Raw genomic sequence first — 41,431 nt, 5'->3', positions numbered from 1 at the left:
GCTGGCAGTATCAACATACTTATTATCGTACTGCTTTACAAGAGCATGGCATTATCCAATCTATGTCTCGAAAAGGTAACTGTTATGATAACTGTATAATGGAGACATTCTTTGGAAGATTAAAGAACGAAATGTACTATGGTTATGAGAAAGACTATTCTTCTTTTGAAGAATTCTCAAAGGCAGTTGAAGAATATATAGATTACTACAATAACAAAAGAATTCAGGCAAAAACAAAATGGATGCCACCTGTACAATACAGGATAGCATCCATGTGTTCAGCCTAGTTCATAAATATGTGTCCAGGATTCTGGGTACATATCATTTATGGGTAGTCCTATTTTTTTATACTAAATGAGTATTTCACATCGAGACGGGACGACCTATCACGGCTGGCGTAGCCGGGCGTGATGCTTCCTTATTCCCGTCTCGCGCTCGACATTGGAATTTATGTAGAGCCTCCAATATTGGAGGCTCTAATGTTATAATGCCAAATCTACATGAGCTACAGTGCTGGCAGCACCCGAACTTTCTTTCAGATAGATTCCCGTTTTACGCAAAACTCCATTTGTTTCACCAGCTATATCTTTATAAGAAAACTCGGTGTCTGCATTTCCAAGGTATATAGCTCCTACGTCTGCTTCTTTTAGGTTAAGAAGTTTATCATTTCCATTTTCATCTTTGGTCCATACTTTTAGCTTTGAAAAGATAGAATCGTTTTCATCTATCCATCCATTATGATCTTCATCATATTCCGCCAAATCACTGAAGCCATCTCCAGACTTTGTTCCGAAAAGTTCAGAACCGTCATTTATCTTGCCATCTTCATTTTTGTCTAATGCCAAGAATCCACTGCCTTTACCAACAAAAGAAATCTCATCCTCTTTACCATCTGAATCAATATCGAATTTAAATTTCATATCTGACACTGATGTGATATTAGAATCCATATTTATTACCAAAGGGTCTGTAAGGATTCTTGTGTATGATTCAGCTGATAGAGTATTGATTTTTTGAGATAGGCTGCGTCCAAGCTGAACCTCTACATTAAAATTTAAACTTCGTCCATCGGCAGTCTGAACGGTGCCTTGGCTTGCAAAGGTTGTATTTTCATATTCTAGATGGGTTCCTTCTGTAGCCGTTATTTTCTGCCAAACTTGAGTCCTAGAAACTGACTCAGCCGAAGATAGATTTAAGGTATTCTGACTGATTCCATTTACACTGAAGCTAACGTCATTTGAATTATTATCACATCCACCAAGTACTCCCTTTTGCCAATTATTCAATTGTTCTTTTAGCTTTGTATCAAGTTTTTCTCCATTTAGTACTGCAAGAATCTTCTTTACAATGCTAATTTCTAAATCTTCAAAATCCCATTGACTTCTGCCTTGATTAGCCTCTCGAACTTGCTTTTCGTGCTCAGCCATCATATTCAAGGTGTTTTGCATATTTTTCTGTTGCTGATCCTTACGAGCCTGTTCCTCGTCTTTTTCATACTGTTTAATTGCTTCTTTGTAGGATTTTTCCCCTTCTTCAGAAAGCTGCATAATTGCACCAAGCGAGTCAACACTTGCTCGTCGTTCAATTGTAGCTGTTTCTATATGGGTGTAAGAATAAGAATTGTGACTAGATGCCATGTTTACATGGCTGTTTTCAATCTTCATAGCGGACTCCTTTCCACAAATAAAGAGTTTATAAGGCCAAACGCGAAGACTCTTTTGCACCTCCATATGCCTAGTCTTCATTCTTAATATCGGAATGTTTTATAGAAATATAACCTTATAAAATAAAAAATGCTTCCCACAACTGATTGTTGCAGGAAGCACAATGAATAGATATTAGAGGTGTTATTTCAGTGTCAAAGTTGCCATATTTCCATTAATATCCCTTATTTCAACTGATTTGACTGTATTGGGATCAATGATGTTGTTAAATTCCACTGAGAAAATAGCATTATTATTTAATCCATCAATATTGTTTAAGCTATCTAAATCTTCGCAATTAATAATCTTTCCATCATCAAGAGTGAGACTTGCAATATATGGTACTGGGGATTCTCTTTCGTCGAGCCATCTTTCTAAAACATCCTCAGATATGTTATATCTTATCTCAGCAGAGATAGGACTGATTTTAATTGATGCGGCCTCGCAATTAAAATCAGAAAGTGATTGATTTAAATCAATGACCTTAGCATTGCTTACTTCAGGAATAGGTAAATCAAATGTCCACTTACCACCTAAACTTTTCTCAGATGAATCAAAATTCACAACCGAAAAGTCACTTAATTCTAAATGCAAAGTTTTACCAGTTAAGGTAATTCCGGAATCAATTGAATCTGTTCCATCAATAATGAACATCAATTCATCATCCTTGATTCCCATGCTATAGCCTAAGGTATTACCTTCATAGCCTTGTATATATACTTCATCAATGTTTATATTAGGCTCTGCATCATTATTAAGCTCAATGCCTGAGTATTTTACTGCAAGATTAATCTTATTATCATCAGCCACAATTGCTACTGGTGTAAGAGTAATTCCATTATCCGTAATAGCATATTTTGAATAATCATCACTTTCTGAAAAAATAATAGCCTGGCCCTGATCTGTGAGCGATTGTTGTTCCTCATCAGTAGCATTGAAATAACTACTCAAACCTCTTCCCCAAAAGTGATGAATAGCAGCTGTTGATGTAATTGTCGTCAAAAGAATTAAGCATACACAGGCAGCCATTGAAAATCGTTTATTGTATTTTACGACCTTATTGTCGGCGTGATATCTTGCACACTGTGTGATTAAAACATCGTCTACACCATTAAATGCTAAAAATAAGTTTTCTTTTTTCATGATACTAAATAGCCCTCCTTTAACAAACGTGTTTGCAGCTTTGTTCTCAACCTACTAAGTGTTACTGAAACATTGTTCTTTGACATGCCGTATTTCTTTGATATGTCGGTAATATCTTCTACATAGAAGTATCTGCTGAGAAAGATGTATGCCTCCCTCTCTGGAAGCGCCCTAACAAAATCTGCTACTATGCTCTCAAGCTCTTTCCCTAAAATAGACTGTTCGACACCATTTGATGCAGGAATACATTCCTCTAGTTCATCCAGTATTTCATGCATTGTGCCATTTCCACGTTTTTTACTTCGAATTGCTCTATATTTGTCAAAAGCAAGTTCTCTAGTAATTTTTGCTAAAAAGGCTTTTAAGACTTTTGGTCGCGTAGGTGGGATTCTATCCCAAGTCTTCAAATAAGTATCATTTAAACATTCCTCAGCATCTAATTCATCATTAAGAATATTTTCAGCAATTGACTCCAAATAATTTCCATATTTAGAATCAGTTTCTTCTATAGCTCTTTCATTTCGTTTGAAATACAGCTCAATTATTTCCTCGTCTTTCATATATGCCCCCTTTTAGATTTATTTGTAAGCGCCTTACACTTATATAGCCGTAAAGTAGCAAAGGATATTACAAAACTTAAAAAAAATTATAATCAAATAAGAATGAGCCTCCATAAAGGAGGCTCGTCTGTTATCGTAACCATAATTAATTATCTAATTCAATTTTATAAACGTTAGGAAGAATCGCAGGCAGGACTTCTTCAACACTGCCATCAAACCAAATCCTTACCGAATCCCCTTCAGAAAAATCAGTCTCTAATGTTGAACCATCAACTATATAGTCTCCATCTGCAAGAGATACAAACATATCATCCATATCTACAAAGGTTACAAGTAACTGTCCATCATTTCTAACTTCTTTGATTGTAGCAGTAAAATTAGCTACTTCTATAGGAATAGATGAATCTGTTAATTTGGAATCTCTGAAAATATATTTCTCTCCATCAATATCAACGACTATTTGGCCTTCAGTACTATATTGATAATTATAGCCAGTACCAAAATTAGATTGGTTATTTTCAGTAGGTGTATCTTTGGAATCCAGAGTTTTATCTATGGTGCCATCCATAGTGCCACAGCTAACAGCTGAGCAAATATAACCTGTGTTTTTATAAACCACATCATTAACCATTATCAACATCGGATATTCAGAAGTACAACTTTCGTTTTTGCTAGTATTGTTCCATTCATAATCAGAAGAAATGCCATCTGGAATGTCATCAACATTTTGCTCTCGGTAGAGCATTGGTACATCCATTTCACCTGATTCATAGTATTCGATTATCCATTCATTAGAACTGAAATCCTTGTATTCATAGATTTTATCCTTTGAATCATTACCTGCAATTCCAACCTGATTACCACAGTCAGCTGGAGTAACTAAGGTAAACGGGACAAAGACTTTATCATCTATTTGCAAAGTTTGGAAGCCTTCAGCCTCGCTTGTAGTGTAGCTTAACAAATCGTCATTGGTGTTTTTTCCACAGGCTGCTAAGCAAATACCTAACGTAGCAAATAGAACTAAAGTTTTGAATTTTTTCATACAGTAATTCCCCTCAAATTTTAATTATATTTCGATGTTATCATTCTTATATTATGAAAACAAGTTAGCATATTGAACATAAAAAAGGCACCCATTAAGGATGCCAGCACTAATGAATATTTACTTTGCTTCAATTATTTCCTGTGCCATAGAATCAAAGGTATGCTGCAAATAGTTGTAGCTGATTCGAAGAATCATATCTGAATAAGTCTCCACAATTCGCCTTACTTCTTTTTCATCCATGTGATATTGCTCCCTTTTTCTTATTTTAGAAGGCCTTCTACTTATAATACGATTTAAAGTGGAAAAAGTGGACAGTAATTTTTTGATTTTTCAAAATTCACTTGAAAATGATTTGACGGTGATGTAACATCAGTTCATAGAGTACTCTATAATATAAAGTGTAAATTTGGAGGGTAATCATGGATAAGAATGTAGCACTTGCATTAGACGACATTTCGTTAATCAAAACTGTAATTGAACGTACACAACAAGATTTTTCTAAAATCGCAGCATTTTTTATTTGGATAGGTGTAATTAATGGGATTGCGGCCATTGTTGAACAATTGATGTATTACTTTAGAAATACATCAGGATATGATTTTCCACTTGTCCAAGTATTCGGATTCAGTTACTATTGGATTAAAATTCTGGGTTATGTTTTGTTATTCTTCGTATTTTCACGAAAACTAAAAGCCATGAACAATGACATTAGCAATGGTATGTTAAAAATATGGGGAATCGTATTAGTAGGATCTTATCTTTTTGTATTCCTATACATGCATTTAATGCCTAATGGAAATAATGAAATGATAAATACTCTATGGAAATGTAGAGAGTTGATAGAGATATTGCCAGTAATATTTGCTTTTTTCATGACTGGAATTCTTACTCAAAGGAGAATCATCTCAATCATTACAGCTCTTTATAGTTTTGTATACTTTGTTCTGTTTTTAAGCATGAAACAGATGCCATTTGGAACAATAGGTGGTGCTGGTACGTTGATTTCAATTAGTAGCTTTAGTATCAGAATTGTAATGATTTTTGGAATGGTTGCATTGGGGTTGTTTTTTAAGATAGGAGCAGGGAATCATGGAAATAAATACAATACCAGAAGCCTTTCAAACGAAGCTTAGGTTAGCTGTATTATCTGCTCTGCTGACTGGTACAAAAAGTTTCAAGGAATTGAAAGAAATAACCTCTGCAACAGACGGTAATTTAGGTATACAGCTTAATAAGTTAAGCGAATTGCAGTATTTAACAATTGAAAAAGCGTTTGTAAACAACAAACCTCTAACCACTTATACAATCACTGAATTTGGAAGAGCACAATTTAAAGAATATGTTGAGTTATTAGAATCATTATTATCAAATTCAATTGATAAATAATCCTTAATTGAAAAGCATTATGCTTAAATCTAGGAATTATCAAGCAGCCGTAAAAAATCGAAAGAATGCTAAAAAGAAATAGCGAGATATTAATTCTTTTCGTAAGTTTAAATATCCAAAAGTTGCACCTCATATTTGTTAATTATATCCATTAATTATTAATCAAATAATCTCGATATCTAAGTGTAAGAATTTTTATAAGGCTAAGGATGCGCTTATTTCAACGGAATGAAGTTGAGATAGGCGCATTTTGATTTGTTGGTATATAAAGGAGGTTACGATGAGTTCAATTAACAATTCTTTTGAATATTATCAGTCTAGCCAAGGTCTATTATTAATGTTAAATAAAAATAAAAAAGGAAATCCGCTGATTAACCAGTTGCTTGAAAAGAATGAATTGGAATATCAACGAAAAATGGAGTCCTTTGGATTTGGTACCACAAAAGGTAATGATAAATATAAGAAAGTTGAAACTGCCGCTAATAATCTGGAAGATGCATTGGCTAGTCTAGGAAAAGAGGATCTGTATAAAGCAGAAACTGGAAAAGAATATGACAATAGCGCGCTTATTAAAAATATCAACAATTACGTGACAGCATACAATAGTACTATTTCAGAGCTAGATAATTGTGGTGGCTCATTAAAGAATAGTTTTTCAACAGAATTTGTTGAAGCATACAAAGAAAAGGCAGATGCATTAAATAAAATCGGTATTACATTATCAGCTGATGGAAAGCTTTCTGTAGATCAGGATAAACTTAAAGCAGCAAAAGTAGATGATATAAAGAGTATATTTAATACTGCATCTGCATATTATAAATCAATCATGAGCAGTGCAAGCTCAATTGATACCATTATAAATAAGGCGTTGGCTATGAAATCAGGAACCTATAATGCTAATGGGATTATGTTGAACTAAATAATGAATAATAAAGCTAAGGAAGCACTTATTTCAACGGAATGAAGTTGAGATAAGTGCTTTTTTAGATAAATTATTACCGCTCGGACCTTTCTGGAGAGCGGAGCAGCTTTGACTGACAGATGAGCTGCAGAAAGGAGTTTTATGGCAGATTATTTAGCTGAAAACAATTATCTTATGCAGGGTACTTTTTCAAGTAGCTATCTTTATTTTTCAAATTTTGTAAATAACAAAGATGCTGATTTTGAAAAAGCTATGAAAGCATCATCAGATGAACAACTGAATACTACTGAGCTTACAGAGGATAGTAAGAATAAAGGCAATAGCTATACACGAATTGTATCAGCGACTGTAATGAACAGTGAGTTACGCACAACTACAGGCGCAAATGGCATTACAGCATTTTCTTATCAAGGTGTAATGCAACAGTTTGAAATCAGAATAGATGTTAATGGCGATGATAGAAAGTACACAGCCATTGGTACTGATAAGGATGGAAAACAGTTTGAAAAAGAAATAGATCCTTATAATGTTGCCCCTACTGATGCAGACTTTACAGAGTTTGCTGCGCTATGCTCCTATATTCGCGAAACTGAGAATCTTGCCGACGAGACAATGAAGTTTGTGAGTAACTTTGAGGTAAATGATATCTTTGAGCGCATGGATTATCTTGCTACCTTCTCAAGTGAAATGGGCAAGTATGAAATGGCAGGATTGGGAAATCTTTCGCTAGAAAACTTCATGCCGCACATCAATAAGTTGATGGAAACTCTTATGGGTATGACCACAAATATGTTTAATGTAAGTATAACAGAAAAAGTTAGTGAAACTCCTACAATAGAAGAATCTGAAGAGAATGAAAATGCTATAGATACACAAGATGCGCTAAAAAAGCTTATCGAAGCGTACATGAAAAAGGATTCCAACTATAAGGAGGTAGATTGGCGAAATATGACCGATGAAGAATGGGAAAAGCTCTTGGCTAGAATTGATGCTGATATCGATGCCATGGTAGAGCGTGTCAAAGAGGAATCACAGGAATCACAGGAAGCTAAAGAAGAAGCTAAAGAAGAACTTTAATCATCCTTTCAATCAAAAACATGGGTATATTTATGGACACTAACTTGGGTTACCATGTACACAGTTACAGTTGATGCAAGGAACCTACGGAGGTGTTTTTATGAAAGGATATGTTGTTTCAGAAGGTTATATGGGATTAGTTGATGGAGTGTATGAGCTTTTTGCTACAGAAGATGAATACTACGAATATGTTGCTTAATCCGATTGCTTGATAAATCATCTTTACATCCTACTCAAACTACATAATAATATACTCAACGACAGGAGGAGGACAAAATGCAATCAGATAAGGATTTAGAGTGGGAGTTAACATCCTGCGAGCACATAGTGGAAGATGAGTACATTGATTTTAGAAAATGTGCATACAAGCTTCCAGATGGTACGATCTTCGAGCCTTTTTACAATTACAGCAGAAGAGATTATGTTGTTATTGTTGCGACAGATGAGAATGGCAAATATATCTGTGTAAAGCAGTTCCGTCATGGTATTAATAAGGTGACAGTTGAATTTTGTGCAGGTGGTCTTGAGAGACTTGATGGTAAGGAATACGGAAGCTGCAATGATACTGCACAGGTGGAGGCAGCTTTGGATGCGGCCAAAAGAGAGCTTCTTGAAGAGACTGGCTATGAGTCGGATGACTGGAAATATATCTTTAGACTGCCATCTAATGCTACAATGGCAGATAATTACGCGAATATTTACGTGGCAAAGAACTGCCACAAGGTTGCAGGGCAGAATCTTGATGATACGGAATTTCTAAATGTGCATCTGTACACCAGACAGGAAATTGATGAATTGATTCAATCTGGAGAATTTCCACAAATGGCTCATATATTAGCACTTTTACTTTCAGAAAAATAAGCATCAAAAAAGCGGGTACCATACGGTATCCGCTTAATTCATTATTCGGTTATATTATCTATTGAATGTATTAGGGGTCATGAAAATTCCCCATGAAGCAGACTGCTCGTACATCCTTTCTTCTTTCTGCTGGATACGTTCGCTTATGCTCTCAATTAAATCTTTACTAATTCCTTCGGCCTTAAGGTCCTGAAATATACCAAAATCAAACATCACAGATACCTCCTTGCAAAAGTTATATATAAAACATTTTCTTTGCTTTATCTATAGCCATTATAACACCAGGAATAACTAAAGTGTGAAGAAAACGTGATTTAACTGTGAATTTTAAGACAAAAATAAACAACTGTCCGCGATAGGCAAACAGTTGCAAAAATCATATTAGATACTATGAAATTAGTTTAATGTTGAAAGATAGTCCTGAATAGCTGCAGTGTCAATATCATAATATTCATATGTAGCATTCTCAGCTGCAGCTGTCTGAACCTTTGAATATATTGAGTAACCAACCCAAGCAACAATTGCGATAGCAATAACAGAAACTAATGCGAGGCTTAATACTTCTTCGATTTTTTTCTTTCTAAGTGTTGATCTACGATTTTTCTTATCTAATTTCTTCTGATCTACCTTCTGTTGACTCATTTCTTCTCCTATTTGTCAGGCCTTAGATTTTCCCGAGGAAGACCCAACACAACTATAATTTATAGTAACGCAACAGATGCGCATTTTCAAGGAAAAATCATTACTGCATGTGGTATTTTGACGGAAAAATCCTGTAATAATCTCTATCAAAACATAAAACGTTGTGATACACTTTTATTAGTGTAATTAGACTAGGATAACTATAGTTAAAGGAGAGAATTAATGAGCAAAGCTGATGTGATTTTTAAGGCTATGTGCCGTGATATCTTGGAAAATGGTACTGATACAAAGGATGAGATTGTACGACCAATCTGGGAGGATACAGGTGAGAAGGCCTATACTATCAAGCAGTTTGGTGTAGTTAATAAATACGATTTAAGAGAGGAGTTCCCAGCTCTTACTCTTAGAAAGACAGCGCTTAAAACGGCAATGGATGAAATCCTTTGGATCTACCAGCGCAAGTCAAATAATATTAAGGATTTAAAGGGCCACATTTGGGATGAATGGGCAGATGAAAACGGTTCTATAGGTACAGCATATGGTTATGTTGTAGGAGAAAAGTTCGAATTTAAAGGCGAAATGATTGATCAGATGGATTATGTCCTAAAACAGCTTAAGGAGACACCTTATTCACGCCGTATTATGACAAATCTTTATCAGTTCCATGATTTGGCTACAGGTCATCTTGATCCATGCTGCTATTCAGCTACATACAATGTTACTAAGGACAAGAATTCAGATAAGCTTGTTTTAAATATGGTTTTAAATCAGCGTTCACAGGATATTCTTGCTGCGAACAACTGGAATGTATGCCAGTATGCAATTCTTCTTATGATGGTTGCTCAGGTTAATGACATGATTCCAGGTCAGCTTATCCACGTTATTGCAGATGCTCACATCTACGACAGACATGTGGATATTATTAAGGAGCTCATTGAACGCCCAGAGCTTCCAGCACCAAAGGTTTACCTCAACCCAGAGGTAAAGAATTTCTACGACTTCACTACAGACGATCTTATCGTAGAAGGATATGAAGCCGGAGAGCAGATTAAGAACATTCCAATTGCTGTTTAAAAAGGAGAATATATGAATCTTATAGTTGCAGTAGATAGAAACTGGGCAATCGGCAAGGATAATAAGCTTCTTGTGAGCATCCCAGATGATATGAAATTTTTCCGTGACACTACTACAGGAAAAGTGGTAGTCATGGGTAGAAAAACATTGGAGAGCTTTCCAAATGGCAAGCCTCTTAAGAATCGTGTAAATATTGTGCTTACACGTGACAAGAATTATCAGGTGAAGGACGCAGTTATCGTTCATTCAAAGGAAGAGCTTGATAAAGAATTAGCTAAATACAATTCTGATGACATTTACGTTATTGGCGGAGAGAGTATTTACAGAATGCTTCTTGATGACTGCAATCGTGCATTCGTCACATATGTTGATTATTCATATGATGCGGATACTTACTTCCCTAATCTGGAAGAAAAGCCAGAGTGGAAGCTCGCGGAAGAGTCAGAAGAGCAGACATATTATGATATAGAGTTTTATTTCAGAACATACATAAAATAGCAACCGCAAACCAGCACTTACAGTGAGGACATAATAATGGCATTGAATATTACAGGAAGAAAGTTGTTTGTTAAGGCGTTGAAGGAAGAGGGAGTAGACACTATTTTTGCCTACCCCGGAGGTATGATTACGGATATCGTGGACGAGCTATATAAGACCGAAGGAATCAGGGTTATTTTGGGTCGTCATGAGCAGGCTCTTGTACACGAAGCCGAAGGCTACGCAAGAGCTACGGGCAAGACTGCCGTCGTATTGGTTACTTCTGGTCCAGGTGCCACAAACACTATCACCGGTATCGCTGATGCCTATTATGACAGCATCCCTATGGTGATTTTTACAGGCCAGGTGCCACTTCATCTTATAGGAAATGATGCGTTCCAAGAGGTTGATATTGTGGGTATGACTCGCTCTATCACAAAGTTTGGCGTGACAGTGCGAGAACGTGAAGATATGGGACGTCTAATAAAGATGGGATTTCAGGTTGCTTCCACAGGAAAGCCAGGCCCAGTTCTTATTGATATTCCAAAGGATATTCAGGTTACTGCAGGTTCACCTGATTACCCTACTCATGTTGATATCAGAGGATACCATCCAAATGAAAATGTACATATTGGTCAGCTTAAGAAAGCATATAAGCTTTTGAAATCAGCGAAACGTCCGCTGATTATGGCAGGCGGTGGTGTGCGTATTTCAGGAGCTCAGGATGAACTTCTGGAGTTTGCCACAAGGATGAAAGTCCCTGTTACTACTACAGTGATGGGCAAGGGTGTTATGCCAGAAAATTGTCCGCTTTACATTGGGAATTGTGGTATGCACGGTAGATATGCAGCTAATAAAGCTGTCACAGAGTGTGATGTGCTTTTCTCAATAGGTACTCGTTTTAACGACAGAATCACAGGCGACCTTGAAAAGTTTGCACCAAAGGCACAGATTGTTCATGTGGATATTGCATCTGCTTCTATTTCCAGAAACGTTGTGGTAGATGTTCCTGTTACTGCTGATGCCAAGATAGCATTGGAGCGATTGGTTGAATATGCGGAGGAGATGGACACAGGAAAATGGATGGATATCATCAATAGATGGGAAAGTGAGCATCCACTTACAATGCCTGTTCCTAAGGTGGGCGTATGTCCACAGACTATTTGCGAAGCCATCAATATGGTCTTCCCAAATGCAAATATTGTTACAGATGTTGGCCAGCATCAAATGTGGGCCAGCCAGTTTATAAAGGTTAATAAAGACCAGGAATTTATTACTTCTGGAGGCTTGGGTACAATGGGATTCGGGTTCCCAGCGGCTATAGGTGCTGCTGTGGGTAACCCTAAAAAGCCTGTTGTTTTAGTTACAGGAGATGGTGGCTTCCAGATGAACATGCAAGAAATGGCTACTGCTATGACTGAGAAAATTCCTGTTGTTATATGTATATTTAATAATTCTAATCTTGGAATGGTGCGCCAGATGCAGCAGCTTTTCTACGGAAAGCGGTATGAGATTACCAATCTCGCGGCAGAAGATGGCAGCTACTATCCGGATTTCCTGAAATGGGCTGAGGGCTATAATTGCCATGGCATTAGAGTTACTAATGCTGCAGATGTAGTACCTGCTCTCAAGAAAGCCAAGGCCAATAAAGAAGGTCCAACAGTTATCGATTTTATAGTTTCACCAGACGAGTTAGTTCTTCCAATGGTTAAAAGTGGTACACCACTAAGCGACATGATACTTAAATAGCATTGCAGAGGTAGAAGACATGGAAAAGATGAAAAACAGATGGATAGCTTTATACGTAGAAAATCAGGTTGGTGTACTTGCAAAGGTTTCAGGATTATTTTCGGCTAAGTCATACAATCTGCAGACTCTTACAGTTGGCACAACAGAGCGAGAAGATGTTTCAAGAATGACAATCTCTGTAAAGGCTGATGATGTGACTTTTGAACAGATTAAAAAGCAGTTGAATGCGATGGTGGAGGTTATCAAGGTTATTGATCTTACCACAATCCCAATTCACATGAAGGAAATACTTTACGCTACTGTTTCAGGACTTGATGTTACAGGAAAGACTGAGGCGTTTCAGATTGCCGAGGTTTTTGACAGAGGTGGAAGTGTAAAGATATGTGATATAGGTGGGGACATGGTTCTTTTTGAATGTACTCTCACAGAAAATAAAAATAATGAGCTGATTTCTCTACTTAAATCGAGATTTAAAAAAGTGCAAATTGTTCGAGGCGGAGCAGTTGCTGTGGAGGCAATCAGCCGTTCTAACAGGTAGGACAATATGGGGGAATGTTTTAGAAAGCGATTTATATCTGGTTTGGCATTGGTGGTTGCGGTATGCCTTTGCTTTGGCAGTTCGGCTCAGGCCTCTCAGTCTGAGGTGGACAGGCTAAAGGAAGAATCTAAAAATGCCACCCAAAAGGTTGACGACATAAAGAATAAGAAGCAGGAAGCTCAGGATTCTAAAAACCAGCTTCAGGGCCAGGCGGATAGCCTTGCGGGTCAGATATCAAATCTAAACAATCAGATTTCTGCCGTTACAGGCGAGATTTCTGAGACGGAAGAGAATATTGCTTTGGTTGAGGCGGATTTGGAAACATTGAACGATGAATTAGACAAAATTCAAAAATCATTGGATGTTCAAAAAAAAGCCATGAAACTTCGTATAAAATATATGTACGAGAATAAAACAACCAACACCCTTGTGAACTATATGGAATGTGGTTCTATGGCGGAGTTTCTGCAACGTATTGAATATATGGCGCAGATTACTTCCTATAATCAGAAGGCAATAGAAAAATTTGAAGCTACACAGTCTGCGTTGGAAGAGAAAAAGGCTGAGGTAGAAGAAAAGAATAAACAGCTTAGTGCGTATCAGAGTGATTTGCAATCTAAGAGAAGCCAGCTTGGTTCATTGGTTGGAAGTACTACATCGGCTCTTAATACTACTAATGGACAGATTGCAGATGCACAGGCTGCCATTGAAGAGCTTGAAAGGCAACAAAAGGAAGCTGAGGAATACGAAAAAAAGATTCAAAAGCAGTATCTAGATGCACAGCTGGCATTGGCTCAGAAGCTGGCTGGCGAACATGGTTCATATTCAGGTGGATATAGCACAGATGATGAAGAAACGCTTCTTCTGGCTGCGCTTATTCAGGCGGAGGCTGATAATCAGGGAGAGGCCGGACGACTGGCAGTTGGTTCAGTTGTAATGAACCGAGTGGCAAGCCCGAAATTTCCAAATACCATTGCTGGAGTAATATATTCGCCGGGCCAGTTTGCACCGGTTACTTCCGGACGTGTAGCTATGATACTGGCTAACGGTCCAAATAGCGGATGTCAATATGCGGCATCTCAGGCAATTTCAGGTAATACAAATACAGATGCACTGTTTTTCTTTACAACCAGCTATGCTCAGAATCTTCATGACCGACAGGTAGCTGAGGGCAAAGAGGGCTTCTTAGACAGAACAGAGGGTGTGACTATAAATGCACACTATTTCTACAATTACAAATAGTCTGTAAATGGGCAATTGCGTTGAAAACACTGTAAAAATAAGCTAGAATGAAAATCTAGCTTTGAAATTAAAGAAAGTTTTAATTAATAATTTATAAGGAGGTCGTGTATATGGCAACACCACATAATGAAGCGCAAAAAGGGGATTTTGCAAAAACAGTTCTAATGCCAGGTGATCCACTTCGTGCTAAGTTCGTAGCAGATAACTTCTTAGAGGATGTTAAGTGTGTGAACACAGTTCGCAACTGCCTTGGTTTTACAGGTAAGTACAAGGGGGTTCCTGTTTCTGTTATGGCCAGCGGAATGGGAATGCCTTCAATCGGCATCTATTCTTATGAACTTTTCCAGTTCTATGATGTAGATAATATTATCAGAATTGGTTCTGCAGGTAGCTACACAGACAAGCTTAATGTTCTTGATGTAGTTATTTCTGAGAGCGCTTTTTCTGAGAGTACATTTGCTAAGTTTACAAATGGAGTAGAGGAGAAGACACTTTACCCAAGCAAGAAGATTAATGATATTGCTATCGCAAAGGCTAAGGAGCTTGGTATCGATGCTAAGCTTGCTAAGGTTCATTCTTCTGATCAGTTCTATACAGCACCTGAGATGGGCGGCTGGAAGGCTGTTAAGGAGCGTTGCGGTTGCGATTGCGTTGAGATGGAGAGCTTTGCCCTCTTTAATAATGCAAATATGCTTGGTAAGAATGCTACATGTATGCTCACAATTTCTGATTCATTTGTTACTTCAGAGGAGATTCCAGCTGAAGAGCGCCAGAAGTCATTCACAGAGATGATGAAGCTCGCTCTTGAGACTGCTATTGCTCTTTAAAAGACATTAAAATCACGGGCACCCAGTAATGTTCATTGCTGGGTGTTATTTTTTTGCCCCAAATCAATGAATAAATTGTTAATAATTCATATATGAAAAATTTGTGAAGTATGTTAAAATACCTAACGTTTAGGAATAATGTTAGAAATTCTTTCAAATCTACTAGACGTTTCAATTCACTTGAAGGGGAGATCATTCCAAAACATTAGAGAAATTTAATAGAATTTAGGTTCAATAGATGATACGCATTACTATACTTCCAGTTATTTTATTGGTGATACTTATAATCACAGGTATTTTTTTATTATCGCGCAAAAAGCGTTTGTTTAAAGTGTTAGGTGTATTTCTTATTTTGGTGTCAATCGCTGCGATTATAGAAGGAATATATCTGTATGTTCATAGCATGAGGGCTTTGAAAGTCATAGCTAATCAGACAACAGAGATTACCACATACGGAATATATGTATTAGAAGATGCAAAGATAGAAGATATTAAAGGCTTGGAAAACAAGACCGTTGGTTTTGCAAAAGATATAACCACTGACGACCTGTCTGAAGCATTAAAAAGTTATACATTTAATCTGAGCTCATACAGTAGTCAGTTAGAATTAATTGAAGGTTTAAAAAACGAGGAATGCGACGGAGCGGTTCTTAGTACTTCATACATTAATATGCTCGAAGAAAATGATGTTGATGAGGGACTTGGAGTTCAGCTTCGATTATTAGAGGAGATTAGTATTGAAAAGGTTATTGAGAACCCAGTTGTTATTACTCCAGAGGAGCCATTCGTAGTTTATATCAGTGGAAAAGATACTTGGGGACATATCTCAGTACCTAGCCGCTCAGATGTAAACATTTTGGCTGCAGTTAATCCAGAAACAAAACATATTTTGCTTGTTTCTACACCAAGAGATTATTACGTTCCATTATCTATAGCTGGCGGGGCTATGGATAAGCTTACACACACTGGAATCTACGGAATAGATGTGTCAGAAGAGACTATGGAGAATCTATACGGTATAGATATAGATCACTATTTCAAGGTTAATTTCAGTGGTTTCGAAGGTTTGATTAACGCCATGGGTGGAATCACCGTTTGGTCAGACTATGAATTCGACGTAGAGAACATTGGACATTTCAGTAAAGGCGAGAATCACATGATGGGATTGCAAGCGCTGGCATTTGCCAGAGAACGTTATTCATTCCCTAGAGGAGATCTCGTTCGAGGCGAGAACCAGATGAATGTCATTCAGTCTGTTGTCCAGAAAATGACTTCAAAAAGTGTTTTGAAGAATTACGGAGAAATCTTAAAAGAATGTGATGGCACATTTGCCACAGATATATCAACAGGAGAGATAGCTGATTTGGTTGCATATCAATTATCTAATCCTGGTGAATGGAATATTGAAAAGTTAAGTGTTGGGGGAACTGGGGCACATCAAAGTGTGTATTCTCTTGGCAAGAGGGCGTATGTTATGAATCCGAGCGAAGAAGATATTAACAACGCAAGAGAGAGAATACAGGAAGTTTTGGACGAGGAATAACGGGAGAAATATTTGTGAAAGCATTAATCGTTTCGTCTGTATATGGCTTTTTGTCGAAATTTGAGCGACAAAACGTTGAGCTGTTGGAAGGGATGAATATCGAGGTTCATTACGCATCTAATTCTAAAAACATCGTTTATGAAGATGATGAAGATGTTTTAAAGCAGTTAGGTGTCCTTTATCACGACATTCCAATCACTCAGTCTATAGCAGATATTTTAGCTAATTTAAAAGCCACAGTAGCCTTGAGAAGGCTCATTAAAACGGAAAATATAAATATTATTCATTGTCACACGCCTACAGGAGGCATGGTTACAAGACTTGCCTGCATTGGTCTGAAGGACGTGTATGTAATTTATACTGCCCATGGCTTCCATTTCTACAATGGAGGGTCTAAATTCCGCAATAGTATTTATTATTTGGCAGAGTATTTACTTAGTAGAAATACTGATGCAATCGTAACAATCAATCATGAAGATGAAAATGCTGCCAAGACCATGTGTGCTGATACTGTTTATCGCATACCTGGCGAGGGAGTAGATTCAAATTATTACTGTCTTACTGATGAAGAAGAAAAAATCAAGGAACGCGAAAATCTTGGCATTAAAAAAGAAGATTTCTTCATAATCAGCGTTGGTGAAGTAAGAAAGAACAAGAATCAGAAAAAGATTATCGAGACTATTCGTTACTTCAAAGATAATAATCCAGAGGAGTTAAATATTCTCTACGGAATTATTGGTAGCGGAAATCAGGAACGTGCATTAAAGAAATATGTCAAGAAATACGGTTTAGACGCTAATGTCAGATTCTATGGCTACGAGGTAGACATAAGAAAGTTTTTAAAAGCAGCTGACATTATGGTTTTCCCTTCTATAAGAGAGGGGCTTGGAATGGCAGCTCTTGAGGCAATGTTTACAGGTCTTCCAGTTGTAGCTTCTAGTAACAGAGGCTCTAAGGAATACATCAAGGAAAAGACAAATGGTCTCCTTGTTAGTGAAGACACTGTAGATGCTTATGCGAGAGCAATCCAGCGTATGTATTCTTATAAGCTAGAGCATGAAAGATATAACAGAGAGAATATCAGAAAATCTGTTACATCCTTTGAAAAATCAGAATCAGAAAAAGTGATGAGAAAGGTTTACGAAGATGCCTGCAGTAAGTGTAATGTTTCCGGTTTATAATTGCGAAAATACATATTTGAGAAAAGCTATTGAGTCAATCTTAAATCAGTCTTTCGATGATTTTGAACTCATCATTTTTGATGATGGTTCCACGACAGATGTTAAGAGGGTCATTGATGAATATCGAAAGATAGATTCAAGAATAGTTTATGTCAGAGAGAAGATTCATCATGGACTGGCATATGGCCTGAACAAAATGGTTGAATTGGCTCAGGGCAAATATCTGGCAAGAATGGATGCTGATGATATAAGTACTCCTGAAAGGCTTGAGAAGGAATTCTTATTCTTAGAGGAACATCCTGACTACGGATTTGTTGGCGGCAATTTGCTTCTTATCGATGATGAGGACAGGGTATACGGTGCTAGAAAGTATCCTAAGAAACCAGGTGAAAAGGACTTCCTTAGGTTCCAGCCATACGCTCATCCTACAATCATGTTCAGAAAGAGCATTTTAAGTATGGATAATCCGTATGGTTCTCCAGAAAAACCACGCAGAGGAGAGGATTACGAGTTGTTTATGAATCTTACTGCTGATGGAATCAGAGGCTATAATCTTCAGGAAGATTTACTTTACTATAGAGAGACTATAAATAGTTATAAACGAAGAACATTAACAGATCAGATGGCTGAGGTCACCATCAGATGGAATGGATTTAAGAAAATGGGATTGAATCCATGGCGTGAAATTGGCTATGTAATAAAGCCTATTGCTGTATGGATGGTTCCTGATAAAATCGCATTTAATATCAGGAATGGCTCGCAGGCTTGAGGAGTTTTTGTTTGTGGATATAGAGAGAATAGATGAAAAAGATATTATTTCCCAAACGGGAAATAATGTTTTAGCTCCGGTGCTGAACAGTTTTGTTTTACATGTTCTGACTGAGGCAAAGAAACAGGGAATAAAGACTTTATTCTTTTTGGCGAGAGACGCTTATTTAGATTACCTGGTTGCGGAGAAATATGTTAAAGAATTTAATCTGGATATTCAATGCAAGTATCTGTATGTTTCAAGATTGTCACTTAGAATTCCGCTTTATCATTTAGATTTAAATCAGGCATTAGCATATATTACTTTGGGGGGAGTAGATGTTACTCCGACCAAAGTATTAAATCGTTCTGGGCTTACTCCAGAACAGGGGAAAAAGTTTGTTGAAAAAATAGCTGATTTTCTTCAAATCAAAGAAGATGATCAAATACCAAGACATAGATTGTCCGAAGTAAGAACCCTTTTAGAGGAGGATTCAGAGTTTATAAATACTCTGGTTGATAACTCTAAAAAAGAATTCACATTTGCACGGGATTATCTTAAAGAATGTGGATTCGGAGACAAAGAAAAAATAGCTATTGTTGATAGTGGTTGGGTTGGTTCAATCCAACTTAGCTTAAATACGTTCCGAAAATGCTTGGGCGTAGAGGAACCTGTGGAAGGCTATTACTACGGTTTGTATGAAATACCGGCGCAAGCCGAGGAAAAATATTATCATTCATTTTTGTTTGGACCAAGATCCGGACTCAGAAATAAGGTGTTTTTTAATAATTGCTTGTATGAGTGCATTTTTTCTGCACCACACGGCATGACATTAAAATATAGGCGAGAGTCTGATAAGACAGTTCCAGTTTTATCGGATGTCTCAACAAAACAAATTGAATATTTGAATCAATTGGAGAGCATTATTAGTTCTTACCAATCAGAGTTATTTGCTAAATTAGGTAGCTTTGAAGAAATATGTAAATCGTTCAATAATCCTGTATCTCAGAAGAAAATCGAGAACGCATTATTCAGGTTTATGTCGACACCATCCTACGAGGAGGCAGAAGTATTTGGAAAGCTGCATTTTTCAGATGATGTAATCGACTATGATGATGCATTTTTGGCAGCAAAGCTGACAGAACAGGATTTAAAAGATAATCACTTTAATAGAAGAGTTTATCTTGAGCTGAGAGAAATGATTTTTGGACGAAGATATGTTGTCAATATTTCAGGATGGTATGAAGGCTCAGTTATGCTTTATTCGAAGCCATCCAATATAAGACAGCACTTAAGATCATACAGACATTACAAATATTATTTGCAGTATAGCAAAAGAAAGCGTTGGATAAGAGAGCGTGAGAGAAATGACAAGACTTAAATTTAGAAGACTAGCAGCTACGCTGATATTTATGTGCTTCTTAGTAATCAACTCAATAAATGTATACGCTATTGGTGGAGAGGTAAATTTTGGCTCAGATGAGTACACCGAGGAAGAGGATTCAAAATTCTTTATAGGTGTATATGTCAGCACTACAGATAGAAACCAGGATTATCATATTGAACTTAAATATGATAACAACCGCATGAGCTACATTAAGGGTGCTGAATCTGAGGAAGATGGCATTATTACGTTAGAGGGAAGCGGATTATCTTCAACAAGAAAATATATGCTTTCATTTGAAACACTTTCAGGTGGAAACAGCTATATTTCAGTTGTGGATGGTTATACCTGTAATGCAGATGGTACTAACAGACAATCACTTGATGAATTAAAAAGTGTAAATGTATTTATTGAGGGGGAAGATACAGTCGGCGAGACCGAAGAAGAGACAGAAGAGCTTGAGTTGGAGGAGACTGAGGCCATAGCGGCAGCTAACAGAGTTTCACCGGTAAATGATGTTGTTTCAACACAAAACAGTGTTGATCAAAAAGAAAGTGAAAGTTCAAACGAAATGGTATTAGAAACAAATTTTTTAGAGACTGTTGAATCCACAATTGGCATTGTGCCAATGATAGTAGGTACAGTATGCATTTTTTTAGCTATCATGGGAATTATTGCTGCTGTGGTAGTGAAGCATTCGAAGAAGAGAAGAAGAAATAGACAGATTCGAGAAGATAATAAGGCTTCACGTCGCAACAAGTATTTTAATTCTTTTGATATTCAGGATTTGAGTGAATTGGAAGATGCAGATGATGCTGACGATTTAGAAGGCAATGAAACAGTTATTTCTGTTCAGAATGTAACCATGAGATTTAGGGTTGCTACACAGAATGTTTCTGGAATAAAAGAATACTTTATACAGTTGCTAAAAAGAAATATTTCTCACAGAGAATTCAATGCTCTTGATGATGTTAGTTTTGATGTCTATAAGGGTGAGGTAGTAGGAATTATTGGAACAAATGGGTCTGGTAAATCTACAATTCTTAAGATTGTTTCAGGTGTTCTTAGACCTACAGAAGGCGATGTTAAGGTTGATCGTAAAAAGGTTCAGCTTCTTACACTCGGCACCGGTTTTGATATGGAGCTTACTGGTCGAGAGAATGTTTATTTAAATGGTGCGATTATTGGATATTCAAGAAAATTCTTGGATGAGCACTACGATGAAATCGTAAAGTTTGCAGAGCTTGAAGATTTCATGGATGAAAAAGTTAAAAACTATTCAAGTGGTATGGTTAGCCGCCTTGGATTTGCTATAGCTACAGCCGGAGATGCTGCTGAAATCCTTATCCTTGATGAGGTGCTTTCAGTAGGTGACGAGTTCTTCAGAAAGAAGAGTTTAAAGCGAGTTAAGGAAATGATTCATGGTGGTAGCACAGTTCTAATGGTTAGTCATAGTATGCCAACAATTAAAGAAAATTGTTCTAAGGTTGTTTGGATTGAAAAGGGTAAGCTTAGAATGGTTGGAAAGCCAGAGGTGGTTTGTAAGGCATATCAGCATATGAACGAGACTACATCAAACGAAGTGGCACAGGTTAGCGAGGTGTCTTAGTATGGAATATGGTTTAAAGCAATATATTTTTGTAATTCGTGAGCTTACTGTAAGAGAAATTAAAAGAAAATATTCTAGAAGTATGTTGGGCGTGTTTTGGAGTGTTCTTCAACCATTTCTATACATGTGCGTAATGACCTTGGTTTTTAGTGGTTTTACTTTTAATATTAGTTCTTATCCAGCTTATTATATTATTGGCTTCACGCTTTGGACTATGTTCATTACATCTACAACCACTTCTATGACGGCGTTTGTAGATAATAGAAATCTCTTTCAGAAATCAAAGCTACCAAGCGAAATATTTGTATTATCCAGGGTATATACTGCATTTGTAAATTTGCTTTTCTCATGCGTCACTATTTTTGTAGTCATCCTTTTTTTTAGAATTAAAATCACATGGACAATCTTGATTTTCTTTGTAGATATTCTGTTTGAGTTAATGTTTACTACTGGAATTTCATACATTTTTGCCACCATATATGTCTTTAATAGGGATATAAAATTTTTATGGAAAAATTTATCTATTATTTTAGTACATATGATTGCTGTATTAATACCTATTGAACGTTATCCAGAACATATCCAGGTATATACAAAGTATAATCCGCTTTACATATATCCAAATATTGCAAGAGATGCGATTTTAAATGGAACATATAATGTGGATGAATTATTAAGAATGGTTATTTGGGCAGTTGTGTCCTTAGCGGTTGGTATATTGGTTTTTAGAATTAAAGAGAATGACATAGTTATGAAACTATAGAGTGTGAATTATGATTAGTAGAATTAGTGATTATTACTTTGTTATAAGTCAAATAAGTTTTAAAGAACATAAGAAACGTGTCAGTGAAACAAATTTAGGATTTTTATGGAATATATTAAGTCCCTTACTCTATATGCTTTTAATGTCTAATTACTATTGCAATATTATTACCCATGATATAGAGAATTATCCTATTTTTATATTCACTGGTGTTAATATGGTTGGGTTTTATAGAACTGCAACTGTAGGTGCTATGCGTTCGTTGGTGGAAAATAAAAAATTGATTATCAGAACAAAATGGAGACTCGAATTATTTATATATCAGAAAGTCTTCTCTGCGTTTAAAGATTTACTTTATGCTTCAATCGCACTTATGCCGCTGTTCTATTACTACAAAATTCGATTAACAATTAGATGTTTAATTATTTTCCCAGTTCTTCTTCTCACATTTATGGTGATAATTGGAATTGGAAAGGTACTAGCAGTGTTATATGTAAAATTTGCTGATATTGATTATTTATATTCCTTAGCGATGTCTATGCTTCCATTTGTTTCAGCTATGTTCATACCACTTGAGCATTTCCCTGAAAATGTGCAGTTTATTCTTACGTATAATCCTGTTTTCTTGTCTTTATATCTGGCAAGAAATTGTATGGTGTATGGAGTGCCATCGTTCTATACAGCATGGTTAAAATTGATTATTTGGGCGGTAGGCTCATATTCCTTTGGGACCTATGTTTTCAACAAAAATAAGAATGTATTGGCATCTAGATTATAGAAGTTGTTATGGAAAATTTAATTGAAATTGTAAATAAACATGAACGTTTTGAAATATCCGATGAACAAGTTCACGAGCTAATATCACAATACGAAGATAGCCAAATAATAAATAGTATTGGCATGGCAGAGATGCCAAAAATTATTTATTATTTGAGACTTAAGCATCACATGGATTATAAATTAACAGCCAGGGATAATGATGTTGTTATTTCTGTTAATGATCTCAATGTTGCTAACATAAGCTATTTACCAGTGTATATTCACTTTATTGAAGTTAAAAACACGGAAATAGAAATAGAAGGTAGTATTTCTATGCTGCCTCGCTATGACTCCTATAAATTCATGGTTATGGCAAACAACATCGAGCAGAAATGTGAATTTACGGATTGCCAAATGGATCAGGTTGTAGGGGAAAGTATTGTTGAAAAAAGGGACGTTTTTAAAGTAACCATTCAATTAAAGGAAGAACCAGTAAAAATCGATTTTTATAATTGTGTTAATGGGACTGTTTGTAGCATTAATAGAATTAATTTCTATAGATTTGCCCCAATAAACGATGCTTTCAAGACGCAATATTGCCATAGAGGTGACTATTTGTTTCGTACTGACAGCAAATCAATATTCGTTGAAAAAGCTGATGAGAATAAGATTGAGGCAAGAGAAGAAGAATTTCAAGCTGAGTTAGCTGCTTTGAAGACAGAAGCTAGCATAAAGGCTATAAAACTTCGTAAGCAATATTTCCAACGATTAAAAGAGAAAAATAAACCTATTTGGGTAGTGATGGATAGACCTAATAGAGCTGATGACAATGGAGAGGTTTTCTTTAGGTATATTCAGTCAAAGCAAAATATTGATTCATATTTTGTTATTAACGACTCTTGTGAAGATTATGCAAGACTAGAAAAAATAGGTAAAACTGTGCCTTTGTATAGCGATGAACATTTATTATTGGTTTTGTTAGCTGATTATATAATTTCTTCACAATGCAATGGTTTCGTTGAAAATCCTTTTTGGGAAGATGCAGAATTTTATCGAGACTTATATCATCAGGCAAAAATTGTTTTTTTACAGCATGGTGTTATCAAGGATGATATGAGCAAAACTCTTAATAGATTTCACACGAAGTTTACGGGTTTTATCACCAGCACCTTAGATGAATATAATTCAATACTGGAGTATCCATATTATTATGATGAAAGCAAGGTATGGTTAACGGGATTACCAGTTATGGATACTTTGAAAAATAAATATTCTAGATGGATTGTGTTTGCCCCGACCTGGCGAATGAATTTGATGCATCAGGAATGGGACGCTACAAAAAACGAAATGAAGTGGATGCCCTCCTGTGATATCACAACTAGCGAATATTACTTGCGCTTAAGAAGTATTTTTCAAAATGAAAAATTAAGAAAATATTGTAAACGACATAGATGTAAGCTTGCGTTTAAACCACATCCACTTATGGAAGAATATATGAAAGATATAGTAAAGGATACAGATGTAATACTTCTTTCAAAGGATTATTCCTATAAGAATGTATTGAGTAAAGCCAGGTTACTTATTTCAGATTATAGTAGTTTACAATTTGAATTTGCATATTTGGGCAAAAGTACAATTTATTATCAGTATGATGCGGAGGATTTCTTTAATAGTCATACTTATAAAAAGGGGTATTTTGATTATGAAGAAAATGGATTTGGACCAGTTGTGAAAAATGAAGAAGACTTGGTTCATCAAATATGCAAATATATTAGGCACTGGTGCTATCCAGGTGCAGAGTACAAAAAGCGTATTAAAACTGTGTATACAGAAAAAGGGCACGCTTGTGAAAAAATATATGAAAAAATAATAAACAATTAAGGGAGAAATACTGGAATGAATTACTCAGAGAATATTTATCGGTTGGAAGAAGTATTTGCAAAGAATCAAATGGTTTGTTTTAAGATATCTCTTTTGGCTCAACCAGAGGTTAGAGAGCTATATTTTGACAATTATTTTGATGGTTTGCTTTTTGGAAAAAATAATGAGAAATATGCAATCACCACAGCTTTCGAAGGCGAGTATCTTGTAGGAAGCATTATGTATGATACCTACAACAATTATAAAGATATTCCAAGTAGATTATGGGTTAGAAATCGTATAGGTGATATGTATGTTGAACAACCTGTTATTATGAATGCAAAGCAGGCAGAATTGGCATTTGGACATAAAAATAAAGGTGTATTTGTAGTTGAAAACAGTTTAGAATTTACTTTTAAAAATATTTCAGTTTCTCCAAAACTCAATAATCCGTTTGATATAAAGAGAGAAGAAGAGAAAAAAGAGTTGGATCATTGGGAAGTAATGGTGGATTCAATTTCTGTTGATAAGAAGGCTATTAAAATTTCTGGAGCTTTTTCGGAAGGCATTGTTAAGAATAGTGAAAAAATGAAAGAAGCGGCATATTGTTTAATGTGGCGTGACAATAAGACAAAGCAGAAATATTATTTCCATACTGAGGAAATTTCTTCTGACAGATTTAGCTATGAGTTGGCTGTTTCAGAAATGGATGAGCTTGGAAAAAATGAATACAATGATGCCAATTTTTCTTGGTTTATTGTAGATGGAAATAAAAAGGAACATACTATTTTCTTATCTAAAGATGTAATTAGTAGTCCAGTTGAACTTCCTACTAGAGATATCAATGCAATCATTTGTAAAAAAGATGATTCTACAATCAATATGAGAGTGAACACTATTATTATGTTTACTTACTCTGAAAATTTTAATGATGGAAGAAGTATTATTTTAGGATTTAAGAAAAAATCATATGATAGTAGAGTTAAAAGATTTATTATTCAAAGAGTTAATACGAATATCGAATCAAATCTTCCTTTTACTGTATATAAAGAGACAGATAAATATATTTATTATGAAGTATGTTTGACTTGGGAGAACATTGAAAATGATTTCAAGCCTGGAGTTAGACAGTTATTTGTTGAAGTAGAAAATGGCGTTGATGTTGAAAGACACAATTTGAAATTAAAGAGAATTGCTCAGGTTAAAGAGAATTATTATATAGTTTCACCACATCCTTTTGTACTTGTAAATGGTTATGCACATAGCTGCTTATTATACTTAGATTCATCTAACAATTTAAAGTGTAACGTACGTAACAACGTTTTGAAGATGAAAGTAGATAGTACTGAAGTGAAGAACAATAATCTTTCGATGCTATTATCATGGAAAAAGGAACCTTATTTTGAAAAGCCTAATAAGGTTATGGTTGTTACAGATGCTGGTGAGGAGATAGAAGAACGAGTTACAGCAGCTAAGGATAACGTTCTCGTAAGTATAAAGCTTAAGAAGTATTTTGATTGCGAGGAGAATATAGTTTTAAAGCCAGAGCTATATTTTGACAATGACGTTAAAGTTAAGGTTGAGAACAATTTTAACAGACCGGTTGTAAATAACAGAGAAACTATGAGCTTCTCACATATTGAAAGAGTTACTTCAAAAAAATATAAGAGAGTATGGGGCAATCATGTATCAAAATCATATTCCATTGGTATAACAGAAGATAGCAATCTGTTTAAATTTATGGGAATGTGGCTTTATGAAAAAGACAGACTTTGCCTTAAAATTGACTGGATTGATGAAGATGAAAATCATCAGGTTAATAACATCTCGGTTGTATTAAGGGATAAAGTTTCTGAGGAAACTATTGTTATGAACCGTGAATTATTAGTTGAGGATGAATATATTTACTATGTTGATATAAATAGTCTTCCTAAGAAGAGCTTCTTACCATGTGTTCAGTTAGATAATGGTATGCTTTCTTATATCGAGATGGTTGATGGCGCATTTTCAATAAAATCGTCAACTACAAAGAAGAAAATTAGTGTAAATAAAACTGATAACATTATGTCTTTTGCTGTAGAGGATTTACTTTTGTTTGAAGATGATGAACGTAGAGAAGAGGCTTTAGCTATAGTTCAGAAAGCAACAGATGAGAAATCCTTAAATTCTAAGAAGATTTGGCTTATTGGAGAGAATCTTGGTCTTTCAGCCAGAGATAATGGTTTGGCATTTTTCGAGTATTGCATGAAGCATAAAGATGAAGTTGATGCAGAGTTTTATTTTGTAACTAAGGAAGAAAATGAAGATCTTGAGGCGTTATCAGAATACATGGATAATGTTGTATTCTACGATTCTACAAGACATCTTTATCTTGATGAACTTGCAGAGTTTTACATCGTATCGCATGGAGTAAGAGATGTTATGCCTTCTCTATACCATGACAAAACTGGTAAGTTTAGAAAGCCTATTATTTATTTACAGCATGGTATAGCTGGTATGAAGATATTTGATATCAGTAATAAGTCATATGGCGGAAGTATTCGAAAGTTTATTGTTTCATCAGAGAATGAAAAGGAATTATTAGTTGATAATTCGCAATTCTGGGATGATGAAATGGTTTCTACAGGCTTGGCTAGATATGATAAGTTGACTGTATGTGAGAAAAACGACGGTAAATATATCTGGGTTATGCCTACCTGGAGAGACTGGCTGATAAAATCAGAGAGCACTTTTGCAAAGTCAGATTTCTACTTGTATTACAGCAAGGTTTTATCTGACAAGCAGTTAATTAAGTCCCTTAGAAAAGCTGGTCAGAAATTGGTATTCAGTTTACATATTGAATTTGAAAAGTATAAGCCACTTTTTGATAAGTTTGAAAATGATGTAATTCATATCACAGATATGCATGAAGTAAAAATTTCTGACAGAGTTAAAGAGTGCAGTATGATTGCTACAGATTACAGTAGTATCATCTTTGATATAGTTTACTCTAAGAAACCTGCTGTATTTTTCCAGTTTGACAGTGAATTATATAATAAGTATCGTGGAAGCTATGTTGATATGAAGAAAGAACTTCCAGGTGTTGTGACATATACACCAGAGGCATTTTTGGAAGAGTTGATCAACAATATCAATACTAACTTTAGATTAACAGATATACATAAGAAAAACGCAAAACGCTATTTTGATTATTGTGATACAGATAATTCTAAGAGAATTTATGACAGTATAATTGAGTGTAGAGAGGAAATGGCTGATGAGTACTAAAATAAGATTTATGGTATACAATGCTTTCGGAATAGGCGGTACTGTAAAAACAATTTTTAATTTTGCAGATTATTTTTATGATACTGGAAAGTATGATGTTGAGATTATTAGTATTAAAAAGACAAAGGATACACCTACTTTGCCAGTTAATCCTAAGATAAAGATAACAGTTATTCAGGATGCAAGACGTGGAGCTAAATTTTCTGAGGAAGATAAAGAGTTATTAGCTCTTCCTAGTGAACTTATTGATAAAAGTGAAGATTTATATCCTATGTTTAACGCATATACTGATAAGAAAATGCGTGAACTTTTATGTAATCTTGAAGGTGGTGTGTTAGTAACCACAATGCCATCATTTAATATGTTGGCTACAGAATTAGTTAATGATTCTGTTTTGAAAATTGGTCAAGAGCATAAATCATATGCGGATCATTCACCTGAGATTCAGAAGATTATTAGGGAGTCATATGGAAAGTTGGATGGACTCACTATCCTTACAGAACGTAATAGACATGTATACGAAAGAAAGATACATGGAGATTTGCCAATCTATGTTTTAGGAAATGGAACAGAGAGATTAAAGTTTAGAGCTGATCTGAATAGCCATATCATGGTAGCAGCAGGAAGATATGCATATCAGAAGGGTTATGATATGCTAATCGAAGCTTTTGCTCTTATCGCAGATAAATATCCAGATTGGACTTTAAAAATCTACGGTGAAGGTTCACTTGCTAAAGACTATGTAAGATTAATTATGAAGCATGGTTTAGGCAACCGAGTTGTACTGGAGAGTGGTAATGATAAGATGAACGAAAGATATTCTGAGGCTTCCATCAATATTTGTTCATCAAATTATGAGCCATTTGGTATGACAATCATTGAAGGTTTTGCTATGGGACTTCCATGCGTTTCCTTTGCTTGTGATGGACCAAGAGAGATAATAACAGACGGATATGATGGATTATTGGTTCACAAAAAGGATATCGAAGGCTTTGCAGCAGCTTTAGAGCGAGTAATGTCTGATGATAAGCTAAGATTTGAGTTAGGTGCTAATGCTTATGAAACCTCAAAGAAATATGACATTAACACTATTGGTCAAATGTTCCAGAAAATCGTTGAGACTGAGACAGAGAGAAAGAAAAAGAATAACAAACCTAACCTTAAGTGTGTAAGTGCACCAAAAGTTGAGGAGAAGCCTGAGGTTGCTGAGGTAATCGATATTGAGCCTTATGTTGAACCAGAGACTATTAAAGTTGTTCAGGAAGAAATCAATTATTCAAAAATGATTGCAGCATCTAGTGAAGGACGTGTGGGGATTAAAACTATTATAAAAATGGGGCAAGGTTGGATGAAATATAAAATAAAGAGGTAGATAAATTGAAAAACAAAATTAACGTTGGCATTATTGGAGCGTGTGCGTCTAGAGATGCATTTAACAGACGTATTACTCCAAATTATAAAGACATCTTTAATGTCTCATGTTATGATTTTCAAATGTCATTTGCGTCATTGATGTCTCCAATTATTGAATATGATGCTTTAGAGTATAAGGAAAATATAAAAAAAGTTGAGTATATAGAACGTCAGCACTTATATGAGGATTTAAATAAATGTTTTCTGAACGAGTTAGCAGTAAAGCAACCAGATATTTTGATAATTGATTTTTATGCTGACGTTAATTTTGGTTTTGTAGAGTTAGGGGATTCATACATTTCAAATAAGTTATTTAAGTATGAAAAGTCTAATTACGTGTCAAAACTTTCTTTTGGAAAGAGATATTCTGGAAGAAATAATTTTGAGGAATTCTTTCCTATATGGAAAAATTCAGTAAAAGAATTTATGAAGTATTGTGAGAAGTATATTCCAAATACTACTATAGTGCTTAATGATTTTAGATTAGCAACCTACTACCACGATAAGTCAAGTGATGAGATTAGACTTATAAAAGAAAATCACAGTGTGGAGTTTATTAAAAATATAAATAATGCCTTAGAAAAATGTAACAATTGGTTCAAAGAGAATTATAACACTGAAGTAATTGTTCTAAGTGATAAGGAATATTTTGGAAATCCTCGTCATATTTGGGGATTAGATCATTTACATTTGATGCCAGATTTCTATAGTGATTTTTTATGGAAGCTATTGGATATATGTTTAGATAAGATTAGTGTTAGAACTAGAAAACTGTTAAACTTACAACTCTTACAAAACGGAGATTTTAGTAGAGAATTTGCTGGTTGGGAATCTAAAAATACTGGTTGGGAGATAATACACCAAAACGATAACCATTATCTAACAATTAACAAAAAGGACTATACCGAAGCTAAAAATTGGCAAATCTGGTCTGAACCCTTTGAAGTATTTAATGGCAGCGATGACAATAAGATAACCATCTCTTTTGAAGTCCGTTCAGAGGACTGGGAAAGTATAGATGGAGATGGTGTATTTTTTTGCCTAAGAACCTTTGATAAAAGAGAACAATATAATCATAAAGACTCTATAGAAGAGCAGATTTTTTATAAAAAGAATTATCCAGTTGAACCAAATAAATGGATAAAGATTTCTTATAGTTTTAATATGGCTGGTAGATTCATTAGAATTGCCCCTTATATGAAGAAAAATGGTTCACTTCAATATAAGAATATAAGTATTGTGTATGGTGAAAATCCTTTGGAGGAATGGAAGCCATGTATAAATGAATTACCACTTGGTTTGGGAGTATAAATGAGACTTAAAATATATAATAGTTTAGTTAATAAACATACTGGCATTAGGCAGAGATATCATGCCATGCACGATAATTCTTCTGGCATAGTTAAAGCATTATCATGGTTATATCTTTTATGGCTAAATTTTGCGTTCTACTGTCTTTTTCAAAAGTGGTTGGCAAAAGATAAAGGTGTGGAGCTGTATGAGAGTAAGAGCTTGAAGACAGACGCACCTGAGAGCGGTGAGTGTCCTTTAGGTACACCAGAACAGCTGGTTGAGAAACTTAGCAAATTCGATGTTATTTCCTTTGATATATTCGATACTCTCATTTTTAGACCATTTTCAGCTCCAACTGATTTATTCTTTTTAATCGGGCAGAGACTCAGCTATATGGACTTTAAGCGCATCCGTGTGGAGGCTGAGCATAAATCTCGTATGGAGCAGTTTAATAAGAATGGTACATTCGAGGTTACATTAGAGGATATATGGGCTACTGTCAGTGAAATGACAGGATTGGATGCTGAGAAAGGTGTAGCTCTCGAGACAGAGATAGAATTATCAATGTGCTATGCCAATTCGTATATGCGAAATGTATTTGATGCATTGGTGTCTATGGGCAAGCACATTGTTATTACATCCGATATGTATTTAACAAAGGACTTGCTTGAGAAGATTCTTTCGCAAAATGGGTATAAGGGCTATGACGAATTATATGTGTCATGTGAAATAGACCTTGGTAAATCAGACGGACAGCTCTTTGATTATGTTAGAGATGAATGCATAGAGGCATATGGTAAGAATATTACCTTCGCACACATTGGTGATAACGAAGTAAGCGATGTAAAAAATGCAGATTCCCATGGCTTTAAAGCATTCCACTATCCAAACGTCAATAAGAACACTATTATGAACCGTACTTTCGATATGTCACCTATTATTGGCGGGGCATATCGAGGCGTAGTTAACAATCGTTTATATGCGGGCATGGATTCCATGAACATGAATCAGGAATTCGGATTTATCTATGGTGGTCTGTTTGTAATGGGATACTGCAATTACATTCATGATTATGTAGAGTCTCATAACATTGATAAGGTAATGTTCCTGTCTCGTGATGGTGAGATAATAAAACGTATATACGATAATATGTATCCTGACGATGATACATGTTATGCATATATCTCTCGCCTTGCAGCAGCAAAGCTTTCCGCTGGTTATTTGAAATATGATTTTCTTCGTAAGATGGTATATCATAAGGCAACCAATGAAAAGACTATGAGTCAGGTTCTTGAGGCTATGGAGCTTCCTGATTTAAAAATCAAAAATGGTCGCAGAAAGCTTCACTATGGAAATGTAAATTCATTTATTGATTTCCTGAACGAAAATTGGGATTCTGTTCTTGAGACATATAAGCCTCAGAGAGAGGCAGCTGGCGAGTGGTACCGTGAGCTTATCGGTGAAGCTAAATCCGCTGTTGTTGTTGATATTGGTTGGGCAGGTAGTGGATATTTGGCACTAAAGAATCTTTTTGAAAAGGAATGGAATATAGACTGTCAGCTTACAGGAATCGTTGCTGGTACTAATACAGCCAATAATGCAGAGCCAGATATGAGTGAGACTATGCTTTTAGATGGTTCCATGTTATCATATCTCTATTCCTCAATGGACAATCGTGACTTATATAAAAAGCATGATCCAGCTAAGGATTATAACCTATACTTTGAGCTTATTACATCATCTCCAAGCCCTTCATTTAAGGGATTCTATTATGACGAGAATGGAGAAATTGAGCTTAGATTCTCAAAGCCAGAGGACAATCCAGAGGGAATAAAAGATATCTGGGATGGCATCGAAAAGTTTGTAAACGATTACAGATGGCACTTCAGTGACTACGAGTATATGTTTAATATTTCTGGTCGTGATGCGTATGCGCCTATGTTATTGGCTGCAAGCCATAATGAGAAATATCTTAAGACAATATATAAGAATTTTGATCTTAAGGTGGCAGTTGAATAAGTGTCGACTAGAGAATGGAGTATAAGATAATGTACGATTATTTAATTGTAGGCTCAGGGCTTTTTGGAGCCGTATTCGCAAGACAGGCAACAGACGCAGGTAAGAAGGTTCTTGTTATCGATAAGAGACCTAACATTGCAGGTAACGTTTATACAGAAAAGATTGAGGGAATTCATGTGCATAAATATGGTGCACATATCTTCCATACAAACATGAAGCATGTTTGGGATTATGTTACTAAGTTTGCTACATTCAATCGTTTCACAAACTCACCTGTAGCAAATTATCATGGAGAGCTTTATTCTCTTCCATTCAACATGTATACCTTCAATAAGATGTGGGGAGTAGTTACTCCTGAAGAGGCTGCTGCTAAGATTGAAGAGCAGAAGAAGGAAGCTGGCATCACAGAGCCTAAGAACCTTGAGGAGCAGGCTATCTCACTTGTTGGAACAGATATCTATGAGAAGCTTATTAAGGGTTACACTCAGAAGCAGTGGGGACGTCCTTGTACAGAGCTTCCAGCATTCATTATCAAGAGACTTCCAGTAAGACTTACTTTTGATAACAACTATTTCAATGCTCTTTATCAGGGTATTCCTGTAGGTGGATATACAAAGATGGTTGAGAATATGCTTGATGGTATTGAGGTTCGTCTCAACACAGATTACTTTGAGAACAAGGCTGAGCTTGATGCTCTTGCAGAGAAGGTAGTTTACACTGGTCCTATCGATGCATTTTTCGATTTCAAGCTTGGAACTTTAGAGTATCGTTCAGTAAGATTTGAGAACGAGACACTTGATAAGCCAAACTTCCAGGGAAATGCAGCTGTAAATTACACAGATGCTGAGACTCCATGGACTAGAATTATCGAGCACAAGTGGTTTGAATTTGGTAAGGATGATGAAGGAAATGACATTCCTAAGACTATCATCAGCCGTGAGTACAGCTCAGAGTGGAAGCCTGGTGATGAGCCATATTATCCAGTTAATGACGAGAAGAATGGCAAGCTATACGAGCAGTATAAGCAGCTTGCTGATAAGGAAGAGAAGGTTCTCTTCGGTGGACGTTTAGGTGAGTATAAGTATTACGATATGGATGCTGTAATTGATTCAGCATTAAAGTTTGCAGAGAAAGAATTATAAGAAATTATTCACACCATGTGTCAAAACAGACACATGGTGTTTTTTATATAAAAGAAGGTAATTCGGCAAGAATGCAACAAAAAAATAGCGATTCTGAAAGTTCTGTTAAATTTCTATTAATAGAAGGTTAATCTTTGGTATAACTACTGTGAAATTCCGTTTGCAAGGCATTTTGCATGATATTCTTTGTAAAAGAACTATTATTATCCCCCTGAAGTTTGGGAGGAAAGGGTTATGTTTAGGAAGTTTTTTACAAAGAAAAATCTACGACCTATCTTAAGTGGCACACTCATTGCCAGCATCATTATTTTCAGTGCTGTTGGAGGAATCAAAAGCTATATTGATTCAGAGTATTTACTGAAAATCAAGGAAGATGCTGTGCCGTTGGCGATGCAGGGAATATACAAGTATTGTCCTACCTGCATTAACGGGCAAGTATTGTATTGCTCGAATCAGGCTACGCCAGGAGAAGTAAAAGATGGCATATGCCTAAATGAAGTAAATGTAATGACAACAACTGCAGGGGCTTGGGATTCAGTACAGGTATGCGATCCATCTGTAGTAGAAGGTGATTTCACTTTCCAGGGAAAATCCTACAGATATTTAATGGCCTATTTAGGCTGTGCCACATATGACTGCACTGCTAATGAAGTTGGGTTTGCAGTTTCGAATAACCTTCAGACCTGGCGTAAAACAGGACGCGTTGTGGAGGCTATAAGAGATGGACACTGGGGCGTAGGCCAGCCATCTTTGATAAATTATAACGGTACTATTTATTTGTTCTACACCAGCGGTACATCTTCTCAGACTACCACATTCGTAGAGCAGCTTGATTGTAGTGATTTAGGTAATGTTATTCATCTTGGTAAGAAGCATATCACTTGTAGCTATGATTTTATTAGCAATGCGGATTTTGCTTTTACAGATGATGCAATATATATGACCTGTGATACACATCCATTCCCAGGCGGAGCTTTGAATTTTATTTCTGCAAAGCAATCAGTTTATAGTGCACCTTGGAATGGCACTTTGGATTCTTTGGAAGGTATGGGCTGGGAGAGAATAGCTCTAATTGGAGCAGAAACTACTGGGCATGAGAGAAACCACAACGGTTGCTTCTCAAGAGATGGATATGGACGATTAGCATCCAGAATATTGTATGTATCAACAGCAGATGAAATAGGCTCATGGAGCGAAAACCTCTATACATACAGGTTCACAGCTGTAGGGTTCTAAAAAGCTTGTTAAGAATTTAACGTAAATTTTCATACGTATAGACACAATTTGGAAACCGTAGAGATATACTGCGGTTTCCTTTTTTGCGTAAAATCAAGGTTTTTTGACAATTATTTAACGAGCGGAGTGTGAGAATTGAATGAAATGAATTGCTATTGTCAGAAAAAGCCTTACAATGTGATTATTCTGTGAAAAATTTTGTTTGAAATTGTGTCGTGCATGTGGTAAGATTTTACCATCAGCGGCGGATTGAGGTTTATTTTTTTTGTCTGAGCTCGTTAAAAAATTAACAGTTTGTAACATGCTAAATTGTACAACATGCACAAGCTGGTAATAAAAGGAGTTCTGATTATTAAAAATTCTGCCTTACTCGACCGCCAAACAAAAAATTGTATTTCTTAAAAAGGAGAAAGAAAACATGGGAAAAAAAGTAGTTATTGCTAGCGCATGTAGAACAGCCATTGGTACAATGGGCGGATCACTTAGCAACACTCCAGCAGCAGACTTAGGTGCTATCGTAATTAAGGAAGCAGTTAAGAGAGCTGGTATCAAGCCAGAGGACGTAGATCACGTATACATGGGTTGCGTTATCCAGGCAGGTCTTGGACAGAACGTTGCTCGTCAGGCTACATTAAAGGCTGGTCTTCCAAACGAAGTAACAGCAGTTACAACAAACGTTGTTTGTGGTTCTGGTCTTAACTGTGTTAACCAGGCAGCACAGATGATTATTGCAGGTGATGCAGACGTAGTAGTAGCAGGTGGTATGGAGAACATGTCATTAGCTCCATTCGCACTTCCAAATGGTCGTTATGGTTATAGAATGACATGGCCATCAAACAGCCAGGGTGCTTTAGTAGATACAATGGTTAAGGATGCTCTTTGGGATGCATACAATGATTACCACATGATCAAGACAGCTGATAACGTAGCTGAGCAGTGGAAGCTTACAAGAGAAGAGCTTGATGAGTTCGCAGTTAACTCACAGAACAAGGCTTGTGCAGCTATCGAGTCTGGTGCATTCAAGGATGAGATTGTTCCTGTAGAAATCAAGAAGAAGAAGGAAACAATCGTATTCGATACAGACGAAGGCCCAAGACCTGGTACAACAATCGAAGGTCTTGCTAAGCTTAAGGCTCTTTATCCAGACGGAGTTGTTACAGCTGGTAATGCTTCAGGTATCAACGATGGTGCAGCTGCACTCGTAGTTATGTCTGAGGAGAAGGCTAAGGAGCTTGGTGTTAAGCCACTCGTTACATTCGTAGCTGGTGCTCTTGGCGGATGTGCTCCAGAAATCATGGGTGTTGGTCCTGTACCAGCAACAAAGAAGGCTCTTGCTAAGGCTGGTCTTACAATCAATGATCTTGATGTATATGAGGCTAACGAGGCATTTGCAGCACAGTCTGTAGCAGTTGGTAAGGAGCTTGGCTTCGATCTTAACAAGCTCAATCCAAACGGTGGTGCTATCGCTCTTGGACATCCAGTAGGAGCTTCAGGTGCTCGTATCCTTGTAACACTTATTTACGATATGATTCACAACCCAGAGTACAAGAAGGGTCTTGCTACTCTTTGCATCGGTGGCGGTATGGGTTGCGCTACTATCGTTGAGAAATATGAAGGCTAATCGTTATCGTTAAGACGATAAGCAAAAATTTGGAATTATTAAATTCTACATATTAAATATTTAAGTGAGCAGCAGAATTTTAATTTTCAGCCTGTAATACTCAAGCTCTAATATTTCTCAAGCGAATCGTGTTAGATGAGCGGAGAAATCATTAGGCTTGTGTATGTAACAGGCGTTATGAAGAGAAAGATTGCTGCGGACTAAAAATACTAGGAGGAACTAAAAATGAAGGTAGGCGTAATTGGCGCAGGTACAATGGGCCAGGGCATTGCTAAGGCATTTGCTCAGGTTGACGGTTATGAAGTAGCTCTTTGCGATATTAAGCAGGAGTGGGCTGAAGGCGGAAAGGACAAGATTGCTAAGGGTTATGCAAGACTTGTTGAAAAAGGAAAGATGGAGCAGGCAGCAGTAGATGCTATCCTCGCTAAGATCACACCAGGTCTCAAGGAGAACCTTTGCAAGGATTGTGACCTTATCGTTGAGGCTGCTTTCGAGAACATGGAAGTTAAGAAGACAACATTCAAGGAGCTTGACGAGATCGCTAAGCCTGAGTGCATCTTCGCTTCAAACACATCTTCACTTTCAATCACAGAGATTGGTAACGGTCTTAACCGTCCAATGGTTGGTATGCACTTCTTCAACCCAGCTGACAGAATGAAGCTTGTTGAGGTTATCGCTGGTGTTAACACACCTGCTGAGACAGTAGATGCTATCAAGAAGATTTCTGAGGAGATCGGAAAGACTCCTGTACAGGTTAACGAGGCTGCTGGTTTCGTAGTAAACCGTATCCTTATCCCAATGATCAACGAAGCTGCTTTCATCAAGATGGAAGGTGTTTCTGATATCGCTGGTATCGATGCTGCTATGAAGCTCGGTGCTAACCACCCAATGGGACCACTAGAGCTCGGCGATTTCATCGGTCTTGATATCTGCCTTGCAATCATGGACGTTCTTTACAACGAGACAGGTGACAGCAAGTATCGTGCTTGCCCACTTCTTCGTAAGATGGTTCGTGGTGGTAACCTTGGTGTTAAGTCTGGTAAGGGATTCTACGTATACAACGCAGATTGTACTAAGACAGCAGTTGATGCACAGTAATTAATATAAAGGAGATTCAGATCATGGATTTTACATTAGATAAGAAGCATGAGATGGCTAGACAGCTGTTCAGAGAGTTCGCTCAGAACGAAGTTAAGCCAATGGCTCAGGAAATTGATGAGACAGAGCAGTTCCCACGTGAAAACGTAGAGAAGATGATGAAGTACGGTTTCATGGGTATTCCAATTCCAAAGGAGTACGGCGGACAGGGCTGTGACGTTCTTACATACGTTATGTGTGTAGAGGAGCTTTCAAAGGTTTGCGGTACAACAGGTGTTATCGTTTCTGCACATACATCACTTTGCTGCGATCCTATCCTCACATATGGTACAGAGGAGCAGAAGCAGAAGTACTTAGTACCACTTGCAAGTGGTAAGAAGCTTGGTGCTTTCGCACTTACAGAGCCAGGTGCTGGTACAGACGCACAGGGTGCTCAGTGTAGAGCTGACGAAGATGGAGATTCTTGGGTACTTAACGGTTCTAAGTGCTTCATCACAAACGGTAAGGAAGCTGATGTTTACATCGTATTCGCTGTAACAGACATCGTTGAGGACGCTAAGGGTCGTAAGTCTAAGAAGTTCTCTGCTTTCATCGTTGAGAAGGATACACCTGGATTTACATTCGGTACAAAGGAGAAGAAGATGGGTATCCGTGCTTCTTCTACATACGAGCTTATCTTCCAGGATTGCCGTATTCCAAAGGAGAACTTACTTGGTGCTAGAGGCAAGGGCTTTGGTATCGCTATGCACACACTTGATGGTGGACGTATTGGTATCGCTGCTCAGGCTCTTGGTATTGGCGAAGGTTCAATCGATGCAACAATCGAGTTCGTAAAGGAAAGAAAGCAGTTTGGTCGTCCAATCGCTGCATTCCAGAACACAGCATTCCAGCTTGCAGATATGAAGGCTCGTATGGACGCTGCTAAGTATCTTGTATACAACGCTGCTTGCACAAAGGACGTTTATACACAGGATCACAAGACAAGCTACTCTATCGAGGCAGCTGAGGCTAAGCTTTTCGCAGCTGAGGCAGCTATGGCTGTTACTACAAAGGCTGTACAGCTTCACGGTGGTTATGGTTATACAAGAGAGTACGATGTTGAGCGTATGATGCGTGATGCTAAGATCACAGAAATCTACGAAGGTACATCTGAGGTTCAGAGACTTGTTATCTCTGGCGCAATGCTCAAATAAGATTGTTTATTATCGTGTAAATAAAAGGAGATTAAATACATGAATATCGTAGTATGTATTAAACAGGTTCCTGACACAAAGGGCGGCGTAAAGTTTAACCCAGATGGAACTCTTGATAGAGCATCAATGCTCGCAATTATGAATCCAGATGATAAGGCAGGTCTTGAGGCTGCTCTTAGAATTAAGGATGAGACAGGCGCAAAGGTTACAGTTCTTACAATGGGACTTCCTAAGGCTGATGATATGCTCCGCGAAGCACTTGCTATGGGTGCTGATGAGGCTGTTCTTGTTACAGACAGACGCCTTGGTGGTGCTGATACATGGGCTACATCTTCAACAGTTGCAGCTGCAGTTAAGAAACTTGATTACGATCTTATCATCACAGGTCGTCAGGCTATCGATGGTGATACAGCTCAGGTTGGTCCACAGATCGCTGAGCATCTTGCACTTCCAGTTATCTCTTATGCAGAAGATATCAAGGTTGAAGGCAACAGCGTAATCGTTAAGCGTCAGTACGAAGACAGATATCATGAAGTAAAGGCTCAGATGCCATGTCTTATTACTGCACTTTCAGAGTTAAATGAGCCACGTTACATGACTCCAGGCGGCATCTTTGATGCATATGACAAGGAAGTTACTGTATGGGGCCGTGATGATCTTACAGATCTTGATGATGCTAACATCGGTCTTGCTGGTTCTCCAACAAAGATCGCTAAGGCTTCTGATAAGGTTCGTAAGGGAGCAGGCGAGAAGGTAACTCTTGACCCTAAGGAGTCAGTAGAGTATATCATGAACAAGCTTAAAGAGAAGCATGTAATTTAATAAGAGGAGGCAAAAAGAATGTCATTAGAAGAATACAAGGGCGTAGCTATATTCGCTCAGCAGGTTGATAATAAACTTAGCTCAATTGCCTTCGAACTTATCGGCAAGGCACATGAGCTTGCAGCAGATTTAGGAACAGACGTTACAGCAGTTGTACTTGGTAAAGATATCGCAGGTCTTGCAGATAAGCTTGGCGAGTACGGTGCAGATAAGGTTGTTCTTATTGACGATCCAGCACTTGAAACATATCGTACAGAGCCATATGCACAGGCTCTTACAGCTTATATTAATGAGTACAAGCCAGAGATCATGCTCGTTGGTGCAACAGCAATCGGTCGTGATCTTGGTCCTACAGTTTCAGCTAGAGTTAAGACAGGTCTTACAGCTGACTGTACATCACTTGAGATTGGTGATTTCCCACTCGTAGCTAAGGAAGGACAGGAGCAGAAGCACAATCAGCTTCTTATGACTCGTCCTGCATTTGGTGGTAACACAATCGCTACAATCGCATGCCCAGACAACCGTCCACAGATGGCTACAGTTCGTCCAGGTGTTATGCAGAAGCTTCCTAAGGAGGCTGGTAGAAAGGCTGAGGTTATCAACTTCAAGCCAGAGCTTAAGGAGAACAACAGATTCGTTGAGATCCTTAACATCGTTAAGAACGTTACAAACACAGTAGATATCATGGATGCTAAGATCCTTGTATCTGGTGGTCGTGGTGTTGGTTCTCCAGAGAACTTCAAGCTCCTTGAGGATCTTGCAGAGGTTCTTGGCGGAACAGTATCTTGCTCACGTGCCGTTGTAGATTCAGGCTGGAAGCCAAAGGATCTTCAGGTAGGTCAGACAGGTAAGACTGTACGTCCTAACGTATATTTCGCAATCGGTATCTCTGGTGCTATCCAGCATACAGCAGGTATGGAAGAGTCTGATATCATCATCGCTATCAATAAGGATGAGACAGCTCCTATCTTTGATGTAGCTGATTACGGTATCGTTGGAGATCTTAACAAGATTGTTCCAGCTCTTACAGAGGCTCTTAAGGCTGAGCTCGCTGCTCAGAATTAAATTTCACGATTTATCGAGTTTACGAAGAAAAATCGTGAACCCCGACAATCCCTTCACCGAAGGTGAACTTAAAATGGGATTGTCTCCTTAAAAAAGGGGCAATATCTCTTCATACAGAGTATGATTAGATTTTTCCTATAATTTCTTTCTTTAATTTTTTTAGAGGCGG

Annotated in this window: 38 protein-coding genes; 31 read left to right on the top strand and 7 right to left on the bottom strand. The window is 36.9% G+C overall.

Annotation, left to right across the window (positions count from 1 at the left end):
• Window positions 1-287: IS3 family transposase (locus tag BUA88_RS12865; RefSeq protein WP_143151393.1), on the top strand; the 287-nt coding region annotated here is incomplete at its 5' end.
• A gap of 195 nt (window positions 288-482) precedes the next feature.
• Here BUA88_RS12865 and BUA88_RS12860 read toward each other — a convergent pair.
• The 5 genes from BUA88_RS12860 to BUA88_RS16625 all read right to left on the bottom strand — a co-directional run bounded on the left by BUA88_RS12860 (window position 483) and on the right by BUA88_RS16625 (window position 4,691).
• Window positions 483-1,664 (bottom strand): hypothetical protein, encoded by a 1,182-nt coding sequence (locus BUA88_RS12860; RefSeq protein WP_072918705.1) that lies wholly within the window; start codon window positions 1,662-1,664, stop codon window positions 483-485.
• A gap of 183 nt (window positions 1,665-1,847) precedes the next feature.
• Window positions 1,848-2,846 (bottom strand): DUF4179 domain-containing protein, encoded by a 999-nt coding sequence (locus tag BUA88_RS12855; RefSeq protein ID WP_072918703.1) that lies wholly within the window; start codon window positions 2,844-2,846, stop codon window positions 1,848-1,850.
• A complete protein-coding gene (locus BUA88_RS12850; protein ID WP_072918701.1) occupies window positions 2,843-3,406 on the bottom strand; it encodes an RNA polymerase sigma factor in 564 nt (187 codons plus the stop codon). Before BUA88_RS12850 ends, BUA88_RS12855 begins: the two co-directional genes overlap by 4 nt.
• A 145-nt stretch (window positions 3,407-3,551) precedes the next feature.
• Window positions 3,552-4,448, bottom strand: coding sequence for a hypothetical protein (locus BUA88_RS12845; protein WP_072918698.1), 897 nt, complete (start codon window positions 4,446-4,448; stop codon window positions 3,552-3,554).
• A 120-nt stretch (window positions 4,449-4,568) separates the two neighbouring features.
• Window positions 4,569-4,691 carry a hypothetical protein gene (locus BUA88_RS16625; protein WP_278335529.1) on the bottom strand — a complete coding sequence of 41 codons (123 nt, stop codon included), beginning with the start codon at window positions 4,689-4,691 and terminating at the stop codon, window positions 4,569-4,571.
• A 179-nt stretch (window positions 4,692-4,870) separates the two neighbouring features.
• Between BUA88_RS16625 and BUA88_RS12840 the strand changes: the two genes are divergently transcribed.
• The 5 genes from BUA88_RS12840 to BUA88_RS12820 all read left to right on the top strand — a co-directional run bounded on the left by BUA88_RS12840 (window position 4,871) and on the right by BUA88_RS12820 (window position 8,697).
• Window positions 4,871-5,584, top strand: coding sequence for a hypothetical protein (locus tag BUA88_RS12840; RefSeq protein ID WP_072918695.1), 714 nt, complete (start codon window positions 4,871-4,873; stop codon window positions 5,582-5,584).
• Window positions 5,541-5,837 (top strand): transcriptional regulator, encoded by a 297-nt coding sequence (locus tag BUA88_RS12835; protein ID WP_072918692.1) that lies wholly within the window; start codon window positions 5,541-5,543, stop codon window positions 5,835-5,837. Before BUA88_RS12840 ends, BUA88_RS12835 begins: the two co-directional genes overlap by 44 nt.
• A gap of 280 nt (window positions 5,838-6,117) precedes the next feature.
• The gene (gene fliD / locus BUA88_RS12830) at window positions 6,118-6,756 is read left to right on the top strand and encodes a flagellar filament capping protein FliD (RefSeq protein WP_072918690.1); all 639 of its coding nucleotides are present in this window, start codon (window positions 6,118-6,120) and stop codon (window positions 6,754-6,756) included.
• 144 nt (window positions 6,757-6,900) lie between these two features.
• On the top strand, window positions 6,901-7,836 hold the full coding sequence (locus BUA88_RS12825; RefSeq protein ID WP_072918688.1) for a hypothetical protein: 936 nt from the start codon (window positions 6,901-6,903) through the stop codon (window positions 7,834-7,836).
• A gap of 276 nt (window positions 7,837-8,112) precedes the next feature.
• Window positions 8,113-8,697 carry an NUDIX hydrolase gene (locus BUA88_RS12820; protein ID WP_072918687.1) on the top strand — a complete coding sequence of 195 codons (585 nt, stop codon included), beginning with the start codon at window positions 8,113-8,115 and terminating at the stop codon, window positions 8,695-8,697.
• Window positions 8,698-8,751: 54 nt separating this feature from the next.
• Here the strand turns inward: BUA88_RS12820 and BUA88_RS16195 are convergent, their stop codons facing one another.
• Window positions 8,752-8,910, bottom strand: a complete 159-nt coding sequence (locus BUA88_RS16195) for a hypothetical protein (RefSeq protein WP_159430900.1) — start codon at window positions 8,908-8,910, stop codon at window positions 8,752-8,754.
• Window positions 8,911-9,093: 183 nt separating this feature from the next.
• Window positions 9,094-9,339 carry a hypothetical protein gene (locus BUA88_RS12815; protein WP_072918686.1) on the bottom strand — a complete coding sequence of 82 codons (246 nt, stop codon included), beginning with the start codon at window positions 9,337-9,339 and terminating at the stop codon, window positions 9,094-9,096.
• 222 nt (window positions 9,340-9,561) lie between these two features.
• On the opposite strand from BUA88_RS12815, the gene thyA reads away from it, so the two are divergent.
• From thyA to BUA88_RS12690, 25 genes are all read left to right on the top strand, one after another.
• Complete coding sequence (gene thyA, locus BUA88_RS12810) at window positions 9,562-10,413, top strand: thymidylate synthase (RefSeq protein ID WP_072918685.1); 852 nt, start codon at window positions 9,562-9,564, stop codon at window positions 10,411-10,413.
• 12 nt (window positions 10,414-10,425) lie between these two features.
• Window positions 10,426-10,911, top strand: coding sequence for a dihydrofolate reductase (locus BUA88_RS12805; RefSeq protein WP_072918683.1), 486 nt, complete (start codon window positions 10,426-10,428; stop codon window positions 10,909-10,911).
• Between the two features lie 36 nt (window positions 10,912-10,947).
• On the top strand, window positions 10,948-12,639 hold the full coding sequence (gene ilvB / locus BUA88_RS12800) for a biosynthetic-type acetolactate synthase large subunit (RefSeq protein ID WP_242939621.1): 1,692 nt from the start codon (window positions 10,948-10,950) through the stop codon (window positions 12,637-12,639).
• 28 nt (window positions 12,640-12,667) lie between these two features.
• Window positions 12,668-13,177, top strand: coding sequence for an acetolactate synthase small subunit (gene ilvN / locus BUA88_RS12795; RefSeq protein WP_072918710.1), 510 nt, complete (start codon window positions 12,668-12,670; stop codon window positions 13,175-13,177).
• Window positions 13,178-13,183: 6 nt separating this feature from the next.
• Window positions 13,184-14,419, top strand: coding sequence for a cell wall hydrolase (locus BUA88_RS12790; RefSeq protein ID WP_072918682.1), 1,236 nt, complete (start codon window positions 13,184-13,186; stop codon window positions 14,417-14,419).
• Window positions 14,420-14,529: 110 nt separating this feature from the next.
• Window positions 14,530-15,246: a purine-nucleoside phosphorylase gene (gene deoD, locus BUA88_RS12785; protein ID WP_072918681.1), complete on the top strand. Its 717-nt coding sequence runs from the start codon at window positions 14,530-14,532 to the stop codon at window positions 15,244-15,246.
• Between the two features lie 412 nt (window positions 15,247-15,658).
• Window positions 15,659-16,789, top strand: a complete 1,131-nt coding sequence (locus tag BUA88_RS12780) for an LCP family protein (RefSeq protein WP_159430899.1) — start codon at window positions 15,659-15,661, stop codon at window positions 16,787-16,789.
• A gap of 14 nt (window positions 16,790-16,803) precedes the next feature.
• The gene (locus BUA88_RS12775) at window positions 16,804-17,970 is read left to right on the top strand and encodes a glycosyltransferase (RefSeq protein WP_072918677.1); all 1,167 of its coding nucleotides are present in this window, start codon (window positions 16,804-16,806) and stop codon (window positions 17,968-17,970) included.
• Window positions 17,936-18,739, top strand: a complete 804-nt coding sequence (locus BUA88_RS12770) for a glycosyltransferase (RefSeq protein WP_072918675.1) — start codon at window positions 17,936-17,938, stop codon at window positions 18,737-18,739. Before BUA88_RS12775 ends, BUA88_RS12770 begins: the two co-directional genes overlap by 35 nt.
• A 13-nt stretch (window positions 18,740-18,752) precedes the next feature.
• The gene (locus BUA88_RS12765; protein ID WP_072918673.1) at window positions 18,753-20,099 is read left to right on the top strand and encodes a hypothetical protein; all 1,347 of its coding nucleotides are present in this window, start codon (window positions 18,753-18,755) and stop codon (window positions 20,097-20,099) included.
• Complete coding sequence (locus BUA88_RS16660) at window positions 20,086-21,711, top strand: ABC transporter ATP-binding protein (RefSeq protein ID WP_330390301.1); 1,626 nt, start codon at window positions 20,086-20,088, stop codon at window positions 21,709-21,711. Before BUA88_RS12765 ends, BUA88_RS16660 begins: the two co-directional genes overlap by 14 nt.
• Before the next feature lies 1 nt (window position 21,712).
• Window positions 21,713-22,474 carry an ABC transporter permease gene (locus tag BUA88_RS12755; protein WP_072918670.1) on the top strand — a complete coding sequence of 254 codons (762 nt, stop codon included), beginning with the start codon at window positions 21,713-21,715 and terminating at the stop codon, window positions 22,472-22,474.
• Window positions 22,475-22,484: 10 nt separating this feature from the next.
• Window positions 22,485-23,252: an ABC transporter permease gene (locus tag BUA88_RS12750; protein WP_072918668.1), complete on the top strand. Its 768-nt coding sequence runs from the start codon at window positions 22,485-22,487 to the stop codon at window positions 23,250-23,252.
• Window positions 23,253-23,260: 8 nt separating this feature from the next.
• The gene (locus BUA88_RS12745) at window positions 23,261-25,114 is read left to right on the top strand and encodes a CDP-glycerol glycerophosphotransferase family protein (protein WP_072918666.1); all 1,854 of its coding nucleotides are present in this window, start codon (window positions 23,261-23,263) and stop codon (window positions 25,112-25,114) included.
• Between the two features lie 15 nt (window positions 25,115-25,129).
• Entirely contained in the window at window positions 25,130-28,360 is a 3,231-nt protein-coding gene (locus BUA88_RS12740; RefSeq protein ID WP_072918664.1) for a CDP-glycerol glycerophosphotransferase family protein, read from the top strand.
• On the top strand, window positions 28,350-29,732 hold the full coding sequence (locus BUA88_RS12735; protein ID WP_072918662.1) for a glycosyltransferase: 1,383 nt from the start codon (window positions 28,350-28,352) through the stop codon (window positions 29,730-29,732). The genes BUA88_RS12740 and BUA88_RS12735 overlap by 11 nt, the downstream gene beginning before the upstream one ends.
• Window positions 29,733-29,737: 5 nt before the next feature.
• Window positions 29,738-31,084, top strand: a complete 1,347-nt coding sequence (locus BUA88_RS12730) for a DUF6270 domain-containing protein (protein ID WP_072918660.1) — start codon at window positions 29,738-29,740, stop codon at window positions 31,082-31,084.
• Window positions 31,085-33,085, top strand: a complete 2,001-nt coding sequence (locus BUA88_RS12725) for an HAD family hydrolase (protein WP_072918652.1) — start codon at window positions 31,085-31,087, stop codon at window positions 33,083-33,085.
• Window positions 33,086-33,114: 29 nt separating this feature from the next.
• On the top strand, window positions 33,115-34,227 hold the full coding sequence (gene glf / locus BUA88_RS12720) for a UDP-galactopyranose mutase (protein WP_083572521.1): 1,113 nt from the start codon (window positions 33,115-33,117) through the stop codon (window positions 34,225-34,227).
• A gap of 234 nt (window positions 34,228-34,461) precedes the next feature.
• On the top strand, window positions 34,462-35,463 hold the full coding sequence (locus tag BUA88_RS12715) for a glycoside hydrolase family protein (protein ID WP_072918645.1): 1,002 nt from the start codon (window positions 34,462-34,464) through the stop codon (window positions 35,461-35,463).
• Between the two features lie 418 nt (window positions 35,464-35,881).
• Entirely contained in the window at window positions 35,882-37,084 is a 1,203-nt protein-coding gene (locus BUA88_RS12710) for an acetyl-CoA C-acetyltransferase (RefSeq protein WP_072918644.1), read from the top strand.
• 225 nt (window positions 37,085-37,309) lie between these two features.
• A complete protein-coding gene (locus tag BUA88_RS12705) occupies window positions 37,310-38,182 on the top strand; it encodes a 3-hydroxyacyl-CoA dehydrogenase family protein (RefSeq protein ID WP_072918643.1) in 873 nt (290 codons plus the stop codon).
• A gap of 23 nt (window positions 38,183-38,205) precedes the next feature.
• On the top strand, window positions 38,206-39,375 hold the full coding sequence (locus tag BUA88_RS12700; protein ID WP_072918642.1) for an acyl-CoA dehydrogenase: 1,170 nt from the start codon (window positions 38,206-38,208) through the stop codon (window positions 39,373-39,375).
• Window positions 39,376-39,414: 39 nt separating this feature from the next.
• Window positions 39,415-40,197 carry an electron transfer flavoprotein subunit beta/FixA family protein gene (locus BUA88_RS12695; RefSeq protein WP_072918641.1) on the top strand — a complete coding sequence of 261 codons (783 nt, stop codon included), beginning with the start codon at window positions 39,415-39,417 and terminating at the stop codon, window positions 40,195-40,197.
• 18 nt (window positions 40,198-40,215) lie between these two features.
• Window positions 40,216-41,262 carry an electron transfer flavoprotein subunit alpha/FixB family protein gene (locus BUA88_RS12690; RefSeq protein WP_072918639.1) on the top strand — a complete coding sequence of 349 codons (1,047 nt, stop codon included), beginning with the start codon at window positions 40,216-40,218 and terminating at the stop codon, window positions 41,260-41,262.
• Window positions 41,263-41,431: the final 169 nt, after the last annotated feature.

Origin of the sequence: Pseudobutyrivibrio xylanivorans DSM 14809, from assembly GCF_900141825.1 — a bacterium.
Classification (GTDB): domain Bacteria; phylum Bacillota; class Clostridia; order Lachnospirales; family Lachnospiraceae; genus Pseudobutyrivibrio; species Pseudobutyrivibrio xylanivorans.
Note: the sequence above shows the minus strand (reverse complement) of the source record. Positions and strands in the feature narration are given on the sequence as shown.

Coding starts and splice junctions, on each gene's coding strand:
- BUA88_RS12860 (WP_072918705.1), bottom strand. CDS start 1,664: ATGAAGATTGAAAACAGCCATGTAAACATGGCATCTAGTCACAATTCT.
- BUA88_RS12855 (WP_072918703.1), bottom strand. CDS start 2,846: ATGAAAAAAGAAAACTTATTTTTAGCATTTAATGGTGTAGACGATGTT.
- BUA88_RS12850 (WP_072918701.1), bottom strand. CDS start 3,406: ATGAAAGACGAGGAAATAATTGAGCTGTATTTCAAACGAAATGAAAGA.
- BUA88_RS12845 (WP_072918698.1), bottom strand. CDS start 4,448: ATGAAAAAATTCAAAACTTTAGTTCTATTTGCTACGTTAGGTATTTGC.
- BUA88_RS16625 (WP_278335529.1), bottom strand. CDS start 4,691: ATGGATGAAAAAGAAGTAAGGCGAATTGTGGAGACTTATTCAGATATG.
- BUA88_RS12840 (WP_072918695.1), top strand. CDS start 4,871: ATGGATAAGAATGTAGCACTTGCATTAGACGACATTTCGTTAATCAAA.
- BUA88_RS12835 (WP_072918692.1), top strand. CDS start 5,541: ATGGAAATAAATACAATACCAGAAGCCTTTCAAACGAAGCTTAGGTTA.
- fliD (WP_072918690.1), top strand. CDS start 6,118: ATGAGTTCAATTAACAATTCTTTTGAATATTATCAGTCTAGCCAAGGT.
- BUA88_RS12825 (WP_072918688.1), top strand. CDS start 6,901: ATGGCAGATTATTTAGCTGAAAACAATTATCTTATGCAGGGTACTTTT.
- BUA88_RS12820 (WP_072918687.1), top strand. CDS start 8,113: ATGCAATCAGATAAGGATTTAGAGTGGGAGTTAACATCCTGCGAGCAC.
- BUA88_RS16195 (WP_159430900.1), bottom strand. CDS start 8,910: ATGTTTGATTTTGGTATATTTCAGGACCTTAAGGCCGAAGGAATTAGT.
- BUA88_RS12815 (WP_072918686.1), bottom strand. CDS start 9,339: ATGAGTCAACAGAAGGTAGATCAGAAGAAATTAGATAAGAAAAATCGT.
- thyA (WP_072918685.1), top strand. CDS start 9,562: ATGAGCAAAGCTGATGTGATTTTTAAGGCTATGTGCCGTGATATCTTG.
- BUA88_RS12805 (WP_072918683.1), top strand. CDS start 10,426: ATGAATCTTATAGTTGCAGTAGATAGAAACTGGGCAATCGGCAAGGAT.
- ilvB (WP_242939621.1), top strand. CDS start 10,948: ATGGCATTGAATATTACAGGAAGAAAGTTGTTTGTTAAGGCGTTGAAG.
- ilvN (WP_072918710.1), top strand. CDS start 12,668: ATGAAAAACAGATGGATAGCTTTATACGTAGAAAATCAGGTTGGTGTA.
- BUA88_RS12790 (WP_072918682.1), top strand. CDS start 13,184: ATGGGGGAATGTTTTAGAAAGCGATTTATATCTGGTTTGGCATTGGTG.
- deoD (WP_072918681.1), top strand. CDS start 14,530: ATGGCAACACCACATAATGAAGCGCAAAAAGGGGATTTTGCAAAAACA.
- BUA88_RS12770 (WP_072918675.1), top strand. CDS start 17,936: ATGCCTGCAGTAAGTGTAATGTTTCCGGTTTATAATTGCGAAAATACA.
- BUA88_RS16660 (WP_330390301.1), top strand. CDS start 20,086: ATGACAAGACTTAAATTTAGAAGACTAGCAGCTACGCTGATATTTATG.
- BUA88_RS12755 (WP_072918670.1), top strand. CDS start 21,713: ATGGAATATGGTTTAAAGCAATATATTTTTGTAATTCGTGAGCTTACT.
- BUA88_RS12750 (WP_072918668.1), top strand. CDS start 22,485: ATGATTAGTAGAATTAGTGATTATTACTTTGTTATAAGTCAAATAAGT.
- BUA88_RS12745 (WP_072918666.1), top strand. CDS start 23,261: ATGGAAAATTTAATTGAAATTGTAAATAAACATGAACGTTTTGAAATA.
- BUA88_RS12740 (WP_072918664.1), top strand. CDS start 25,130: ATGAATTACTCAGAGAATATTTATCGGTTGGAAGAAGTATTTGCAAAG.
- BUA88_RS12735 (WP_072918662.1), top strand. CDS start 28,350: ATGAGTACTAAAATAAGATTTATGGTATACAATGCTTTCGGAATAGGC.
- BUA88_RS12725 (WP_072918652.1), top strand. CDS start 31,085: ATGAGACTTAAAATATATAATAGTTTAGTTAATAAACATACTGGCATT.
- glf (WP_083572521.1), top strand. CDS start 33,115: ATGTACGATTATTTAATTGTAGGCTCAGGGCTTTTTGGAGCCGTATTC.
- BUA88_RS12715 (WP_072918645.1), top strand. CDS start 34,462: ATGTTTAGGAAGTTTTTTACAAAGAAAAATCTACGACCTATCTTAAGT.
- BUA88_RS12710 (WP_072918644.1), top strand. CDS start 35,882: ATGGGAAAAAAAGTAGTTATTGCTAGCGCATGTAGAACAGCCATTGGT.
- BUA88_RS12705 (WP_072918643.1), top strand. CDS start 37,310: ATGAAGGTAGGCGTAATTGGCGCAGGTACAATGGGCCAGGGCATTGCT.
- BUA88_RS12700 (WP_072918642.1), top strand. CDS start 38,206: ATGGATTTTACATTAGATAAGAAGCATGAGATGGCTAGACAGCTGTTC.
- BUA88_RS12695 (WP_072918641.1), top strand. CDS start 39,415: ATGAATATCGTAGTATGTATTAAACAGGTTCCTGACACAAAGGGCGGC.
- BUA88_RS12690 (WP_072918639.1), top strand. CDS start 40,216: ATGTCATTAGAAGAATACAAGGGCGTAGCTATATTCGCTCAGCAGGTT.